47 protein-coding genes (2 of these 47 running past the window's edge) are annotated in these 57671 nt (G+C 51.4%); 32 read left to right on the top strand and 15 right to left on the bottom strand.

The annotated features are described in order from the left end of the window. The 4 genes from AC27N8_RS06010 to AC27N8_RS05995 all read right to left on the bottom strand — a co-directional run. A protein-coding gene (locus AC27N8_RS06010) for an outer membrane protein assembly factor BamB family protein (protein WP_487064957.1) crosses the window boundary here: on the bottom strand, nt 1–1070 show its 5' portion. It extends 304 nt beyond the left edge of the window; the window shows 1070 of its 1374 coding nt (coding positions 1–1070); its start codon is at nt 1068–1070; the stop codon falls past the left edge of the window. Nucleotides 1071–1136: 66 nt separating this feature from the next. Then, nucleotides 1137–2501, bottom strand: a complete 1365-nt coding sequence (locus AC27N8_RS06005; protein ID WP_487064955.1) for an outer membrane protein assembly factor BamB family protein — start codon at nt 2499–2501, stop codon at nt 1137–1139. 301 nt (nt 2502–2802) lie between these two features. Further along, a complete protein-coding gene (locus AC27N8_RS06000) occupies nt 2803–4182 on the bottom strand; it encodes an outer membrane protein assembly factor BamB family protein (protein WP_487064953.1) in 1380 nt (459 codons plus the stop codon). A gap of 300 nt (nt 4183–4482) precedes the next feature. Then, nucleotides 4483–5148, bottom strand: a complete 666-nt coding sequence (locus tag AC27N8_RS05995) for a VOC family protein (RefSeq protein ID WP_487064951.1) — start codon at nt 5146–5148, stop codon at nt 4483–4485. 371 nt (nt 5149–5519) lie between these two features. Between AC27N8_RS05995 and AC27N8_RS05990 the strand changes: the two genes are divergently transcribed. Further along, nucleotides 5520–7985, top strand: coding sequence for a tetratricopeptide repeat protein (locus tag AC27N8_RS05990; RefSeq protein WP_487064948.1), 2466 nt, complete (start codon nt 5520–5522; stop codon nt 7983–7985). 279 nt (nt 7986–8264) lie between these two features. Continuing rightward, complete coding sequence (locus tag AC27N8_RS05985; RefSeq protein ID WP_487064946.1) at nt 8265–8798, top strand: helix-turn-helix domain-containing protein; 534 nt, start codon at nt 8265–8267, stop codon at nt 8796–8798. A 109-nt stretch (nt 8799–8907) separates the two neighbouring features. Here the strand turns inward: AC27N8_RS05985 and AC27N8_RS05980 are convergent, their stop codons facing one another. Together AC27N8_RS05980 and AC27N8_RS05975 are read right to left on the bottom strand one after the other, a co-directional pair. Then, on the bottom strand, nt 8908–11475 hold the full coding sequence (locus AC27N8_RS05980) for a polynucleotide kinase-phosphatase (protein ID WP_487064944.1): 2568 nt from the start codon (nt 11473–11475) through the stop codon (nt 8908–8910). Beyond that, nucleotides 11472–12923: a 3' terminal RNA ribose 2'-O-methyltransferase Hen1 gene (locus AC27N8_RS05975; protein WP_487064942.1), complete on the bottom strand. Its 1452-nt coding sequence runs from the start codon at nt 12921–12923 to the stop codon at nt 11472–11474. Before AC27N8_RS05975 ends, AC27N8_RS05980 begins: the two co-directional genes overlap by 4 nt. Nucleotides 12924–13148: 225 nt before the next feature. Here AC27N8_RS05975 and AC27N8_RS05970 point away from each other — a divergent pair, with 225 nt between their 5' ends. From AC27N8_RS05970 to AC27N8_RS05925, 10 genes are all read left to right on the top strand, one after another. Further along, nucleotides 13149–14195, top strand: coding sequence for a LacI family DNA-binding transcriptional regulator (locus AC27N8_RS05970; protein ID WP_487064940.1), 1047 nt, complete (start codon nt 13149–13151; stop codon nt 14193–14195). A 141-nt stretch (nt 14196–14336) separates the two neighbouring features. Next, on the top strand, nt 14337–14639 hold the full coding sequence (locus tag AC27N8_RS05965) for a hypothetical protein (protein WP_487064938.1): 303 nt from the start codon (nt 14337–14339) through the stop codon (nt 14637–14639). Between the two features lie 251 nt (nt 14640–14890). Continuing rightward, entirely contained in the window at nt 14891–16210 is a 1320-nt protein-coding gene (locus AC27N8_RS05960) for an ABC transporter substrate-binding protein (protein WP_487064936.1), read from the top strand. Nucleotides 16211–16426: 216 nt separating this feature from the next. Beyond that, nucleotides 16427–17287: a carbohydrate ABC transporter permease gene (locus tag AC27N8_RS05955; RefSeq protein WP_487064934.1), complete on the top strand. Its 861-nt coding sequence runs from the start codon at nt 16427–16429 to the stop codon at nt 17285–17287. Between the two features lie 6 nt (nt 17288–17293). After that, a complete protein-coding gene (locus AC27N8_RS05950) occupies nt 17294–18169 on the top strand; it encodes a carbohydrate ABC transporter permease (RefSeq protein ID WP_487064932.1) in 876 nt (291 codons plus the stop codon). A gap of 5 nt (nt 18170–18174) precedes the next feature. After that, nucleotides 18175–19035, top strand: coding sequence for a sugar phosphate isomerase/epimerase family protein (locus AC27N8_RS05945; RefSeq protein WP_487064930.1), 861 nt, complete (start codon nt 18175–18177; stop codon nt 19033–19035). Between the two features lie 437 nt (nt 19036–19472). Beyond that, nucleotides 19473–20534 carry a Gfo/Idh/MocA family protein gene (locus AC27N8_RS05940; RefSeq protein ID WP_487064928.1) on the top strand — a complete coding sequence of 354 codons (1062 nt, stop codon included), beginning with the start codon at nt 19473–19475 and terminating at the stop codon, nt 20532–20534. Between the two features lie 4 nt (nt 20535–20538). Then, nucleotides 20539–21357, top strand: a complete 819-nt coding sequence (locus tag AC27N8_RS05935) for a sugar phosphate isomerase/epimerase family protein (protein WP_487064926.1) — start codon at nt 20539–20541, stop codon at nt 21355–21357. 762 nt (nt 21358–22119) lie between these two features. Next, on the top strand, nt 22120–22806 hold the full coding sequence (locus tag AC27N8_RS05930; RefSeq protein WP_487064924.1) for a dienelactone hydrolase family protein: 687 nt from the start codon (nt 22120–22122) through the stop codon (nt 22804–22806). A 32-nt stretch (nt 22807–22838) separates the two neighbouring features. Further along, a complete protein-coding gene (locus AC27N8_RS05925; RefSeq protein WP_487064922.1) occupies nt 22839–23219 on the top strand; it encodes a VOC family protein in 381 nt (126 codons plus the stop codon). On the opposite strand, the gene AC27N8_RS05920 is transcribed toward AC27N8_RS05925, so the two are convergent. The 6 genes from AC27N8_RS05920 to AC27N8_RS05895 all read right to left on the bottom strand — a co-directional run bounded on the left by AC27N8_RS05920 (nt 23220) and on the right by AC27N8_RS05895 (nt 32235). Next, a complete protein-coding gene (locus tag AC27N8_RS05920; RefSeq protein WP_487064920.1) occupies nt 23220–25406 on the bottom strand; it encodes an RICIN domain-containing protein in 2187 nt (728 codons plus the stop codon). Nucleotides 25407–25641: 235 nt separating this feature from the next. Further along, nucleotides 25642–28575 (bottom strand): RICIN domain-containing protein, encoded by a 2934-nt coding sequence (locus tag AC27N8_RS05915; RefSeq protein WP_487064918.1) that lies wholly within the window; start codon nt 28573–28575, stop codon nt 25642–25644. A gap of 80 nt (nt 28576–28655) precedes the next feature. After that, on the bottom strand, nt 28656–28937 hold the full coding sequence (locus AC27N8_RS05910) for a hypothetical protein (protein WP_487064916.1): 282 nt from the start codon (nt 28935–28937) through the stop codon (nt 28656–28658). After that, nucleotides 28912–30168, bottom strand: coding sequence for an AAA family ATPase (locus tag AC27N8_RS05905; RefSeq protein ID WP_487064914.1), 1257 nt, complete (start codon nt 30166–30168; stop codon nt 28912–28914). Before AC27N8_RS05905 ends, AC27N8_RS05910 begins: the two co-directional genes overlap by 26 nt. A 119-nt stretch (nt 30169–30287) precedes the next feature. Then, a complete protein-coding gene (coaA, locus tag AC27N8_RS05900; protein WP_487064912.1) occupies nt 30288–31247 on the bottom strand; it encodes a type I pantothenate kinase in 960 nt (319 codons plus the stop codon). Nucleotides 31248–31392: 145 nt separating this feature from the next. Then, nucleotides 31393–32235 carry an SGNH/GDSL hydrolase family protein gene (locus AC27N8_RS05895; RefSeq protein ID WP_487064910.1) on the bottom strand — a complete coding sequence of 281 codons (843 nt, stop codon included), beginning with the start codon at nt 32233–32235 and terminating at the stop codon, nt 31393–31395. A gap of 486 nt (nt 32236–32721) precedes the next feature. On the opposite strand from AC27N8_RS05895, the gene efeO reads away from it, so the two are divergent. The 9 genes from efeO to AC27N8_RS05850 all read left to right on the top strand — a co-directional run bounded on the left by efeO (nt 32722) and on the right by AC27N8_RS05850 (nt 43259). After that, nucleotides 32722–33858: an iron uptake system protein EfeO gene (efeO, locus tag AC27N8_RS05890; RefSeq protein WP_487064908.1), complete on the top strand. Its 1137-nt coding sequence runs from the start codon at nt 32722–32724 to the stop codon at nt 33856–33858. Between the two features lie 24 nt (nt 33859–33882). Then, the gene (gene efeB / locus AC27N8_RS05885) at nt 33883–35151 is read left to right on the top strand and encodes an iron uptake transporter deferrochelatase/peroxidase subunit (protein WP_487064906.1); all 1269 of its coding nucleotides are present in this window, start codon (nt 33883–33885) and stop codon (nt 35149–35151) included. A 22-nt stretch (nt 35152–35173) separates the two neighbouring features. Continuing rightward, a complete protein-coding gene (locus tag AC27N8_RS05880) occupies nt 35174–36019 on the top strand; it encodes an FTR1 family iron permease (RefSeq protein WP_487064904.1) in 846 nt (281 codons plus the stop codon). Nucleotides 36020–36266: 247 nt separating this feature from the next. Continuing rightward, nucleotides 36267–37247 carry an LLM class flavin-dependent oxidoreductase gene (locus tag AC27N8_RS05875; RefSeq protein WP_487064902.1) on the top strand — a complete coding sequence of 327 codons (981 nt, stop codon included), beginning with the start codon at nt 36267–36269 and terminating at the stop codon, nt 37245–37247. A gap of 362 nt (nt 37248–37609) precedes the next feature. Next, entirely contained in the window at nt 37610–39094 is a 1485-nt protein-coding gene (locus AC27N8_RS05870) for an IS4 family transposase (RefSeq protein WP_487064900.1), read from the top strand. 337 nt (nt 39095–39431) lie between these two features. Further along, on the top strand, nt 39432–41123 hold the full coding sequence (locus tag AC27N8_RS05865; protein ID WP_487064898.1) for an ABC transporter ATP-binding protein: 1692 nt from the start codon (nt 39432–39434) through the stop codon (nt 41121–41123). A 96-nt stretch (nt 41124–41219) separates the two neighbouring features. After that, nucleotides 41220–41807, top strand: coding sequence for an ECF transporter S component (locus AC27N8_RS05860; protein WP_487064896.1), 588 nt, complete (start codon nt 41220–41222; stop codon nt 41805–41807). 153 nt (nt 41808–41960) lie between these two features. Next, complete coding sequence (locus AC27N8_RS05855; RefSeq protein ID WP_487064894.1) at nt 41961–42872, top strand: energy-coupling factor transporter transmembrane component T family protein; 912 nt, start codon at nt 41961–41963, stop codon at nt 42870–42872. A 156-nt stretch (nt 42873–43028) separates the two neighbouring features. Further along, nucleotides 43029–43259 carry a hypothetical protein gene (locus AC27N8_RS05850; protein ID WP_487064892.1) on the top strand — a complete coding sequence of 77 codons (231 nt, stop codon included), beginning with the start codon at nt 43029–43031 and terminating at the stop codon, nt 43257–43259. Nucleotides 43260–43437: 178 nt separating this feature from the next. On the opposite strand, the gene AC27N8_RS05845 is transcribed toward AC27N8_RS05850, so the two are convergent. After that, a complete protein-coding gene (locus AC27N8_RS05845; protein ID WP_487064890.1) occupies nt 43438–43965 on the bottom strand; it encodes a YbhB/YbcL family Raf kinase inhibitor-like protein in 528 nt (175 codons plus the stop codon). A 225-nt stretch (nt 43966–44190) separates the two neighbouring features. Between AC27N8_RS05845 and AC27N8_RS05840 the strand changes: the two genes are divergently transcribed. The 7 genes from AC27N8_RS05840 (at nt 44191) to AC27N8_RS05810 (ending at nt 53255) form a co-directional block, all read left to right on the top strand. After that, entirely contained in the window at nt 44191–44871 is a 681-nt protein-coding gene (locus tag AC27N8_RS05840) for a GntR family transcriptional regulator (protein ID WP_487064888.1), read from the top strand. Between the two features lie 466 nt (nt 44872–45337). Then, a complete protein-coding gene (locus AC27N8_RS05835) occupies nt 45338–46204 on the top strand; it encodes a class I SAM-dependent methyltransferase (RefSeq protein WP_487064886.1) in 867 nt (288 codons plus the stop codon). Between the two features lie 53 nt (nt 46205–46257). Then, nucleotides 46258–48351, top strand: coding sequence for an ATP-binding protein (locus tag AC27N8_RS05830; RefSeq protein ID WP_487064884.1), 2094 nt, complete (start codon nt 46258–46260; stop codon nt 48349–48351). Nucleotides 48352–48526: 175 nt separating this feature from the next. Beyond that, nucleotides 48527–48658 carry a hypothetical protein gene (locus AC27N8_RS05825; RefSeq protein WP_487064882.1) on the top strand — a complete coding sequence of 44 codons (132 nt, stop codon included), beginning with the start codon at nt 48527–48529 and terminating at the stop codon, nt 48656–48658. A gap of 454 nt (nt 48659–49112) precedes the next feature. Beyond that, entirely contained in the window at nt 49113–50627 is a 1515-nt protein-coding gene (locus AC27N8_RS05820; RefSeq protein ID WP_487064880.1) for a pyridoxal phosphate-dependent decarboxylase family protein, read from the top strand. A 151-nt stretch (nt 50628–50778) separates the two neighbouring features. After that, nucleotides 50779–51720, top strand: a complete 942-nt coding sequence (locus AC27N8_RS05815; protein ID WP_487064878.1) for a PLP-dependent cysteine synthase family protein — start codon at nt 50779–50781, stop codon at nt 51718–51720. Between the two features lie 35 nt (nt 51721–51755). Then, nucleotides 51756–53255: an aldehyde dehydrogenase family protein gene (locus AC27N8_RS05810; protein ID WP_487064876.1), complete on the top strand. Its 1500-nt coding sequence runs from the start codon at nt 51756–51758 to the stop codon at nt 53253–53255. A 63-nt stretch (nt 53256–53318) separates the two neighbouring features. Here the strand turns inward: AC27N8_RS05810 and map are convergent, their stop codons facing one another. After that, nucleotides 53319–54062, bottom strand: a complete 744-nt coding sequence (gene map, locus AC27N8_RS05805) for a type I methionyl aminopeptidase (protein ID WP_487064874.1) — start codon at nt 54060–54062, stop codon at nt 53319–53321. Nucleotides 54063–54257: 195 nt separating this feature from the next. Between map and AC27N8_RS05800 the strand changes: the two genes are divergently transcribed. The 4 genes from AC27N8_RS05800 to AC27N8_RS05785 all read left to right on the top strand — a co-directional run bounded on the left by AC27N8_RS05800 (nt 54258) and on the right by AC27N8_RS05785 (nt 57467). Beyond that, entirely contained in the window at nt 54258–55301 is a 1044-nt protein-coding gene (locus AC27N8_RS05800; RefSeq protein WP_487064872.1) for an alpha-hydroxy acid oxidase, read from the top strand. A gap of 108 nt (nt 55302–55409) precedes the next feature. Beyond that, nucleotides 55410–55787: a PadR family transcriptional regulator gene (locus AC27N8_RS05795; protein ID WP_487064870.1), complete on the top strand. Its 378-nt coding sequence runs from the start codon at nt 55410–55412 to the stop codon at nt 55785–55787. A 1-nt stretch (nt 55788) separates the two neighbouring features. Beyond that, entirely contained in the window at nt 55789–56835 is a 1047-nt protein-coding gene (locus AC27N8_RS05790; protein ID WP_487064868.1) for a Stp1/IreP family PP2C-type Ser/Thr phosphatase, read from the top strand. Nucleotides 56836–57170: 335 nt separating this feature from the next. Next, on the top strand, nt 57171–57467 hold the full coding sequence (locus tag AC27N8_RS05785) for a GlsB/YeaQ/YmgE family stress response membrane protein (protein WP_487064866.1): 297 nt from the start codon (nt 57171–57173) through the stop codon (nt 57465–57467). A 162-nt stretch (nt 57468–57629) separates the two neighbouring features. On the opposite strand, the gene AC27N8_RS05780 is transcribed toward AC27N8_RS05785, so the two are convergent. Continuing rightward, a protein-coding gene (locus AC27N8_RS05780; RefSeq protein ID WP_487064864.1) for a GNAT family N-acetyltransferase crosses the window boundary here: on the bottom strand, nt 57630–57671 show its 3' portion. Its footprint extends 765 nt past the window's final position; 42 of the gene's 807 nt are visible here — the last part of the coding sequence; its start codon lies off the right edge, out of view; the stop codon is at nt 57630–57632.

The following is a 57671-nucleotide window of genomic DNA, read 5'->3' as shown; positions in this document are numbered from 1 at the left end:
AGGATGGTGCCGTCAATGGTACGAATGATGTCGGTCTTGTTCTTTTCCATTGACGTGATCACGGCCAGCTCCGGATGCTCTGGCAGGAAGCTCAGGTTTCCGAACGCTTGCCAGAGAGATTTGCCTGTCCGACTGTTCAGTGCTTCTACCTGCCCTATCTGTGTATCGGTGAGGAAGAGATAGTCATTGTGGGCGGAGAGTTTGATATGCTTGCTTTGCAGATTGATCTGCCAGCGTACGTTCCCACTGAGGCCATCGATCGCTTTGATATTCGCGGTGGCATCGTTTTGTAGATAGATGCTACTGTTATCTATGACCCAGTCCTGGTCGGCGTTGGGGATATGCCAGAGTAGCTTGCCGTTTTGGGCATTCAAGGCGGTTAATCCGCTGCCAGAACCTGAGGTTGGGGAGGTATAAAAAACGCCGTGATCTACCTGCCAATTGCTTCCTATCTGATTGATCTCCCAGAGTGGTGCACCCGTGGCGAGATTTAATACTTGCACATAGCCCTGGCTGGCGGCGAAGAGGATATTTTGATCTATTTGTAGACCGTCACTGACGATCTCTTTGGCCCAGAGGAGTGTCCTGTTGTTGGCGTTGAGCGCCTCTATGTTTACGTCGGTCTGGACATAGAGTATGTCATTGATGAGTGTGATCTCGCGTGTTTTGTGACGCGTATCTCTCCAGATGAGCTTTCCTGTCTTCTCATCGATTACTTCCAGCGTGCCCGCTCTGCTTAATTCTGGCGTCACGATCATATAAATGACGTTCTTGTAGGGGATCGCTTGCGTAATGTTGGTGGTGATTGGCGTGGCGATAAAGTTGCCGCCGTTGGCATTATTTGCCTCTATGGATGCCTGGTTGGATGTATGGATGAAAACAAAAATGAGGAAACCGATGAGCAGGCTGCTCAGGAGCGCGATCAGAATGAGTCGATAACGGCTGTTCCAACGAGGTGGCCAATTGTTCTGAAGGTGGATCAGACCCTTTTCAAATCTGTTGAGGGGCCTCTCCGGCGTTAAATCTTGAATGACCAACTCGTCTTCTCTGTCCCGATCGTCGTAGTGCATCTTACTATCCTGGCTTTCCTCATACGCTAGTGTTTTCATCAAGTATAGCAGACGTTATACAAAAAATTATCGGTCAAATGAATGTTGCCATACGGGATGTCCATTGTCGTCACGCAGTAAGAGTAACGAATTGCCACTGACGGGTATAATGCCGATCGTATCATCCTGAAGCAGTGGGAATTCTTCGCGTGATTGGTTGCTCCAGATAGTTGCTCCGGTGCTGAGGCTCACGGCCTCGATATTGGTAATATAGTTGTTGATCGAGTTATGGATGTTGGCGTTCTGGATAAAATTAATAAAGAAGGCCATGTTGTGCTCAATTGAGAGCAGTGCATCTGAGCGCGGAAAATGATAGAGGATGGTGCCATCTGCGGTGCGGATGACGTCTGTCTCATCTCTTTGTAGTGACGAGATTACCGTTTGATTGGGACTCTCTATCAGGCCGTTGAGGATGCCTTGTCGCTGCCAGATGAGTTTGCCTGTCTGGCCATCCAGCACCTCGACATTTGTTTTCACGAGATCGGTAAGAAAGAGAAAGCCATCCTGGGCCGAGAGCTTAAAATCCTTACCTTGAATATCGCTTTGCCAGCGCAGTGTACCGTTTCGGCCATCAAAGGCCTGAAGCTTTTGCTTGATTGTATCCTGGAGATAGACATTTCCATGCTCTACCGTCAAATCCTGATCGATATTCGCATTGTGCCAGAGTGGTTTGCCATTGTGCGCATTCAATGCCGTCAAGCCGCGATTTGTAAGCGGCTTCACATAAAAAATGCCATTATCTACTGTCCAGAAACCAGGGGACTCTTTATCTTGCCAGAGTTGTATACCCGTCTGCGCATCGAACGCCGTGACCAGACCATTTGTCACCGTCGTAAAAAGGACTCCTTGATCTATTAGCCAGTTGGGATTGTTTGGATTTGTGTGCGCTTTCCAGAGCTGAGTCCTGTTGTTGGCATTGATAGCGATCAGATTACTCTCGGTCTGGAGAAAGAGAATGTCTCCAACGAGTTTGAGCGCTTGTGCATTGTACTGTGTATCGCTCCAGATGAGCGCTCCGGTTCGGGCATCGATAGCTTCAAGTGTCCCAGAGGTGCTGGCAATAGGCGTCTTGATAATGTAAATGGTCTCCTTGTAGGAGAGCATCTGCGCCACATTCATGCTTGCGATCAGATTACTATTGCTTGTGAGTGTGTTTATGGTGTCGCTCTGGGGCGTGGATGGATGGATGAGCTCAAACAGCAGGAAGACAATCAGCAGGCTGCTCAGTCCAGTGAACAGTAGCAAGAGCCAACGTTTGTCCCAATGGGGAGGCCAATTCCGTTGCAGGCGAATGATGCTTTTTTGTACGGCGTTAGCTGGCCGCTCAGGAATTAAATCCTGAAAGACCAGACTGCTATCGTTATCATCGTCAGAATAGTCTTTGCTGTCCATGCATTCCCTCGTAACATTGTATTGTGCGGCGGTATATTGATAATCATACCTGAGTTTGTCTGACTTTCATAGCTTAAGATACCGTAGGGGTGCCATTCATTCTTGGGAGTCAAGCAGAAAGAGGTCGAGCGAAGCGAAGACGTAGCATCGCACGCTTGCGTGCGATGTTCCTGTCACTCGTATGAGATAGCAGCATCGTGGCAAGCAACGCAGGCGGGCCTGATCGTACGTCGAGTGGAACATCGCACGCAAGCGTGCGACGCTACGTCTTCGCTCGACACGTTTTGGGAGGCAGATTACTTCAATTGTTTGTAGTGCTCAAGGTATGCTGCCACAGAGGCTGTCCGCTGTTGGCACGGAGTGCGAGCAATAAATTGCTGCCAAGCGGTATGATCCCGATGGTATTGTTTGGCAGCTGCTGAATGTATTGGCTCTGTTGACTGCTCCAAAGCGTGTCTCCGTTATGGATGCTTACAGCTATCACTTTTGGATCTATATATTGCACGCTGCCGTTCTGCGTGTAATGAAGAAAGAGGGCGATGCCGTTTTCGATCGAGAGCAGGCTTTCAACGCTGGGAACGTCTGTGTTGTTACGTGCAAAGTGGTTGAGGATAACGCCGTCGGTGATGCGAACGATCTCTATCTCGCCATTTTGTGCTGAGGTGATAACTGTCTGATTGGCGTTCTCCTCGGCAGGGGCATTGAGCTTGCCGGGATGCTGCCAGAGTAGTTTGCCGGTTTGACCATTGAGCGCTTCTATCTGAGCTTCCTGTCCATTCTCGAGCAGGAGGAAACCATTTTGCATGGAGAGGTCAAATATTTTTCCCTGTGTATTGAGTTGCCAGAGTAGCTTGCCGTCTTTGCCATCAAAGGCCTGAATAAGTTGTCGCGCGGTATCCTGTAGGTAGACGCGGTTATTGTCCAGTACCAGAGCTTGATAGATATTGGGATTATGCCAGAGCTGCTTACCACTGTGTGCATCCAGGACACTTAAGCCATGATCTACGCGGGACATCATATAGAAAATGCCATTGTCCACCTGCCAGAAGCTGCTCGTCTGATTGGTTCGCCAGAGTTGTGCTCCCGTGAAAGCGTTGAACGCTGTTACTATCTGGTCTGGCGTTGTGATGAAGAGGACACCCTCGTCCGCTTGCCAGTGGGAGAGGTCGCTGGCGGTTTGCTTTTTCCAGAGCTGTGTGCGGTTACTGGCATTGAGCGCCACGATCTCCGTCCGGGTTTGAAGGTAGAGCACATTTCCAGAGAGCTTGATATTATCTATATTGTGCTGGTTGTATCTCCACACGCGTTTCCCCGTTTGTGCATCGATCGCTTCCAGTGTCCCTGGATTGTCCGAGGATTGATTCAGGATCACATAGATCGTATTCTGGTAGGAGAGCGTTTGCGTGACGTTGATCGGTTCGCTGACACTGACACTTTGAGGATGCGTCGTGTTTCTTTGCGATGCTGTGCTCTGCATGAACTCGGCGACAAGGAAGAAGATCAGCAAGCCACTGAGCGTGGTCAGTAAGAGCATCCTATGGCGCTTGATCCACAGTGGAGGCCCATGTTGCTGTAGATCGATAATCCTTTTTTGGAACGCATTGGCTGGCTGTTCAGGAGTTAAATCCTGAAAGACCAGTCCATTGTTATCCTCCCCCTCATCGTATTGTTGGCGATCCATATCTATGCTCCCATACTTCGTTGCGTCGAAGACTAAAGAGATCAAGCTCACCGACGTCACGTCGTATTTTGCAGCGGTATAGTGATAATCATACCTGAGTTTGGCGAACTTTCATAGCTACAATGTGCTTGAATCCAATAACGGTTGTCCACCCGGGAGCTTAACGTCTGCTTGCTGTTTATTGTAAGCAGAATCTTATATACTTTGTTGCCCCCCTTTAATTGGAGGAAAGTACGTAGTGTCAGCCCTGTAAATAGACAACCGTCAATATTAACCTTATCTAGCCACGTGTCAAATCAACTAGACACGCAACAGTGGTGGAGCGTCGGGTGGTGGCGGAGGAATACGCAGGTCTGGTGGTTGCGATGAACTGAATGCCCCATCATGGGCCTTTGTATGGATCTCTTCGAACGACATTCCTTGCTCATACGCCTCGGCAACCTTTGCCGGATCAAAGACAGTACCAATCATGAACTGCTCCTTGTACATTTCCTGAGCAGCCCATGTACGTGATTTCTCCCAATCACCGAAGACGTCTACCTGCAATTCTACCAAATTGCCATCGGGATCTGCGTAGTAGTATGATAATGTGAAGCCATGGTCAATGCATATAATGGGGACAATGTCCTCGTCACGGAGTCGCACATACGCCGTATTGAGCTCTTCAAAGCTGCCATATTCAAACCCCGAATGATGCAACCCGTCGTGATAAATCCGATTCTCATCAGGCACGACGCCCGGCATGGCAGACAGTGCGATGCGATGGTTCGCCAGATCGTTACTCAGGAAGGTCGCGGCAGGATGATCTGCTACGACCTCCATGTGCAGAACTTTCCGATACCAGTCTACCATCTCGTTCTTGCGGGTCGTTTTCAGGTTTATGTGATGCAGCAGAGGGACCCCTTTTGGTCTTCCCTGATCACTGGTCGAGGCCAGGTCTGTCGCATGCTCGCTCGAGTTTGTCATAGTCTCTCCTTTTTCTTTCGTGGCTGTGTTTCGCCAGGAGCAATTCAATAGCCAGGAAGCAATGAGATGAAAGGGGATGCGGATGATTTTCCAAGTTGCTCCTCTTCCTGCTCTAAAATAGCCTATGCAAGGGAGACAAACTAGGAAAATCTTGCGGTTTTTGTGGGAGCTTGCTCTCTTCATCTGCCCAGACAGCAAGTCACTAATAGATCAGAATGGTTCATTCCAAACAAACGCCTATCATTTGCCTGATGAAAAAGGAACAGCAATCTTATAAAGAAGACCATATGCTGAGTACGAGGAATAGAGTAAAATTATTGTGTAAGCCAGAGACGAAGGTTTTTGAGGAGCTGTTTAGAAAGGAAGACTTTATGCCAAGAAATGAGCTCTTGCGTCAGCAGCGCATTCGACACAACTGGCGCCAGAAAGACGTGGCCAACCAATTAGACGTCTCGCAGCTAACAGTCCAACGTTGGGAATTGGGTGTCCAACGGCCCAGTTCTTATTACCGTACCAAGCTCTGCGACCTCTTTGAATGCAGTGCTGAGGCGCTCGGATTAGAGCTCCCTGATCCTGCTCTCAACCCATCAGAGAATCCCAGTGTAGTACGAGCATCCTCAAATCAGGTTCCTCGAAATGGTAGTGCTCTCTGGACCGTTCCTTATCTACGTAATCCCTATTTTACTGGACGTGAGGAGTTCTTTCGCCTCCTTGATGAGCATTTCATCGCTACCAGGTGGGACAAGAGTTCCACGCCGTGGCGGATGACCTTGACCCATGCGCTGGCTTTGACGGGCCTCGGTGGCGTTGGCAAGACGCAACTGGCTGTCGAGTATGCTTATCGAGTTCGAGAACAGGGACACTATGCCCATACCTTCTGGATCAATGCGGCCAGTCAAGAAGCCATCATGGCCAGTTTCGCCGCGCTGGCGGATCTGCTGCCCGAATGGGTGAGCAAAGAGGAGACGAACCAGCAGAAGCTGGTGGAAGCGATCAAGCAAGGGCTGGAGGAATGCCCAGAGTGCTGGCTCTTGATTTTTGATAACGTCGAAGACTTATCCTTGCTCCCGGCTTACATCCCCCGCTCTGGCAACGGCAGCCTCTTGTTGACCACGCGTGCCCAGGCCGTCGGTTCCTTAGCAAGGGCTATCGAGATAGAGAAAATGAGCTTGCAGGAGGGTACTCAGATGCTGTTGCTTCGAGCCCAACTGCTGGCACAAGCTACTGAGGATGAGATCCATACCGCTAAAAAACTGGTGATGGCCCTGGATTATTTACCACTGGCTCTTGACCAGGCGGGAGCCTACATAGAAGAAACGGGATGCACTGTTGAGCATTACCTGCAACTCTATCAACACCAACGCAGTACTCTGCTGGCCAGGCGGGGAGAGCAATCCAGCAACTATCCCGACTCGGTAGTTGCTACCTGGTCGCTCTCCTTTGAGCGCCTCCACCTTGCCAACCCGGCTACTACCCAATTGTTGTCCTTATGTGCCTTTCTGGCCCCTGATCACATCCCCGAAGAACTGCTACGGGAGGGAGCAGTGTATTGGCCGGAGGGACTGCAGCAGGCGGTCATGAACCCGCTAGCCTTTGATGAGTTGCTGGCGGCCTTGCGGCGCTTCTCTCTAGTCAAGCGCCTGGTCGCAGAACAGCGGATGAGTATCCATCGCCTGGTGCAGATCGTGCAAATGGAGATGCTGGATTTGTCCGAGCAACAGCAATGGGCTGAACGGGTGGTATATGCCGTGAATCTTTTGTTTCCCCGTGAGCCCCGAGAAGATGCCAGTTCCTGGCCGCTGTGTCTGCGTTATCTGGAGCAAGTCCAAGTTTGCGCCCAATTGATTCAGCAGTATCAGCTAAGGCTTGTGGAAGCAGCGGATCTGCTGAATCGAGCAGGTACCTATCTGTTTGTCCATGCCTCCTATTCCCAGGCCGAAACCCTCTATCAGCAAGCCCTGCACCTTCGTGAGGAGTTGTTGGGGACACAGCATCCTGAGACAGCGAGCAGTTTGCACAATCTGGGCCGTCTTTACTTGAAGCAGGGCCAGTACAAACAGGCTGACGTCTTCTATCAACGAGCCCTGGCGCTTAGAGAGGAGCAGTTAGGAGCACAACATCCTCAGACGGCTGAAACCCTGAATAATCTGAGCATTCTTTACTTGAGTCAGGGTCAGTACGAACGGGCTAACGCGTACTCATCCCGGGCATTGGCTATCAATGAGGAACAGTTGGGAGCACAGCATCCTGCCACGGCCGTAACCCTGGACAATCTGGGCAATCTTTTCTATGAGCAGGGCAAATACGAACAGGCTGAAGCTTACTATCAGCGAGCTCTAGCGATCTATGAGACACTGCTGGGAGTACCACATCCTGGTATGGTCGGAAACCTCGCGAATCTAGGTGCCGTTTACAGGCAGCAAGGCAGATACAAGCAGGCTATCCCCTACTTTCACCGAGCCCTGGTGATCGGTGAGGCGCAACTGGGAGTACAACACCCTGTCATGGCCGAGGTGCTGACGTATCTGGCAGAGTCTTACTGGGACCAGCACGACTATGAGCAAGCCGAGCGACTTTTTACACGTGCGTTAGTGATTCAGGAACACTCCTTGACCGCTACGCACCCCGATCTGACCAGGACGCTCCACGGCCTGGCTCGTTGTTATGAAACACAGGGTTCTCTGCAAGCTGCAATAGTCCTGTATCAGCGGGCTTTGATCATCCTCGAGCAGGTCTATGGTCCACAGCATCTTAAAACAGGCGAAACTCGCCAGCGTTTGTCCACTGTGCAGCATCTGCTGGAGACTGAGGAGAAAGAAAGAAATCCTTCGAAATAGGCCTGGAAGGGCCGTTATAATGAGAAAGGCCCGACTTCTTCGAGGAGGATGGTGCCCTCCTCTGTTGCCTCCGATCATCCCTCCGAAACTGCTCCTCTAAGAAAACGATGTATACCGATTGATAAGACGATATACATCGATCTATAAAAGCGAGAGAGAGGGTGGTATCCTTTTGCCTATAGACACGCTGCAAAGTGTCGATCGGGTGCATCTCAACCAGGAGAAGCACACACCTCCCTCCTGCTGTGGGGCGGGAGGTACCCAAAGGAGTAGGGGTCTATGTCGGGTGAACACCAAATCTCCAGGGCGCAACTCAAGTCTCACGCTGATGTTATGGATGACCGAGGGCATTTTTTAAGCGATGAGCCATCTTCAATTGAGCGGTCCATGGCCGCAGGAAAGATGGCCATAAACGTGTTCAGGAGTCCTGACCAGGGGCGCCAAACGCCTCAGCCGAGCTGGGAACATCCAGCTATTAAGTATGCGAAGGAGTATCTGGAAGCACACTACGCCGAGGAGGTGGCGCTGCACGAGTTGGCCCGGGTAGCCAATCTGAGCCCCTTTCATCTTGCCCGACTTTTCCGCCAGGTTATTGGCCTGCCTCCTCATACTTATCAGACGCAGCTCCGTCTGGCGCGTGCCAGAACTCTACTGGCGCAAGGGTACGATGTTGGCTATGTGGCCACTGAGACCGGCTTTTTTGATCAATCGCACTTCTCCCAGCAGTTTAAGCGCCACTTCCTGATGACGCCAGCAAACTATCGCAAAGCCGCAAGATTTTCTCGTCCGTCTTCCTTGAAGAAGCTATCATGAAGCAAGATAGAGCAGATACTATCCTGTCCAGGGTCATTGCTGCGATGACCCTGGACAGGATATTGCGTCGATAAGCGTTTGCACTCCACAATCAAGTGGATCACACCTGTTACAGACGCGGATCGACGGGCTCGCTTTCCAGGGCGAGGACGCCGAAGACGCATTCATGCACGCGCCGTAAAGGCTCTGCTTGCGCAAAGCGTTCGAGAGCTTCGATGCCAAGGGCAAATTCTCGTAGCGCGAGCGATCTTTTGGCGCCCAGCTTGCGCTGGCGCAAGCGTTTCAGATTATCTGGCACGTCGTATTCGGGACCGTAGATAATCCGCAGATATTCAGGCCCACGGCACTTGATGGCTGGCTGCAAGAGCTCTCCACGCTGTCCCATATTGATGAAGTTGTCTGGCTTGACAACCATTCCTTCGCCGCCGTGCGAGGTGAGATGCTTCCACCATTCGATACCCTGTTCGACGCTGGCCGGATCGTCAACATCTACCGTCAGATAGGGTGTGGCGAGCAATAAGCGAGGGTCCGCTCGACAGATTTCCGCCAGCGTCTCCATGTGCCATGGATGATTTTTGTCGGTGTGGACTTTGCCGCGCGTGGCCAGGATGTGGAATGGCGCGAGCTTGAGATCATCGATGCTATCAACGGGCCAGCAATAATGGCGGTAGGCGTCGACATAGCGTTCCGCCAGCGTCTGATGCTGCCGGTAGGCGTCCAGGACCTCCGTAACGTCGATGCCGCGTTCGCCTGCCTGCTTGAGGGCCGTGACGGATTGTCCCAGCGAGACGCGGGCGGCTGCCCCCACGGAGGCGTATTGCTTGAGCACGAGCGATTGCGCCTTGACTGACCAGGGCATCAATTCACAATCGAGACAGACCCAATCCGTCTCAAAGTTCTGCCAGAAATCGACCGCGTCCAGCGCGTCATGGACGCGCTGCAATAAGGCCGCTTCAAGCTGCTGATCATCAAAGAAACGTCGTCCCGTACGTGTATAGCAGATACCGATCCCCTCATCGCTGACGCCGAAGTTCTTCTGGGCTGCCCCTTCGTCGCGGCAGACAATCACCACTGCTCGCGATCCCATATGCTTCTCTTCGCAGACCACACGCTTGATGCCTGCGCGACGATAATACGCAAAGGCTTCATCGGGATATTCCAGCAGTCCCGGTGCCTGACTGGTCTCGCTCGGCGACATCGTGGGAGGCAGATAGATCAGCCACTTGGGATTAGCCGCGAAGCGACTCATGACCTCTAAGGCGGCAATAGAGTTCTCTTCGCGAATCGTGATTTTGTGCTGGAGACGCGTATCCAATAACAGCTTGCCACTAACATCCTCGACATCCAAAACCTCATCGTATTCTTGCTGCGTCGTTAACGTTGCCGGCTCACTGACAGGTATCAGAGGTCGCACGGGCTCGCTATAGACGCGCTGCGCGGGCACAGATACAAGCTGGTTTTCGGGATAGCGCAAAGCGGTCAATTTGCCGCCGAAGACACATCCGGTATCGATATTGATCGTGTGATTGAGCCATGTCGGTTCCGGGACAGGCGTGTGCCCATAGACGACCATCGCATGCCCTCGATAGTCGGCGGCCCAGTTATAGCGGATAGGGAAGCCGAACTCATCGGTCTCGCCGGTTGTCTCGCCGTACAGAGAGAATTCACGGACAGCTCGCGAGCCACGGCCATGCATCGCCTCGGGCAATCCTGCGTGCGCGACGACCAGTTTGCCGTCATCTAAGACATAATGGCTGATCATCGCATCGATGAAAGCCACGATCCGTTCTTTGAGTGCCCGGGGTTCTTGCTCAAGCTGCTCCAGCGATTCTACGATGCCGTAGGTCAGGGCAACATCTTTGCCCTTTAATTTGCGCAACAATTTGGCATCGTGGTTGCCCGGGACACAAAAGGCCTGGTTGGCCGCGACCATATCCATGACCAGCCGCAAGACTGCTGGCGTGGCTGGACCACGGTCGACGAGATCGCCTAAAAAGATGATTTTTCGTCCGTCGGGATGCGTCACCTGATAATGATCCTCAGACGATGTCGGGGCTACAAGCGTATAACCCAGCTCTTGTAGCAACGTCTGCAACTCAGCGAAGCAGCCATGGATGTCTCCAATCAGGTCGAAGGGTCCATGCTCATGCTTGAGATTGCTCCACAGGCGCTCACGCGTGATGGATACCTCTGCGATCTGCTCGGGAGAGGTGAGGGTATATATATGATGGAAGCCTTCAGTCCTGAGCGTCCGCAACGATTTGCGCAGATGCATGGTCTGCCTGCGTACCACGTGTGGTCCAAATTGACGATCTGGACGCTGCTGATTGCGCTCGTTGCAGAGCTTCTCAGATAGATCGAAGACGATGGCCGTCGCGAGGCAATGATACTGTTTCGCCAAAGCCATCATCTTTTTGCGATCCTCTGGCTGTACATTGGTGGCATCGATCACAGTGAGCCTGCCGGACGCCAGACGCTTGGCCGCCACAAAGTAGAGAACCTCAAAGGCGTCTGAGGTCGCCGATTGATCGTTTTCGTCATCGGCGACCAGGCCGCGACAAAAATCGGAGGAGAGCACTTCGGTCGCTTTAAAGTGCGTTCGTGCGAAGGTCGACTTCCCCGCTCCTGAGGCTCCAATTAGGACGACCAGTGACAGTTCTGGAACGCTGATCTTCATACATGCTCTCCCTTCATCTCCGCGCCACGCGAGAAGACTCCCATCTGTGATGGAGCTCCAACTTCTGTATCCTCGGGTCCCACCGCAGAAAAATGTACCGCATAGCCAAAGCGTTCCGCGATCTGTTGCGACCAGCTCTGAAATTGTGCCCGCGTCCATTCGAAACGATGATCTTGATGGCGAAATGTGCCAGCGGTGAGAGTCTCATACTTGACGTTATATTCTGCGTTTGGTGTAGTGATCACGATCGTTGCAGGATGGGCAAATTCGAACAGGACGCGCTCAAAGGCGCTCAGACGCGCTGGATCGAGATGCTCAATCACCTCTACCACGGCGGCGGCATCATAACCAGCCAGACGCTTATCTCGATAGGTCAACGCTCCATGTACGAGCGTCAGGCGCTCGCGCTGGCGAGGAGACATCTGCTCAACGCGCAGACGCTTTTGTGCCATCTCCAGCGCTTTATAGGACACGTCCAGTCCCAGGATACGCTCAAATTTTTGATCCTGGAGCAATTTTCTCAACAGGCGTCCTTCGCCGCAACCCAGATCCAGTACCCGCCTGGCCCCACTCTGCTGCAATACCTCCAGCGCAGCCAATAGACGCTGCTCGTGCAGGCTGACGGCTTTCTCCGGCTTGTCCTTGACGGCTTCCGAGGGAGCAATCTCTGCCTGCTCTACGAGCGTTGTATCACCGGCCTCTGCGGGATTAGTGACGGGCTCGTCATCTATCACGAGGCGTGCCAGAGCATCGCGTGTCAGGTTCTTCTTGTGGATGAGATAACTATCGGCGATGCGTGAGCGTTCGGGATGGTTCTCCAGCCATCCCTGACCGCGAGCCAGCAGCTTTTCCACCTCCGCAGCGCCGATCCAGTAGTGCTTGGAGTTATCCAGCACGGGAATCAGGACGTAGAGATGCGATAAGAGCTCGCTGAGGCGACATGTAGCCTGCAAGTTGATCGTGAAATAGGGACTCTGTCCCCATTCTGGATGCTGCTCGTCGAGGGCATGCGGCGTGATCTCGATGGCATAGCCGAGCGGCTCAAAGAGGCGGCGTAACCAATCCTCGCCGCCGCGACTGGGGATGGCGGCCAGCTGTGCCTGGAGTGGAAGCGCCGTCGTGACGAGCTCTGGCCGTTGCGTACAGCGGCCGTGGAGGGCGGAGCTGAAAACCTCGGCCAGCGCGACGCTCAGAAACGATGAGGCCACATAGGGACGATCGTTGACGTATTGATCCAACGCTATGGCGCGATCTTTTCCGCGTACGAGGTCGATGGTATCGATATCCAGCAGGAGCGCAGCCGTACAACGTTCGACGGTGGCTTCGGGATAAAAAACGTGTGCCCGACCGACATTCAAATGGAATGTCTGTAAGCGCTCAGGGTTTTTGTGCAGGAGATAGCCCAGATCAGTGGCGGGCTGATATGTAGTTGAAATTGTGAGTAACATCTCTACCCATTTCTACAACAAAGATAGGAGGTAAGCAATCAAGCTTCATTCTTTCTCGCTTTTTTGAAGTAGGCTCAGTATAACAGATATCGAAAGATGAGTATAGGCAGGCTCGGACGTGACAGCGCTGGCGGAAAAATTACCCTTGACAAAGCGAGAATGGTTCATTATACTTCCTACATGATCGATCACATGATCGATCATGTAGTGTAAAGAGGATCAAAGATGCCAGTCACAATGGGCGATGTCGCACAACGTGTAGGTGTATCCAAACAAACAGTATCAGCGGTGGTCAATGGGAAAGCCGGGATTAGCGCAGAGACGATTGCACGCGTCAAGCAAGCGATTGCTGAACTTGGTTATCAACCAAATCTTGTTGCCAGTTCATTGCGGCTAGGGTATACCAATACCATTGGTCTGCTGCTCTCAAATGTGGGCAATCCCTGGTTTGCGGAGATAGCGCGTGGGGTGGAAGATGTGGCTCAGGCGCGAGGCTACAGCGTGATGCTTTGCAATACGTATGATGATCCCGCCAAATTTGAATTATACCTCAACGTCTTTATGCGCCAGCGTACGGCTGGGATTATTGGCGTATCAGCTAATGATGCTGCCAAAATTGCTGCGACCTCCTGTATCTATCAGCCTTTGATTGGCATCAACAGTGCACGCGGAGCTTATGTCGCAACCGCTCATCTTTTATCCCTTGGGCATCGTCGCATTGCCAGCGTGACAGCTCTGCCTGCTCGTACCGTGAGCCTGGAGCGTCTGGAGGGCTATAAAGCGGCTCTCAGCGATTGGGATATTGCTCCCGATGAGCAGTTGATCATCAATGGGGACTTCGATTATGCCAGCGGCTTGCGTGCGGCCGAGCAGTTGTTGCAACTTTCTGAGTTGCCGACAGCTATCTTTGCCCATCAGGACCTGCTTGCGATCGGTGTTATCGCCGGCCTCAAACGAGCAGGTATCCGTGTCCCGGAAGATATCGCCATCATTGGATACGACGGATTAGAGATCGCTATGTTCTACGATCCGCCTCTCAGCACCATTATTCAGCCGGTGCATGCCATGGGAATGCAAGCCATGACGTTACTGGCTAATCAACTTGAGGGGATTGCGGGTGGCGATAGTGCACCATTGCATTGCAATCTGGCTGTTCGTCGCTCGACCGTGCCAACGCTCGCGCAAGAGTGGATTAGTCCACCTATCGACGCCGCGACTCCCTGGCTCGGCTGGCAGAGCCATAACGAAATGTTTGTAGACCGCGCCTCATAATAATTCAACGTTGAATGTATTTTGTCCTCGTACCAGAGTAAGTTTTTGCTTTCAAAGCCATCGGATCAACAATTGAGTTGATCCTTGACACGCATCGTTGTGCGCTGTGATTATTGCTTCCAATGCAGGAGGTTCGATCTTATGACAAGCATCATCCATATCCACTCCCCAACTTTATCTACATCTTGCTACGCCTTTTCAGCACGATCATCACAATCAAAAGGAGCGTCGGAAGCAAGCACCAATACGTCTCAGAGAGGGCGGAATATTCTTTCGTTCACGGCGCAAACGCTCACCGACGTAGCGGCGCGGCTCCGCCGTGCTGTCTGTGACTCGTACGACCACGCTCCTCATGAGGTTTCATTGCGAGATCTTCCCACACTGTGGATTGTTTCGTCAGCATTGCTTCCAGCGGCGTATGGAACTTTTTCGTACGTCGAGTGACAGCACGGCGGAGCCGCGCCGCTACGTCGGCTGGCTTGAACGCCTGTCACTACTCTCGGAACGATAACCGCGTACTACGGTGCAATGATCATTGGTAGTGCACAATGTGTGGGTCTGTCCAGCTATAAATGCCCATCCTGCTCTTGATGTCCTGACAACTTGTCAAATGGTCTACAGGAGTATGGGAGATGTTGTCTGTTTTTTAGTGGACTTATCTATCTGCTACAGCCTACTCACAAGGAGGTATACCCATGTCCTTCGGCGGATTACTGGGCGAGGAGATTTCTCGTCGACAGGCGCTTGCACTGATCGGTGCTGGTGCTTTGGGGACGGCCCTGGCTGCTTGTGGCGCAACATCAACGAGTAGCGGGAGCTATACCGGAAAATTTGTCATTTTCAGCGTTGGGGTACAGGCTCAAAGTGAGCCACTCATCAAAGCCATCGAGCAAGCGCATCCAGGCGTCCAGGTTGTCTGGCGCACTCTGACCAGCGAAAACTTTACGACCTTATTTAGTGCTTCCGTGCTGGCTCACGACCAGATCGATCTGATGGATCTGAATGGTCAGGATCTGCGCCGGTATGCGGTCGGACATCAGGTACTCGATCTCAGCGATATCTCCTACAAGGATCGCTTTGTGAAGGACGCCACGAATGTCTATACCGTTGATGATAAACTCTGGGCTTTGCCTCGCGGTGGTATCAGTGGCTTTACCTTCTTCTACAATAAAAAGCCCCTGGAGCAGATCGGTGTCACTAAAGAGTTACAGACGTACAGTGATCTGAAGCAGGTTCTGCCCGAGCTGAAAAGGATCGGCGTGGCGCCATTTGTGCATCCCGGAAAGGATATTTATCTCTGGCCGGTCTGGATGTTCTGGGCGTACGCGCAGGCGACCGGAAATCAGGCGGTCGAGCATACCTTTAAGACGCTGGCAGGTGATAGCAAATTCACCGATCCTGAATACGTGGCCGCCCTAGAATTGATTTATAACTATGTGCAGGATGGCATGTTCATCAAGGGCGTCAACGGCCTGGATACCGATGGAGCAACGGTGAATTTTACGCAAGGGAAAGCCGTCTTTTTCTATACGCATACTGGGATTATCAGTACCTATCGCAATGGTAAATATCCCAAGCTCGATCTTGACGTAATCCCTCCACTGCTTGCTGTCAGCGACTCAACGGTCAAGCGGCAACTGCCGGGAGGCTATGGGAGTGCCCTCAGCGTATACGGGAAGGTTGACTCATCGCGCAAACAACTCGCGATGGATGTAGCCAACTTGATGACAAGTGATAAATGGGTCAAGTGGGCTAATCAACTCAACGCTGATCCGGCCTCGTGCAACACGAACGTCCAGGCCAGCACCGACTCTCTGGCGCAGAAATTTGCTCAGACCTGTGCTCCCAACCAGATTACGTATCTGGACTGGTACTGGCCGCCAGAGATTACGACCGCTGTGCAACAGAACATCCAGACGATGGTCAGCGGAAGCGGCACGCCGACGACGGCCGCCAAAGCTATTCAGAAGGCGATGGATGATCTACGCCAGGATGGTTATACCTTCCAATCCTGATCGAAGCATGAGTACATCTTAGCGAGAGGTAACATAAGGGTTAGAGTGCGCCGCCATGCTACCAGGCGCACTCAGATCGGAAAGATTGGAGAGTCTGGCGTGGCGAAAATCCATATTGCGGACCGGATGAAGCCTCAGATAGAGGATTCACAACGACCTATCATTGGTCCACTGAGGAACAACCGTAGGGCAAAAAAGTCGTGGATGCGCATCCTTATGCCGTACATCTGGCTTCTACCTGCTCTGGCACTCTATGGCGTATTCAAGATCTATCCCATGATTGAAGGTATCTGGCTCTCATTGTTGAACTGGGACGGCATCGATGATCCGACGTTTATCGGACTGCGCAACTTCCAGCGCATGTTCAGCGATGACCAACTTGGTACCGCTCTGTTTCACAACGTTGAGTATGCGATTGGCAGCGTGATCGGGAAGATTGTGCTCTCGCTCTTGCTGGCGGTACTCATCCATCAGAAGCTACGTGGACGTGGTATTTATCGCACAGTTTTGTTTACACCTGTCGTGATGTCATTTGTCGTGGTGGCACTGCTCTGGACCTGGCTCTACAACTATCAATTTGGACTGCTGAACAACCTGTTTCAGATCATTGGACTTGGCTCTCTCGCGCAAGATTGGCTTGGGAATCCTCATCTGGCGCTCTGGTCCGAGATCGCGGTGGATATCTGGAAGTGGTATGGCTTTCACATGGTTATCTTCCTGTCGGGATTACAGACCATCCCAACGGAGCTCTATGAGGCGGCCGAGGTTGATGGAGCGTCGCGTCTGGATAAGTTTTTTCATATTACATTGCCACTACTCCAGCCAGTCTTGATTATTAACATCACTATTGCCCTGGCTGGCGCTTTCAATACCTTTGATATTCCTTTCCTGATGACCGCAGGCGGTCCGGGCAACGCGACCTTAGTATTAAGTCTGCATATCTATCAACAGGCCTTTCAGTTTAACAAACTTGGCTACGGCTCGGCGCTCTCTTATGCCCTGTTCGTCCTGGTCAGCGTCGTTGTGCTGCTGCAATTGAAATTTATGCTGCCTCGCCAGTCAGCAGAAGGGAAGTGATCACGCATGAGCATTTTAGTGACCCGGTCGGATCGGCGCCCCAGGCGCTCTCTATTCCGCTCGACGCGCACCCTGCCAACGATCTTAAGTCATGTTGTATTACTTTTTTTCTCGTTGATCATCGTCTATCCCATTGTCTGGATGATGATCACCTCTTTCAAGTCGCAAAGCGATCTGCTGAGTAATCTGTGGGGGCTGCCAAAGATCATTGCCTGGCAAAATTATAGCAACGCCTGGCAGGCGGCTGATCTTGGCTATGCGCTGTTCAACAGTTTTTTTGTGGCGATCGTAACGACGGTTCTGGTCGCCGCGCTGGCGGCTCTGGCTGGCTATGCTCTGAGCAGATTCCGCTTCTACCTGGCAGGAGCGATCCTGCTCATGTTCGTACTCACCATGCAGGCACCGGTTCCCATTATCCCGCTGTACGTGCTGATGGTCCAACTTAACCTGACCAATACCTATCTGGGATTGATCTTACCGCTGGCATCGGCGGGTTTACCGCTCTCCATCTTTATCTTCTGGGGCTATTTTCAGACGCTGCCGGGAGAACTCCGCGATGCCGCTGTCGTCGATGGCTGTAACGAATGGATGGTCTTTTTACGCGTGATCTTACCCATATCCGGTCCCGCCATCGCCAGTGTATGTATCCTGGAATTTCTCGCCGCCTGGAATGAGTATTTCTTACCGCTGATCTTGATCAGTAGTCCAGAACTACGCACGCTGCCACTGGCGATCCAGGTCTTCTTCTACACGTATCGCACCACCGATTGGGGACAGGTGTTTGCCGCCCTGACGGTTGGCGCTTTACCAATGATTATCATCTACCTATTCCTCCAGCGCCTGTTTATCCAGGGGCTGACATCAGGAGCTTCGAAAGGATAAATCTTATGAAACTCAGTTTTTTAACCAATCACATCAGTGACCTTGAGAAAGCGGCTCGTCTGGGCTTCGACGGCATCGAATTGCAAGCTACCGCCTTTGGAAATCCCGCCGTGCAGGAACTGGATAAAGGCGCGATCGAGCAGGCGCGTCAACTGGTTCGACAGCATCACGTCGAGATCACGACTCTGGCCTACTATGAGCTTGCCTGGGGTCACTTCGAGACCGAGGCCGATATCACACGTGCCTATGAGCGCGTGTTTGATCTGGCAGAAGCGCTAGGTGTCAAGGTGATTGCCAGCATGAGCGGCTTTGATGCGAACCGCGACTGGGATGCGAATGTGCAATTGTTTGCCGATCGCTTTGGACCTATCGCAGAGATGGCGGCCAAACGTGGCTTGTTGATCGCGCTCGAAAACTGGCTCAGTGTTAGCGGCAAACTGCCCTTCAAGCCCATCAACTTCGGCGGCTCGCCCGACACCTGGGATGCTTTATTCAAAGCGGTACCGGAAAAAGCTTTAGGACTCGAATTCGATCCATCGCATCTCTACTGGCAGGGCATCGATCATATTCGTGCGCTGCATGAATTCAAGGACCGCGTCCATCACGTACATGCGAAAGATACCGAGATGTTGCCCGAGAAGCGCTATCGCGGAGGCATCAATGGCGACTACTTCCGTTTTCGCATCCCTGGCTACGGCGAGATTAACTGGACACAATTTATCTCTGCCCTGGACGAGATCGGCTATACAGGTAATATGGCCATCGAGCATGAAGATCCCATCTATTGGGACACGCGCTTCGATGAGGGTCTGGAGCGCGGCTTACACGTCCTCACCCCATTGATCCATCCTGGTAGCCGCTCATAAATTAAGGTTTGCGCACAGTGCAACTGCTTACTGACGTAGTACTCAGTAAAAGGCCATCGTACCGATGTGGCATTGGAGACGTGCATCCCAATGGGGTGAGACGCCCACCAACGTAGCGCCGTGGTCTTGTGCCCGGCGGGCAGTTCACGTACGAAAACGTCCACTATCAGGCTCTGTATACACAATTGCCTGTCATTTTGGACAAGAAGAACAGGCAGAAAGATCGTGCGATGAAGATATTTCTCTTCTTTCGACATTGAGCAACGAAATTGAACGTTACGTACGTTACGAGTCCGCCGGGCACAAGACCACGGCGCTACGTCGGCAAGCATTTGTGTCTGGTGCAAGGGATCATCCTTCTTGTCCTGGCGACATCGCTATAAACTTTGACTGAGCATTACTAAAGGCAATATACAATAGGGAAAGGTATCTCACATATGACCAGGCCAACCATCGGCTTTATTGGCACCGGCATGATGGGTCAACTCGCTCATCTTGTCAACTATGCGCAGCTGCGGGATGCAGGTGCATGCGACATTGCAGGCGTTACAGATTTACAGCCTCTGCTGGCCAAAGCTGTCGCGGAGAAGTACCTGATCCAGCGTGTCTATGCGAGCAACGAGGCACTACTGGATGATCCAGCCATCGATGCCGTCGTCTGCGTGCAACAATGGGCCAACAACTATCCATTGGTTAAACAGATACTCACCGCCGGCAAAGCCGTGATTACCGAAAAACCTATGGTCGGACGTGTGGATGAGGCTCAGGAACTGGCGGCGCTGGCTCAGCAGCAAGGATTGCTCTATACCGTTGGCTTTATGAAGCGCTATGATACGGGCGTTGAGCTTGCGAAGCAGATGTACAGTGAGTTTCAGCAGGGTAAAGAACTCGGTTCCTTGCTGGCGATCGATATTATGTGCAACGGCGGGGATTGGCTACATAATACGCCAGCCCCCGTCCGTGTCGAAGATCCAACGCCCATGCCGCCATTAGCTCCACATTATCCCGATGCCTGCCGAACGCCGGAGCAGCGAGCAGCCTATTTCTACGTGATCAATATTTTTTCGCACATCATCAATCTCGGCCATCACTTTCTCGAAGAGGAGATGGAGGTAAGGGCGGCCCAGTTTCATCGTGATCAAGCCATGCAAGCCCTTTTGCGTTGTGGCGATACTCCTATCTCCATTCGAGGCGCGACCAGTGCCTCATATGCATGGCATGAGCGTCTAACCTTAAGTTTTGAAGCTGGCGAACTGGTCGTTATTACACCGACGCCCATGAATCGCCAGCAATCAGCGCGGGTCATCTTGCAGAGTAAGGGTAAGCGAGGCTTTACGACGACCGAGTATCATGCGCCGGTCAACTGGGCATTTTTTCGCCAGGCCCAGGGATTTATCAACGCATTAAACGGACAAGAGCCACTGCGCTCCCCGGCCGAACAGTGCGTCTGGGATGTGAAAGTGATGGAGCGGATTATCGAGATCGCAGAAGGGATATAGTCATATGCAGCGCTCACAGTTAGCAATCAACTCGGTTTCCACCACCCAGACAGATCTGCCGCAGGCATTGGCGGCCTATGCTGAAGCTGGCTTTACCAATGTCGAGTTTGTGCTATCCCTGGTAAAAGACTGGCTCGCTCAGGGACATACTCTGACCGAGGCCCGCGATCTGCTGGGAAGTCGTCAGCAGCGTTCGATTGGAGGCTTTCAGGCGGCGGTAGAATGTTTCAGTGCCCCTGATGCGCAAAAAGCGAATCATGCCCTGCATCTGGAGAATGCACGCCTGATCCATGAATTAGGTGGAGGGACGCTGGTCGTCGGAACCGATGGTCCCGAACATCCTACGCTGGCCGATCTGGATACTATCGCCGAGGTCTTTGCAGGTCTCATCAAGCAATTTGAAGGCTTGCAGGTCGCGCTGGCGCTTGAGTTTAACTGGTCACCCATTGTAAAAAGCCTGCATAGCGCGGTAGAAGTCGTCAAAAAGGTGCATCATCCCCAGCTTGGCATACTGTTTGATCCGGCTCACTACTATACCACGGTGACAAAGTTTGAGCACCTGTCAGCGGAAACTGTCCCCTGGATCAAGCATGTCCACCTCAATGATATGCGTGCTAAACCGGGCGAACTGAGTAACTGCAATACTGATCGTGTCCTGCCGGGACGTGGTATCATCGACCTGCGCACGCTGATTGCAAGGCTGGAGCAGTTTGGCTATCGGGGCTTCTACTCGATTGAAATGTTCAATGACGATCTGTGGCAGATGCCACCAGCACAAGCTGCGACTCAATGCTATCAAAGCCTCCTCCCTTTATGCGAGTAGCGTTATTGAAGCCAGCAGAAAGAGGTCAAGCGAAGCGAAGATCGTGTAGCGTCAGGCCCAAGACCATTGAATCCAATGTATAGCGCCGGTAGAGGAGAGACGAACGCGCGAAAGCTATCTTTTACCCACAGTTTTCTTGTGAACACCAGGGTGTCAATTTATTTATTCTACCTGTAAAATGCTCAAATGTAGCACAGGTGTTTTACGCCCCTGTGAGGTGACATTGCATCAAAGACACTTTATTGATCATGTTGCTAGGAAGGCACTGGGAGCCGAAAATGTTACTGAGTAGCATGGTTACCTCACAGGGGCGTAAAACTCCTGTGAGGTGACATTGCATCAAAGACACTCTATTGATCATGTTGCTAGGAAGGCACTGGGAGCCGAAAATGTTACTGAGTGGCATGGTTACCTCACAGGGGCGTAAAACTCCTGTGCTACATTTGCGTTAAATTATAATAAAAGATATATTTAGCGGTTATGATAATAAAAAAATGTCTGAAAGGTATCTCGGGCGAGCGCCTCACTGCTATTTGAAACTTCTCCGAAATAGTTGGATTCAATGACGCTTGCGTACGATGTCCCACTCGACACGGATTCTGGGAACACGGCATTTCGAAGCTAGCTCATTCGAAATGATCTGGCGTGTGAGAAACCATCCACATGGAGAAGTCTTCCGGATTTTATGCGCCCGAGCAGAATATCTCTTGAAGAACCCATAGGTGTTTTGATGGGAGATACCTTTGAAACAGAGGAGGACCTATGATTGTATTTTCAGGAGGCGAAAGCACGGCATCTGGCTATCTTGCGTTGCCCCAGGGGGGTGAAGGGCCAGGAGTCCTGGTACTGCACGAGTGGTGGGGGCTGACGGAGCCGTTCAAGCAGGCCTGCGATCGTCTCGCAGAGGCGGGGTTTGTGGCGCTTGCCCCTGACTTCTACCGTGGCAAGACGACCGCGTCGATCGAGGAAGCCGAGGCATTGAGTGCGGAACTGGATCAGAATGTGCAGCGCTGGCGCGGCGACATCGTGGGTGCGTTGCAGTTTTTGCGCCAACACGGTGCAGTTCTCTCGGCAGACGGTCGTGGCGCGTTCGGCTTTGTTGCTTTCTCGCTGGGAGGCTCCTACGCGCTGGATATGTCGATCAATCTGGCCGAGGAGATCGCTGCTGTCGTGACCTTTTATGCCACCTATCCTGGCCTGGACTATCACGGTGCGAAAGCGGCCTACCTGTGCCACTTTGCTGAGGACGACCCCTATGTGTCAGCGGAGTCCGCCGCAGAAATGGAGCGGGCGCTTGGTGAAGCAGGAAGGCAGACGACCTGTTATACGTATCCAGGAACCAGACACTGGTTCTTCGATGCTGATCGTGTAGATGCCTACGATGCTTCTGCTACTGCTCTGGCATGGGAGCGAACGGTTGCCTTCCTGAATGCCGAATTACGCCGCTAGGTCCGAACGATTCTTTGGAGAAAGGAAAGATTATGGCAAACATTGTACCATACATCAATTTTGCGAAGGATAGCCAGGAGGCGATCACGTTTTACAAGGGGGTGTTCGGCGGTGAGGCTGAGGTGCAGTTAGAGGGCGAGCGTGTTATACACCTGGACTTCCAGGCCGACGGTATTCACTTTATGGGCAGAGACCTCCAAAGTGATCAGGCCGGGTTGGAGCGTGCTAACGTTTACAGTCTGGTGTTAAATTGCGATAGCGAGGAACAGTTGAGAGATTTCTATGCCAGACTGGTGAATGGCGGCATAGAGGTGTTTGCTCCGACCGATAGCGGCTGGGGGGCCATCATCGCCCACTGTACCGACGCGTTCGGTGTTACCTGGCTGATGAACTATGACAAGCCGCAAAGCTAGTCATCGGGTATTCACTTGATTTGTAACGTTTTTAATCGGTAGGAGTTGCCATTGTTGACTGGTGCCGCCAGTGCTGATTCCCTGTATGGCTGCCGCTGCATCTGCTGTGGATGAGCCGGAGATATCGACTGGCAGGCCGCTCTGACGATTGATCAGCGTATAGGACCCATTGCTGGCGAGGATTAATTGCCACTGTTGCCTGGCCTCCCCACGGTCGACGGCTTGGTCGAGCTGTTGACCCAACTGCGCCGGAGTGTTTGGTACCTCAAGCACCTTGCCGCTCTTTTGATTGACGATTTTTAGATAACCATATTTGAGCTGCATGAGGTTCCATTGTTGATCCGTATCGTGCGTATTGGTTGTTTGGACAATGTCGTCATTATCATCTGCGCTATTCGCTGGTGTGAGTGCTTGACCGCTGTTCATGTTGACTATCTCATAGCGCTGCTCTTGAGCAATGGCTGGTGTAGTAACTCTGGCGGCCAGATCGCGTGCTATGTTCCAGGCATCAGGCGTTCCCAGACCTGTTGCCATATCGTATCCGATCTCCGCCGCATAATGGAGATTATTGCCGTTGACGATGTCATGAAAAGGTGCATATAACTGGGTCGTGTCATTGAGGGAATAGAGAAGCGCATTGCCGTTTCCCAAAGGTGCTGCGTGGTGAGACAACTCATACTGATTAATATCGGCTGCAATACCCACCCAAAGATTTGTCGCAGCACTTGTTCCGCCAGATGTCTGCCAGCCTTTGTAATAGACAGAGTAACCGATGGTTGGATCTGCATTGGCTGCAATATCGGGTACCATACGATACGCTGATGTCAGGTGAGGGATATTCTGGTAGGCGGGTCGCAGTACAAATTTACTGATGCCACCACCGCCACTCCTGCTTGATAAGCCGTCTGACTGGGACCAGGCTGTTTCACTTTCATACGTGCCGTCTTTGTGCGTGATGAGTGTGGTACCACCGACACCCAGTACATTAGGGAAATTCGCAGGCACATCCACTGACAAGCTTCCATTATCGCAGTTATCGGCACCGGTGTCGCCAGCGGCTGCGAAAAATGCTTGCCCTTGTGATGCACCTTGCTGAAAAATGGTGTTGAGGGTATTCATTTCTGATGCACTATTCATCGCTTCACAGTTTCCCCAACCGATGTTGACGACCTTGGCGATATTGTCTGTCACTATCCTTTGATAGAGATCATTGATACCAATTGTCGAGCTTGGGGCAAGATAAACTTTCAGTGCTGCATCGGGTGCAAGGGCGGAGATAAGCTCGATATCACGTGGTGTGATCCCATTGAATCCCGGTGGTGTCATGAAGCCGCTTTCGCTATCAACCAGGACGTAAGAGATATTACCTGCCCCGAGGTGATATTTGTTCCTGTATTTGTTAATATCGGATGGGTCATAACCGTTACCTAATTCAACAATGGCTATCGTTTGGCCCGCGCCTGTCGCGCCTGCATTGATTAAAGGGGTGACGTTATAAGCAGTACGTAGCTCGTCTGGCGTGTAACCAGATGGAGCATCGTGGAGTATCTTTTCTGGTGCCTTATCAAATCTATGATGACTGTATGTTGCCAGATTATCCAGGCCTGCTATATTTTGTATTGTTGTGCTAAATTCTTGTGGCATGGCCGGACTCATATTGGGGCCAAAGACAATGTGATCTTTGAAGCGATAGGTGTTGAGCGTGATTGCAAAGGCTTTCTCGGCCGCTGCCGCTGTCCCTGCTACACGAATAGAGAGGTTGTTGGGAGCAATCGATAGCACCTTCAATTGCTGCTGCTTGAGATAGGCTACTACACGCGTGATAGCCGTCGATGTTTGCCCAAAGCGACTTTTGAAGGCACTTGCAGTGAGATAATCGTGGTAGTAAGGGGAATGGAGATCGGACTGCTCAAGTAGTAGGGTATCTAAGCCACGTTGGTCGCGTGGCTTCAGATCGATGGAAAGCTGAAGTATCTGGCTTCCTGATAACCTCTGAATGGCTGTGTGATGGCGGAACCATGATGTGACAGATCCTGTCATACGATAGGTGCTGCTATGTACTCTCAGCGAGGTTGCGCGGGTGAGAGGGAAATTCTGTAAAGTAAGAGATAGCACCAAAGCCAAAATAATCACGGTAGTTTTTGTGGTGGCAGAGCGAAACCAGTTTGTTTTAACTACTTTTTTCAAGGATATATCTCCTAAATTGTATATATCTTCTATTGCGCTACATAATCATGATGTTACTTATAGTATAAAAACAAAGCATAATAGACACTTGTAATGATTATATTTTAGAGAATAATAAGAATATATGCACGAAATGAGTGCTGTTATAGATACTACTAGATCTATGATGTAGAGGAGGGTGATAAAAGAGGAATGGGCATCAGATCCTATTTAGGATCTGATGCCGTATGGATCGTTAGTTCACTGGCAGGAGTTGCCATTGTTGATTAGTACCACTATTGCTGGTCCACTGGATGACGGCAGCCTCGTTCGCTGTTGAGGCGCCTGAAATGTCGGCAAGCAGACCGCTATTGCGGTTCACCAGTGTATAGTAGCCACTACTATTGATGACAAGTTGCCATTGCTGGTTGGTGCCATTCGTGTTGGTCGATTGATCGAGTTGCTGTCCTGTACTCGTGGACGAATTGGGCACTTCAAGCACTTTTCCACTGTTGCGATTGACTAATGTATAGTAGCCACCGCCCGCATCGATAAGGTGCCATTGCTGATTGGCTCCTTGATGATTGTCGTATTGGATAATCACTCCTCCATTCGCCGTTGATTCGCCTGAGACGTCGATGACCTTGCCGCTGTTGCGGTTCACGAACTGATAGAAGGCGTTGACGGTAGGTACAGATATTAGCGACCATTGCTGATTGCTGCCTCCGTTGCTGCTCCATTGGATGACCGTTGCTGCTTCTGCTGTCGAGTTTGCCGAGACATCCGCCAGCAGGCCACTGTTATGATTGGCAAGCGTATAGTAGCCACCGCCCGCATCAACGAATTGCCACTGCTGATTCGTCCCGCCGCTATCGACGGCCTGATCGAGTTGCTGTCCAGCCGTGGCAGAGGAGCCTGGGACATCAAGAACCTCGCCACTATTATGGTTGATGAGTTTCAGATAGCCATTACCTACTCCAACAAGCTGCCATTGCTGGTTAGTGGCACCGGTATACGCATTTTGGGTAATGAGCGCACCGGCCGTGGTGGAGGCGTTGGCTACGGCGAGTACTTTGCCGCTGTTGCGGTTGACGATCTCGTAGGCGGTCTCCTGATAGCTGGGTTGCTGGGCAGTGACGCTGAAGTTGTCGAACTGTGCATTCTGCCATCCACTGACTCCCAGGCCGACCTGACCCGTGCTGAATGAGCTATCTGTGGCAGTACCGAGCGTGGTCGTATCGATTTTGGCGGTGATCGTGCTACCCTGGAAGCTCAGCGCCAGTGTATGCCAGCTATTGATGCCAGGTGCTGTGGTGGTCCCGGAGTTGAGTGTAGTGACGGTGCCTCCCGATGTGTTCTTGAGGATGCTCCAGCTGCCGGTGTTTGAGATGCGCAGATAGTAGGCGTTGATGTTGGCTGGACTGAATCCAGCCTGCGTGTTGACGCGTCCCATTACCTCGACATAGCCGGCCTGCTCCAGGAGGACGTCGCTACTGACCGTATAGTTGGTCCACGAGAGATCGCCCATGATCGTGTATGGATCACTGGTATTATCCCAATTAATCGGTGCGGTAGCAGCCATCTGGCGCACACAATTGCCGCCCCGACCGCCTCCACAGGCAGTGACCTCGAAGGAGCCATTCTGGTCAGATAGGTAGCGTGCCTCCTGACCCACGCTATAGCTGTCGAAGTTGTCGGAATAGGGCAGTCCGAGATCTGCGGCTGGCGGACTGACAACTGTGCCTTTTCCCTGTCCCGTGGTAGTGGATATTGTATAGACATAACCCGGCTGCAACGTGAGCGAATAGGCTCCGTTCGTGGGAGTAATGTCTGTCTGATGTACAAAGTAGTCGCTGGCGCTTGGCGAGTTTACATTGGTGCTCCAGACGTGGACGGTCCCGGTTGGGAGTCCGTTTGTGACCTGCATATTGACTGTCTGGCTGGCTGTGGCATCCATTGTCTCGATAATCGTGCTGTAGTCTGATTTGTTCGCGGATTTGAGCGTCACGTAGCTGCCATTGCTGTTGCTACCACCCAGATAACCGCTGGCGCTATCGATATATTGCCAACCGGGCTGTGTGAACTGCGTCGTCTGGGCGGTCACCCAGAGCTGTTTGCCCACGCTATAATTGCCCGACCATGGCTGATTGGCGACCATCAGTCCGACCGTATTGTAGGGGAGGTTGGGATAGATGGCTGCAATCAAGGGCCAGTTGATATCAGCAGTCATTTTGCCATCGATATAATCGCGGTTCATAGCTCGGGCCATCGCAACGGCACCGCTATTCTCATCCTGGGAGCCGTTCTCGCTGGCCCAGAGTGGCTTGTTCCGGCTTTGCGCGTTAGCTGTGGTCGGACAGGAGATGGCACTTCCACCATCGCCTCCCGTGCAGGGATAGTGGGAGCCGACGATATCGATGGCGTTATTGAACGTCGAGTCGCTCACCATCGCGTCAGCGACATCCCATCCGGAGTCGGCGGCTACTACCTTCGTCGCCAGTCCGTTCGTCTGCAAGGCACTCTTGAGGCTTTCGAAGAAGGTCTTGTTGTATCCTCTCTCGTTCCAGCCGCCGATGTAGTCGATCGTCAGGTTGTGATAGGTTTTTGCCCCTTTGATCCAGGCGACATAATAGTTCACCATGTCCTGTGACCAGAAGCGGTTATTTGTATCATAGACCGTCGCACCAGTGGTGCCGATCCAGCCGGGTGCGCCCCAGGCCAGTCCGTAGAGCTTGATGTTGGGATTGCGGGCTTTGGCCTGCTCCATCAGCCACCACTCGTAGCCGCGATTGAAGTTCTGATCGTTGGCTGTATGCATAAAACTCGGCTCAGATCCATCTGTCGAGTTTGTATCGCCACCAACTTCCACCTTCAAAATGTGCAACGACGCTCCATAACCAGGCTTAAATAGATAGTCGAGGATCTGGCTACGGTAGGGCTCGGGATAGTCAATCAGGAGCCGTGAGTTTCCACCGCCTCCACTAATCGCCCCGATTCCATCAAAGACCCGGCCTGTGCCGTTCCCGTCGATAGTGATCCCGGTCGTCACAGCTGCGCTATTTGGAGCTGCATATGTGGGAGCCGCTCCAACAAAAGATAGGCTGAAGCAGAGGAGCAGTAAGGCGCACCAACGGGTGATCAGGCTGCGCTGCGGTCGAAGGTGAGGAGTAATCAATGACATGTGTCGCATGCGTGTTTTTTCCTTCCATGGATGAAACAAATCCTTGCAACTATGCAAGGAACGCAGGAGAGATATGGATATTATCCGCTTCAATCATACATGGAAAAGAGCAATATGGGAAGTGGCTGATGGCCAGGCGACGCCTCTTTTTTGTCGCCAGACAATCCTGCTCCGTTTTGCCCTGGGAGACCAGCGGAAAGCTGTCGAGCGAAGCGAAGTGTAGCGTCGCACGCTCGCGTGCGATGTCCCAGTTTCTCGTACGAGCCAGCAGGATCTCGGCGCGCCACGCTGACCGGCCTGATCGTACGTCGAGTGGAACATCGCACGCGAGCGTGCGACCAGATGTTACGCTGGCGAGTTTTGGGATTCATTGGGTGCTGTCTTATAGCTGGCCATCTGTTGTTGGAGCAGCTCTACCTGCTCGACCATGACTTTATTCATATCCTTCTCCGAAGTGTTAACCCATTTCATGATGGAAGACAGAAAGAGCTCTTTGAGGTAGGCAAAGGAAAAGTCGCTGGTCTTTTCTGCCAGATGCAAGATCGAAGGCTCTGAAAGTTGCATCTCGCTCTGTAGTGAGCCGTTCCACAATGTGAGATATGCGATGCGTTCGGCTAATTCCGGCAGGTTGAAGGGATATTTGCGATCAAAGCGACTTGGTCGATCAAGGATCGCCGGGTCAAGGCGCTCTGGATGGTTGGTGGTGGCGAGAATGACGATTCCTATGTTCGAGGCAAATCCGTCTAATTCGTTGAGGAAGAAAGAACGGTTTTCGTTGGTCAGCAAGGAATCCAGATCCTCAAGCACGAGGACACAGGGAGCAGATGCTCGCGCTCTGGCGAAAACTTTGCTGATATTCTTGTCATCCGGGACATAGCCTGCTCTGAAGCTTTTTACATAAAGGCAGGGCTTATGTAAGCGATTGATGAGCGCTTTAATCGCGTGGGTCTTGCCATTTCCCGGTGAGCCGACAAATAAAATTCCACGCTTCCAGGGGATATTGTAGCGCTTATAGACGTCGCGTGCAGAGAAGAAATGTTCCAGATCTAACCAGATATCCTGCTTCAGCGTTGCGGGCAAAATAAGGTTGTCAAAGGTGGATTTTTTGATCGCTTGAAAGAGTCGTTCATCTTTGCCCCAGCAGCCATCATCAAAAACCAGAACTTCTCCGCGTATCTCTGCGTCCCAACGACAAACTTCCTCGATAAATTGATAGGCGGTTTCCTGGGTATCTGTTATTAACCAGTGGCGTTTATTTGTATTATTGCCCGTCTCCCAATGCATCGTCAGCATAGTAATCGTTTTTCCTTGCCAGATGATTTCTGACCAGGCATTGTGAGGAATACCTATTAACTTGCCATTGTCCTCATCATCCTCATCTTCAGGTTCTTCCCAAGAAACGATAATCTCATTCGTGATCGTGCTGTCGAATGTGATGCTACAATGTTTTGCTTTTGCATAGCTTTCTATGTTGAAGTAGCCTTCTTCGCACTCTACCAGTGCTTTGTTGGGAAAGAGTAGCCTTAGTTGTCTGCTAATATGATAGGAAAGAGCATTGGATGGCAGACGGAGTGCTTCGTCAATTAATTCTTCTCGATTCATAGGAATGATAATATACTATCGAGTGCTACAAATCAAGTGCTTTAGCATGAGATTTTAGCTGTAACAGGATACCATCCTGGTTGCAATCTTATTCTGTAATGAGAGGCTCTGTGGAGGCGTTAAAGCTTGCGCAGTTTGACTTCCTGGATAGCATGATCAGGTCCTTTGTGCAGGATCAACTGGGCGCGTTCGCGTGTGGGCAGGATGTTCTGGCGCAGGTTAGGGCTGTTGATCTCTTGCCAGATGCCATGGGCCGTGGCGATGGCCTCGTCGGTTGAGAGCGCGGCGTAGCGCGTGAAGAAGGATGATGGATCACGGAAGGCGGTTTCTCGTAAGGTGAGGAAACGTTCAATGTACCACTGCTCGGCGATCTTCTCGGCGGCATCGACATAGATCGAAAAATCGAAGAAGTCAGAGACGAAGAGACGCTGAGGACGACGTGAGCGTCCATCGCCGCTCTGAAGCACATTGAGCCCTTCGACGATGAGAATATCCGGTTGGCGAATCTTCTGGAGCTCTCCTGGCACAATGTCGTAGATGAGATGTGAGTAGATTGGGGCATTTACTTCGTCTTTGCCTGACTTGACATCCGCCATGAAGTGCAGGAGGCGGCGGACATCATAGCTTTCGGGAAAACCTTTGCGCGACATCAAATTGCGCTTCTTGAGGACATTATTAGGGAAGAGAAAGCCATCGGTTGTGATCAGATCGACCCTGGGATGCGTCGGCCAATCGCTGATGAGCGCTTGCAGCAACCGTGCGGTGGTACTTTTGCCGACCGCCACGCTCCCGGCGATCCCGATCACATAGGGCACCTGAGGAGCTGTATGTCCGAGAAAGGTCCCCGTGGTCGCGTGCAGATGCTGTACCGCTGAGACGTAGAGGCTGAGCAGGCGCGAGAGTGGGAGATAGATCTCCTCCACTTCCTGCAATGAGATACGATCGTTGAGACTACGTAAAGATTCCAGGCGCTCTTCTGACAGTGTCAGAGGCGTGCTGGCCCGCAATTGTGCCCATTCTGTCCGCGAAAAGGCCAGATAGCGTGCAAGATCTTTTGTCATACTGCTATTATGTGACATGATTGCTCAGGCGTGCAAGTAATGTCCCACTCGACGTACGACCGAAGGTACCACTGTAACCGGTAGCCTGACTGGGCGTGGCGCAGGCGAGCTGCCGTTCCGGACGAGCGTCAAGTGGGACATTGCACGCGAACGTGCAACGCTACTAGTATCCGGCGACCTTCTCAAATGCTCCTGCCATGACTTTGTAGCCGGCGCTGGAGCCATGGATGTTGTCGAAGATACTACACATCCAGGTGTAGTTGCAGATATTTGGATTAGGAGTGGTGGCACCTCCAAAGGCTGTAAAGACGTCGGCGACTGGCCCATAGCCGGCTGCGTCGGCGGCGATGTGCTGGTTAATCTCCTGGATATAGGGGACAGAGTTGGGGCAAACGTTTTGATAAGGATCGTAGTAGTTCATTATGAGCAGATCGCCTGTTCTCTGTCCATTCACCGTCAGGGCGGCGTTGAGCTGAGGCAGGATGGTCTGCGTCAGATTTTTATCGACGGTGGCCAGATCGGCAGCCCAATTCGAGCTGATCGTGCAGGTTGACGGATCAATGTCCGGGAGTAGGTCGTTGGCACCGATGTCCAGCGTCACGGGACTGACTTGACCGGCATATTTTTTGATGTACTTTACCGCTGCTGTCAGTTGTGCCCCGGTGTAAAAATATTTGCGCAAAATTGAGTAGGGACAGCCGCCGTTGATCATAGTGGCAGTCGTCTCTCCTGGACAACCTAAATTGTCGTATGTGGTCGTTCCATGTTGTTTTAAGTCAGTGTTGAAAAAATTGGCGTATCCGTGCGTGTAATCAATATCTGGTTGATAGCCGAAAGCAAGCGAGTCACCAATGGCAAGATAGTGGGATTTTGGTCCAACGAGGGCAGGCGTGTCCGCTGAATTAGTGGCTGCAAGTGCCGATGCTCCTGGAAGCAAAGCAAAGATAACAACGCTCAAAAGTAATCCAGATAACAAAAGAGTGCGTGGCATCATCCGTTGAGCCATATTTTCCTCCTTGAAAAATATGAGAAACACATGCGGCTAGAATCAGATCTTGAAATATAAATAAGAAATAGCATCACCGATTGTTGCTATCCTTTCATCAAGTATAAACTGTATAAACCAGAAAATACAAGCTTTTTGTGGTAAAACTTTTCACTTTCGCTGGTGCTCTTCACGGTTTTTTCTTTTTTACCTTGACAATAGAGCTTAGCCTATGCTAATATCCGAGTGTGATGATAAGGATTAGTACACCCTAATGTCCTTTGATTGCAAGCTGAAGACTGGTCATCAGGACTTGCTGTCTACATGTGCATACCTGCGAGGTACTGCTATTCAGATTGCTAACATGCGCTGTAGATGTATTCAGAGCGGCGGCGTGCATAGTCAGGTTATTTAGTTTGAGTCGCTGGTCGCGAGCAATGATTTTTCTGGTCCATTGTTTGCGGGATGTAAGGGGATATTTTATTTGTGGTAAAGGGAGATTGTAATATGCGAACTTTGCGCTATAGCTTGCTTTTGGCTTGTATGGCAGTGCTCTTCGCTTCCTGTGGACTGACCAATCAAAGCAGCAGTTCGAGTGAGAAGCCGACGACTTCTAATGCGGTGACGGTGAACGTACATGATAATTATTTCGACCCCAAAAATATTAACGTTGCGCCGGAAAAACAGGCCAGCGTGACCTTTGTCAACAAAGGGAGTAGCGTGCATATCGTCGAGATTCTCGGCCTGACCTCCGAGACGACGCTTCAGCCAGGCGGCACCGTGACCTTTAAGATTACTCCCCAGAAGCGTTCATATAAGATGTATGATGAGCTCTATGTGAGCCAGGGAATGGTCGGGGCTTTTAGCGGCCTGCCAACCACTGCTGATACGAAAGCCACTCCCACACCAGTCCCAAGCATCAGCGCATCGATTAGCTCCTATCGCGATTACGTGAAGGGCCAGACTGCGAAGATCCAGACCGAGACGCAGGCTTTTGTCGATGCCATCAATGCGGGCAATCTGAAGAAGGCGCAGGAACTGTATGGAACGGCTCGTGTTGGCTACGAGCGTATCGAGCCGATTGCTGAGAACCTGGGTGACCTGGACCCTAAACTGGATGCTCGTGAGGGTGATGTTCCAGCTAATGAGTGGACCGGCTATCATCGCATCGAGAAAACGCTCTGGATTGATAAGACAACCAAGGGCTTGGAGAAATATACTACGCAGTTGCTGGCAGACGTCAAGACACTCAATACCAGTGTTGATACCGTCAAGCTGAACTCGACCGGGATCATCGATGGTGCTGTTGGTTTGTTGAATGAGGCCTCTCATAGTAAGATTTCTGGCGAAGAGGATCGCTATTCGCATACAGATCTGTATGATCTGGCTTCGAACGTCGAAGGCTCACAGGCCGCCTTCATCGTCTTCAAGGACTTCCTGACCAAAAATAATCCGGCTCAATACCAGGATATTCAGACCAAATTCGCAAATATCGAAAAGGTGCTCAAACCTTTCCGCACGAGCGATGGCTTTGTTGAATACAGTACCTTGACTGATGCCAATAAAAAAGATATCGCTAATGCTATCAATGTTGTGGGTGAGGCCCTGTCAAAGGTCGCTGTTAATCTGCCACAAGGTTCGTAGATAGCATAAGGGAGAATGAAGCACATGAGCAAACAAGTTTCGCGACGCTCTTTGCTACTGGGTGCTGGCGCTGTAGGCGCCAGTGCCGCCCTGGTTGGTGGGGGATATGCGTTGAAAGCGACGCAAGAATCCGCGCTGGCTGAGGGAAAAACAAGTACAAGTACGAATAGCTCGATCATTCCGTTTTATGGTACCCATCAAGCAGGTATCGTCACGCCCGCGCAGAATCATCTCTATTTTGCGTCGTTCGATTTGATGACCACTGATCGTGCAGAAGCACGTGGCTTGCTCATGATCTGGTCTAATGCGATTGCGACGATGACACAAGGTATTCCCCTTGGATTGGGCTCTAATACACCGGAGACTCCACCGGCCGATACCGGCGAAGCACTTGATCATGGTGCTGAAAATCTCACTGTCACAATTGGCTTCGGTCCAACACTTTTTACGCTGAATGGCAAAGATCGCTATGGGATCGCCGATCAGCGTCCCGCCGCCCTGATTGATCTCCCTTATATGGCCGGCGACGCTCTCGATCCCAATCGTAGCGGCGGCGACCTCTGTATCCAGGCCTGCTCAGATAATCCTCAGATTGCCTTTCATGCCGTGCATAATCTTACTCGTCTGGCGCGTGGGCTGGCGGTGATGCGCTGGTCCCAACTCGGTTTCGATCGCACCGCCAGCACGAGTAAAGGGCAATTGACCCCACGCAATCTGATGGGCTTTAAGGATGGCACGAATAATCTCAAAGTCGAAGATCCCGAAAATATGGAGCAGCATGTCTGGGTAAATACTGCCGATCAGCCAGCGTGGATGCACAATGGGAGCTATCTGACGGCCCGACGTATTCGTATGCATCTGGAGGCGTGGGATCGCGATAAGCTTGCCGAGCAGGAGCGCGTGTTCGGACGGCACAAGGCAAACGGTGCTCCACTGGGGCAGAAAAACGAGTTTGATACCCTTGATTTGCAGGCCAAGGATAGTTCTGGCAGCCCGCTGATCGATATGCAGGCCCATACCAGGCTTGCTCAAGGTGATGGGAGCATCAAATTGCTTCGTCGTGGCTACTCATATAGCGACGGCATGGTTAAAGAGACCGGTGAACTCGATGCGGGACTCTTTTTTATCGCTTTCCAACGTGATCCGCGTAAGCAATTTGTCCCTTTACAGACAAATCTTGCTCGCCATGATCTCTTGAACGAATATATTACGCATACTGGTAGTGCTATCTTTGCCTGCCCTCCGGGATCGTCCCAGACAGGCTTTATAGGTGAGACGTTGTTTACCCATTAGTTAGTGAGATGAGGTATATTCTATGCTGGCAGCATTTATCCTCTTCCTCCGCGAAGGACTTGAGGCAAGCTTAATCGTTGGTATTCTGATGGCCGTGATTCGCCAGTTGGGACTGAAGCAACATCGGCTGGCTGTCTGGATCGGTGTGGCTCTGGCCATTGTCGCATCAATTGCGCTTGGCACGCTCCTCTACCAGGCCGCAGGAGCCCTCCAGAGTTTCTTGCTGATCTTTAAAGCGCTCACCTTTATTGTCGCCGTGGTCATCCTGACCTGGATGACGTTCTGGATGCAGGAACACAGCCGTACCCTTAAACAGGAACTGCTTGAGAAGGCCAGTCGTTCCACCTCGGGCTTCGCGCTGGGCTTGCTCGCCTTTAGCACCGTCGGACGCGAAGGAGTTGAAACGGCCATCTTCTCGCTGGCCTTTATTTTTCAATCGAATGGGATCTCCTTTCTGATCGGCGGATTGCTGGGTGTTGTCGCAGCGGTCGCGCTGGGCATCCTTGTCTATGGCCTGGGATACCGCATTAATTACCGCATCTTCTTCCGCGTCATGGGCCTGTTGCTGATCCTCCTGGCCGCTGGCCTGGTAAGCAATACGGTGGAGAGCTTCCAAAGCCTCGGCTGGCTCCCCTTTGGCGGCCCTATCTGGACAATGGGCGATGTCCTCGATGACACAACCGGTATTGGTGGTCTTCTACACACCTTCCTCGGTTATTCTGATAGCCCCACTTTGATCCAGATTGTCCTCTATGTCGCATATCTGTTTGGCGCTGGCACCTTCTTCTGGTATCTGACACGCCGACCCGCACCAAAGCCTGCGGTGACCCCGGTCGTCGCTAGCGCTCCTGTCTCTGATCCTGCGTAGCAGTAAAGAGACACTTTTGCCGAGGTACATGGTCAATGACCTGCCTCGGCTTTTTTCTATTCCAGGCCGATTTTTCTCCTTTGTTTTCTCTCCGAAAATATCACCAAGCTGAAAAGAATGGCTCTTTTTCCATTGGGCTCTTGAATCGGAGCAGGTGGTCGATCGGGAATAATAAGAAGAAGAAGTCGCTTATATAAGTATAGTAAATGGAGAGTTTTTTTATCTGTTGCTGGAAGGAAGTATATCTATGCCAAATGAAGATTTTACTGATGGGGCAGTTGTTGCAGCGCGCTCGATACGCGAGCGCGTGGGATTAGTCACCAACGGTCCCGATGCGGCGACTCTCGTCAAGATGATTGTTGAGGCGGAGAAAGCAGGTGTGAAGCAGATCTGGACCACACAGGGGCCGGTCCTGGTTGATACCTTGACGACTTTTGCTGCGGCGGCTGTCCAGACGAGCAGCATTCGTTTAGGAACAGCGATTGTGCCCACCTATCCCAGGCATCCACTGACCATGGTTGGGCAGGCGCTGGCGATTAATGATCTGGCTCCCGGACGCCTGCGGCTCGGCATTGGTCCCAGCCATCGACCCACGATGGAGGGTGTCTATGGCTTCTCGATGGTGAAACCGTTGGAGCATCTGCGTGAGTATGTTGAGATCGTGCGATCTGCCCTCTGGGAGGGTAAGGTCGACTATCAAGGGAAATTCTTTACTGTGAAGACAAGCCTGCCGCGCACCGCTCAGATACCGATTCTCATTTCAACGTTACGCGAGGGAGCTTTCAAGCTGGCAGGTGAGATCTCTGATGGAGCTCTGCCATGGCTGTGTCCGGTTCCCTATCTGCTCAAGACAGCGCTGCCAGCTCTGCAACAGTCGGCACGCAATAGCGGACGTCCGGTACCTCCTCTGGTTGGCCATGTGCTGGTGGCTGTGAGCGAGGATCGCCAGGCGGTCTTGGATGCAACACGTGCTCAGATCAGCCGTTATGGGCAACTGCCGTTTTATGCTGGCATGTTTGCCGATTCTGGCTTTCCGGTTGCCGCCGACGGGACGATGCCAGATGGCCTGATCAATAGTCTGGTCATTTCCGGCAGCGAAACTGCGATTGCGGATCGTCTCACTACGCTGCTCTCCTCTGGTCTTGATGAATTGCTTGTATTGCCCGTCGCAGTACACGATGGTGGGCGTGAAATGACACAATTGATGCAATTGATCGGCCATCTGTAATCTACTTTCCAGATAAGCATATGGCTCCACTGAAGAGAGCAAGCAAGCAGGCGTAGCGCCGTGGTCTTGCGCCTGGCGGACTCGTGACGTACGTAATGTTCAATTTTTCACGCGATGTTGAAAGAAGAGAAAGATCATGCTATGAAGATCTTTCTGCCTGTTCTTCTTGATCGAAAAGACAGGTAATTATGCATACAGAGCCTGATAGTGAACGTTTTCGTACGTGAACTGGTCGCCGGGCGCAAGACCACAATACTTCTCAGTTAGGCAAAGAAAAATATCCTAGAGAGATAGAAAAAGAAGTTCTTTTCTGGCACACTCTTTTTATACCGATATTCCAGTCGCCAGAAAGGAACTTCTTCATGTATAGTTTACGCCATATTGAGGCTCAAGACAAATTGAGTGACCAGCTCAACGGACATCTGTTGCTGTCCTTCTTCCCGCAAGAGATCCTCGATACGTGCTTTGCATCTTTGCTCCCAGCCAAGCAACGCCGCACACGCGTCTTTACTCGAACCCTGTTCTTCCTTCAACTGCTCATGAACGGGCTCTGCCCCGACGAGTCTCAGCACCGGGTGTGGCATGCACTGGCCCATCCCTTTGCCTTGCTGCATCCATCAGAGATCTTCCCATCCCTCTCGACGGGAACGATCAGCTATCAACGGGAACGCTTTGATGCGGACATCCTCCATCGCGTCATGATCGCGTGCTGTCGCCCGCGAGCCCATTGCAGCCGTCACCCCGCCTCCTTTTATCGAGGGCATCGTCTGGTAGCTCTTGATGGGACCAAGTTCAATGTGCCTGATACGGCGGCCAACGTCGAAGCGTTTGGGCGTTCCTCCAACCAGCATGGTGAGGGTCCCTATCCCCAAATTCAAGCGGTGGCACTCATAGAATGTGGAAGTCGTTGCGTGCTTGATGTGGTTCTGGGAACGCACGCGCAGGCCGAGATCCATGCCTTGCCCAAGCTCTTTCCCCACGTGAGATCCGACATGCTCATTCTGGGGGATTGTGGCTTTTTCAGCAGTTGGTTTTTTGAACACGTGCAGGATACGCTCAACGCCCAGGTGATATGTGCACTGAGCAGCACCGTGGGACGTCGCGTCGAGAAACGTCTCAGCGATGGAAGTTATCTGACCACCGTCACCCCCAATCGTCGTGCGAGCAACCATCAGGGGACACGCCCCGTTACGATCCGTGTGATCGAGTATGTGATGACAGATGCCAGATTTGGCACGCCCGGACGATGCTATCGACTGGCAACGACGCTGCTGGATGAACAGGTTTACCCTGCCAGTGAACTCATCGAGATCTACCGTGAACGCTGGGAAGTGGAGACGATGTTGAAAGAAATCAAATCGTCCTTGCGAGAGCAGATCAACGTGCTGCGCTCACGAACGCCTGAGGGGGTAAAGCAAGAGGTGTACGCCCTTTTCCTGGCTCACTATGCGGTGAGCGCGGTGAAATGGGAGGCAGCCGCTCAGCGACAGGTCGATGCGGATCAGATCAGCTTTACGCAGACCAAGCATGCACTCAAAGAAGCAATCAGAGAGAGTCTTCTGGCTGATCCCTCGTGTCAAAGCTGGCTGCTGGACCGCCTCATCCGACACGTGTCCATGCTCACGCTCTTGCCCGCACAGCGTGTCCGCATGAACCGACGGGAGCTCAAGCTGTATTACCAGAAATGGCATCGAAAAAAGCGGGACGTCCCTCCCTATGCGACCTTTGCTCCAGGAGAAAGCTTCCTCGATTTTGTGAAGATCTGGGAGCGACCAGAGGGGGTGGATCCACGTGAACAGGAGTGGAAGAGCAAAAAGCCCTCCCCACCCCAGGAGGTCATCGCATGAGATCCGTTTTCTGACCATCACAATGGTGAACAACAGAAGAAAAGAAACATGTTTAACTGAGAAGTATTGGGCGCAAGACCACGGCGCTACGTTGGCGAGCATTGATGCCAGGGGCGAAGGGCAGCGCGATGCGTATGTGAGAGGAAACCTGGCTATGAAAAAACGTAATATTGGTGTATAATAATGTTGATCAACTAAGTCAATATTGACAAATAGAAGTATCCCTTGTATTATTCAAAGCAACACTATGATTTGATCGGTTTTAAGCCATTTGAGCCTGAGTTTCTTTGTAATTTCTATTGAACGTGGCGAAAAATGTGTCATGTGGAGGTCTTTGATGAGCAGCTATGAGGATACTAAATCGAATATATTACCCTCTCCTGCTATAGTTGTGAATGCACTAAGTTTCCAGTATAACTATGGTGATGATGATGATCCCTCTACTACGTATAATACTGGTAAATTGTCCCAGTCGAATTCTTCTGATCCTCCACTGCCGGCGCTACAAGATATCTCTTTTACCTTGCAAGCCGGTGAACTCCTTTTGATTGCTGGCCCAAGTGGCTGTGGCAAGAGCACTCTGATTAAGTGCTTGAACGGTCTCATTCCCCATAGTTACAAGGGCAAGCTGTCGGGAGAGATCCAGATTCTGGGAGAGCCAAGCGCTGGCATGAAGCTCCATGAGCGAGCGCAGAAGATTGGGACGATGCTACAAGATCCCGATAAGCAGATTATTGGTAGTATCGTTGAGCAAGAGGTCGCTTTTGGGCTGGAGAATCTGGGAACACCGCGTCAGGAGATGCGTGAACGTATCCTCGCGGTATTACAGCAACTCAAGCTTGAGCATGTACTTGAACGCTCGACGTTTGCCCTGTCGGGCGGACAGCGTCAGCAGATCGCGGCCGCAGGCCTGTTAGTGATGCGTCCCTCGATTCTGCTTTTCGACGAGCCTTTCGCTAGCCTGGATGCCAGTGTGGTAGATAAGCTGGAGAAGCTGATCCTCGATCTGCGTTCCAGCGGACATACTGTGATCATCGTTGAGCATCGCGTCGAAGAAGCGTTGCTCTTGCATCCGGACAAGGTCCTGCTAATGAGCGAGGGCCGCCAGAAGTTCTTTGGAAGCGCCGAGGACTTTATGCAGATCGCTGACCCTACACAGGTGAAGCTACCAATCTCTGCAACCTTGCGTCTGCTCCCTGATCCCGGCAAAGCGCGGGAGAGCTTGATCAAACCTATCATTGCCAGACAGAGCGACAGTGTCAATACCAGGCCGGTCCTCTCGTTTGAGCAGGTGCGTTATCGCTACAACGGCTCGGCAGAGGAGACCCTGCATGGCATCTCTTTTGATGTTCATGCGGGCGAAACGATCGCCATCCTCGGTCCCAATGGATCGGGTAAGACAACCTTGATGAAGCAAGCTTTAGGCTTATTGCGTCCCAGCCAGGGGCGTGTTTTGCTGTATGGCGATGACACCCGTAAGCTGAGCGTAGCTCAGGTCGCTTCTCGGATCGGCTATGTCTTCCAGAGTCCTGGGGCCATGCTCTTTGCTCCCAGCGTGCGCGAAGAAGTCAGCTTTGGACCAACAAACCTACGCTTCCCGGCTGATAAGTTGGCCACGTCCGTGCAGCAATCGATCGAGGCGCTCAATGTGGCGGAATTCGCGCAACGCTCGCCACTCTCTTTGAGCTTTGGGCAGCAAAAGCGCGTGACAATCGCTTCTGTCCTCTCGATGCAGGCCAGGGTTCTTTTGCTGGATGAGCCGACCGCTGGTCAGGATTATAAATCCTATATTTCTTTTATTGAACATCTACGCGCATTGCCAGAACTGGACGCTTTGTTATTTATCACCCATGATCTCGACCTGGCATTACGTTTCACCCAGCGCGTCATTCTTTTGCGTGAAGGCAACGTTGTGGCCGACGGCGCACCACTGGAGGTTCTGGATCAACCAGATCTGTTGACCTCTTGTAATCTGCGTCCCACCTCATTGCTTCATCATATATTGTCCGAGCAGCGTGCCGTTGGATAACTATCTGCTGGCTCGCTAGCTCATGGAGACATATAGTCTTCACTTACTTATCTTTTGTTTTTCTAGCTCGTAATCACGAGGAAAGGATGTACGTTCATGGCAGTGTCAGAAGAACGCTCATCTCAGCCATCCAGATTGGCGCAGATCTGGGAAATTAATGTCAGTCGTATCGTCTATGCAGCGCTGGGAGCCGCTCTCTATGGAGGGCTAAGCTATGTAACGAATATTCTCCAACTTCCAGGTGCAGGCAACGTATCACTCCGGCCCGCAGTTGTTATCCCCCTGCTCTTTGCCGTACTATTTGGCCCTTTGGTAGGTCTCTTTGTCGGTGGTGTGGGCAATATTTTGGGCGATGCCATCTCAGGATACGGCATCTACTGGAACTGGGATCTTGGTAATGCCATAATTGGTTTTATCGCAGGTCTGGTTGTACTGTATACGTTGGCGCGTTATCGCAGTCGACGCAACATCCTTCTGGCAGAGGTCTTTAGCGCCATTGGTATTATCATCGGTATTGGTTTTGCATCATATACAGATATCTGGGTTTCTAAATATAGTTTCCAGACGGCAACGTTTGGGGATTTTGTTCCGGCTGGCCTCTCGGATCTGATTAATGGACTGATCTTGCTGCCCATCTTGCTGATCGCTTACACGGCGGCCGTGCGTAGAACGGGTCGTTCCTGATTGGTACAGGATTGATTGCGGCGATAGATGTTGTGGCGAAAACAACGTCTATCGTCGATATACTTCATCTGTGCATGAAAAATATTTTAGTGAGCTATTGATATTATCGAAGTGATCTAAAATACTATAAATAAGTGAAAGAGAGAGTTGTCAATGCTTATCAACTTTCCCTATATAGAACGGGACTCGCCCGTGCATCGCCTGGATACCAGAGCTAAACTACTTTTGCTGCTGGCTTTTAGCCTGGCAGTTGCGCAAACATCGAATTTCTGGATCATCCTGCTTGGTTTTCTGGCTGCAGCCTTTTACTATCGAGAGTCTTATTTGACGTGGCCCGAGACGAAAAAAGCCTGGTATCTGATCATTGTTCTCAATACGATGATCATTCTCGCTAATTTCTTCCTGACTGGAGGCCATGTTGTCCGTGGTACTGATCTGGTAAATGAACATATCCTGACCTATTTTCCTTTTATTGGCTTTACCTCGCATCCCCCCTTTATCGGACTAGCCTCCTTGCCGTTGAGCGTTGAAAACATCACCTTCCTGATCACGCAGGCGCTACGCAATTTCAGTATCGCCTTTATCGCCATCTCGCTCCCCTACACCACCAATCCTGGACAGATCGCCGTCGCCGTCAGAGGTCTGGGTGTCCCCGATTCGATCGCCTATGCCTTCGACCTGACATTCCGCTTTCTTCCGACGGTTGGTCGCGATTTCAGTACCACCATGGATGCTCAACGTGCTCGCGGCTTTGAGCTGGATAAGCTTCGTGGAGGCATTTTTGGACGTATCGCCCGCCTGGCACCTCTAATTGTCCCCCTGGTGATTGGCTCGATTATTGGCGCTGAGGATATTATCAACGCGATGGAGTTGCGCTGCTTTGGGATTGGTAAGCGTACCTGGCTGCTTGAATTGCATGCGCGCTCATTTGATCGCTTCATTATTGCCCTGATATTGATCCTCTTTTTCGGCCTCACCGCACTCAACATCGCAGGCTACTTCTATCCTGGCGGATTCCTCCATGTTATGCACATTCAAGGCATACCATCGATTTTGACTCCATGATTTCTCCACTTCGAATGCATGGTGGAGTGACTCCTGGTTTTCAATCACATATAAGACAATATCTGGAGCAGGAAGCGAGTATCATTCTGCTCTTTCACTCTGATCATATAAATACTGAGATGATCCTCACCGTGACTGAAGCACTTAAAGACAATCTTGCCCCGTTTTGCCCTGGGAGGCAAGCAGAAAGAGGTCAAGCGAAGCGAAGACCGTGTAGCGTCGCACGCTGGCGTGCGATGTCCCACTCGACGTACGATCAAGCTGGTCAGCGTGGTGCGCCGAGATCCTGCTGGCTCGTACGAGTCACAGGGACATCGCACGCCAGCGTGCGATGCTACTGATTACGGGAATACTGCATCTCGAAGCGTTCCGATGGCAAAAAAATGAAGTGCACCCGTAGCCTGGCTTCGCATTGAGTCTCGGTAACGTCATGGGCTATAATCAAGGGGATCAGCCATGCAAGCGCCTGATTCATTGGTACGAAGTTGGAAAGAAGGAGCTTGCTTAATGGCTGTTCCCGTTATCTACGGTCAGATGCTTCTCTGTCGCTTATGCCTCTGGAATCCTAAGCCTCATACCATGGCACAATGAGAGCTCGGCCTAGCGTGTGGAAGAAGAGATTGAAGCCCAGAAATGCCGGCGTTGCATCCTTGCTGATGCCCAGTGACTCAACATCCACTGCATGTACAGCAATAAAGTAGCGATGTTTTCCATGACCATCAGGCGGTGCCGCACCGATATAGCGAGCTTGACCGCCATCGTTGCGCAATTGAAATGCTCCTTGTGGAAGACCCGAGCCCTTCTCGTCACCGGCCCCACGAGGAAGCTCAGTCACCTGTGCCGGGATATCCACAACTGCCCAATGCCAGAAGCCGCTCGCAGTAGGAGCGTCAGGATCATACATTGTGACCACAAAACTTTTCGTTTCCTGAGGAAATCCGTGCCATGAAAGTTGAGGTGAAAGATCCTCTCCACCTGCGCCAAAGATCCCGCTGACCTGTGGTAAGGGCAATCGCTCGCCGCCTTGTACATCTTCGCTTGTGACTTCAAATAAGGGTAATTTTGGCAAGTGTTCGTAAGGATTATAAGCCATCTCTTGTTCCTTTCCTATTCCTGATCTGACCATGGGCGCCTTGAAGAAAAATCCCTCACAGCATCCATGCCTGTTTGTATAGACTTCTATCTCCTTCGGAGATGCAACCAGACGCATATTGAGGGGCAGTTAGTCCCTCTTTGCGTCACTCTAGACAAAGCGTCTCTGAATAGTATATATTATGCATAATATATTATGCATATGTCAAGGAGAACAATGAAAGCCATGAATATACACTCACGCTTAGGAAAAAGCAGCACAAACGGCCCGCTCACCAAACACACTATAGCAGAGCAGGTTGCGGCTGTACTCCGCCAGGAAATCACCACAGGACAATTAGCGGCAGGCACCAGATTGCGCCAGAACGAGATCGCGCAACGCCTGGGGGTTAGTAGCACACCCGTTCGCGAGGCATTTGGGCTGCTGCAAAGTGAAGGCCTTGTGCAAATTGACCCCCATCGAGGCGTCACGGTGTTTTTGCCAGACATTCAAGACCTGGTTGAGCATTATGAAATTCGTATCGCCCTGGAAGTGCTGGCTACCGAGAAGGCCGCCGAGCATTTCCAGAAGCAGGATGCCCCTGCGCTCACAGCTATCCTGGATGAGATGGCTGCCACCACCGATGCCACTCGTTTTGTTGCGTTGAATTACCAGTTCCACATACAACTGTATCACCTGGGAGAGCGTCCACGGCTCTTGACGATGATCGAAGACTTACGTAATGCCTCCAATGCGTACCTGCACCTCTACACAGATCTTCCCAGAGATACCAGGCGTGCCGATAGGGAACATCGTGCGATTCTGGCCGCCTGTCAGGCTAACGATCTGCCTCGTGCTGCCAGTACCATGCGTTATCATCTTCAACAGACTGTCAAGCAAGTAATGAGTGTGCTTGAGAGAACATAAGCATGGCGGCCAGCTGAGCCAATTACGCTGTCGCGTGAGCATGTTCTTCTTGGTGCAACGCTACTGGTGTTTTCAGCACTATAAAAACACATATACTATAGGTGCTATGATATTTTAAGTGATGGATAGCATTTTAATACTTGTGCTATTCGCCATCTTGTATGATGGTTCGTAATGCCATATAATATGTAAAATTGTGATGATATATTGATATATTTTTGAGTAAAGATATGATTTGACGCTTGGAAGCGGCTCACAAAGAGATCATCTTGTTGCCTGGATATGTATTATTTGCCCTCTTGTCCAATGTCTTACAATGCATTACAATACGGGGAAATATAGCGCTATATTTGCATACAATGTAAATGCGAGTGGCCTTTAAGACGAGAAAATGGTCTCTTGTTTGGCGTGTTGCAAGAAATACTGAAGAAGGTTCTGGTGGATTATTGCAAGAAGGAGTGGCAGGATGTCTGAGAACATAGCTTTCTCGAATGATAGTACGTATGTTGTCGATGCGGAAAATGCAGCAGAGATGGCTCGCGTGATGATGCAGGCACGTTTGATCGGTGAGGATATGGGCGAATTATTTCCTTCTCATCTTGATCTCACGGCTGTGAAGAATGTGCTTGATATCGCCTCGGGTCCAGGCCAATGGGTGCTGGATGTTGCTCAGCTCTATCCACATATGCAGGTGACGGGCGTGGATATCAGTCAGGTGATGATCGCTTATGCGATGTCGTTGGTGAGAGATCTGCCTGCTCCTAATGCCCATTTCCGCATTATGGATATCCGTACTGCGCTCGATTTTCCTGATCAGTCCTTCGATGTGGTGCACGCTCGTTTCATGACTGCTTTTATGCATGTGTCGGCCTGGCCGCGCTTGATTGCTGAATGCCGCAGAGTACTCAAGCCGGGCGGTACTCTCTGCCTGATTGAGGGAGAGAACTTTGGGGTGAGTACGAGTGGCTCGCTGGAGCTGTACAATTCTCTGATGGTTGGGGCGATGCGACGCGCGGGACATTGTTTTGCTCCCGAGGGGAATATGTTTGGCATCTCTGCGATGCTGCCGCGTTTGTTGGAAGAGCATGATTTTCAGGCCATTCAACAAAAAGCGTATGCTCTTAATTTTTCGGCGGGTCGCAAAGGGAATGGACCCTGGTTTACAAATTGTAAAACGGCGCTGAAGTTGCTCCAACCCTTTTTGATCCAATGGGGCGTGGCAACCCAACAAGAATTAAATGTTCTCTATGAACGTGCACTTCTAGATATGCAGTCTCCCGATTTCTGCGGCCAGTCATTTTATCTGGCAGTCTCAGGAGAAAAGCTGTTGTGATGAAGAAATTTCCATCTGGAAGGTATGAACAAAAAAGGAGAACGTCAAATTTCATGAGGCATCATTCCTCTTCAGCACTTCCAAGCTATGCCGAGATCATGCTGGCTCATCTGCCAATTGGAGCTGCTCTATTCGATGCTCAAGATTTTCGGTTAATTGCAGCAAATGCTAGCTTCCATGCCAGCCTTGATCCCGAATGGCAAGATGAAAAAGCTCTTGGACATACTCTCACCGAATTTATTCCCTATGCCAGGGAGTCCAAAAGCATCGATATATTTCAACGCGTTGCTGATACAGGAGTGGCGTATCAGGTTGATACCTATGCTTCTCAAGCTTTTGTACGTGGCACAACGTATTGGAATTGGAGCTTGATTCCTCACCGCAATGACGATGGTCAGGTGACTCATTTGTTGCTGACGTTGAATGAAGTGACACAGCAAGTTCAGGCGCAGCAAGAAGCCGAACGAACAAAGGCGACTCTGCAACAGACCAGCCAGACATTAGAGGCCGAACAACAGCGCATGGCGCTCCTTGAAAGTATCGCCCATCGCATTGGAGGACTCCTGCATCCGGAGCGCATCGCGGCCACCGCGCTTGAGGTGATTAATACCACCTTTAAGCCCCTGGCCAGCGCCGTCTATGCTGCAGATGCCACGCAGCAATGTTTTCGTGCCCTGGCATTATATCTTCCCGGGAGCGATCCTGCCTTGCAGCATCATGTCTCGTTTTTGCCTTATGACCGCTCATCCTTCCTGATTAGAGCCTTGCACGAGCGTAGTTCGCTGCTGCACCCCTGGCCGGCGACCTTCAAGAATGGTCTTGAGAAGGAGGTCATCGCCAATCTTGTGCCCGACGCCAAAACCATACTTTGCATTCCTATGTGGTACAACGATTTCTGTGAAGGGGCTCTGGTGATTGCCTTTGCGCAGCCACAATCAGAGATTGTCTCCTTGATGCAATCTATTGAAGGATCTGTTCCTCTGCTGGCTGAGTCCCTGACCAGTGCTCGCTTGCATGCTGTAATAGAGCATGAACGGCAGCGCCTTCATACCATCCTGGATCAGCTACCGGAAGGTATATTACTGGTTGAAGCGACCAGCGGCACTATCAGTTACGCCAATCCTGTGGCGTCATTGTTGCTGGGTATCCAGCATGAGAACTTATTAGGGGCATCGCTAAATCAGTTAGAGCCCAGTAGCTCTCGCTTTGAGTCATCGACCTTGCCCTGGAATTTCGCTCTGATCCATGCTCTGTGGGGCAAAACGGTGAGTAGCCAGGAATTAGTAGTGCGGCGAGCGGATGGAAGTCAGGCGATCCTGCTGAGCTCGACGGCCCCGATTCGTCTGGATACGGGCGGAAATATTACGGAGGCGGTGATCGCTTTTCAAGATATCACGGCACAGAAGATGGCGGAGCAGCAGAAGATTGATTTTCTGACGATGGTCAACCATGAACTACGTACTCCCCTCACGGCCGTGCTGGGATTTAGCGATATCCTGCGTGAGCAGGGGATGGAAGGTCTGAATACTTTCCAGAGGACGGCGATTTCGAGTATTGTGGAGCAGAGTGAATACCTGCATTATCTCGTGAACGAGATTCTGGATCAATCGTATTTCGAGCGAGCAACTTTTGAACTGCATCCCGTTCAACAAGACCTGCTGCCGCTGCTTCGTCGGCTGGTTGATTACTATGCTCGCACCAATAAAGGCTATCGCATCGAGCTTAACCTCGAACATTTCTTCTCTCGCGTCAGGCTTATGGGACACTTTGATGCTCATCGTATGGCTCAGGTATTTAATAATGTTTTGACGAACGCCGTTAAGTATAGCACTGTGGGGAGCGTGATCGAGGTCGGCGGCCGACCTTTTGATGCGAATGATACGTATACTTCAGGCATCTTGCTGTGGATTAAGGATCAAGGTCCGGGTATCACTGCCGAGGATCTGCCACATATCTTTGAGCGCTTTTATCGGGCGAAAAACAGGGATTATTCGGTTGGTGGTCTGGGCCTGGGATTATATCTGGCCAAAGAGTTTATCCAGAGCCATGGTGGCCGTATCTGGGTCGAAAGCACTGAAGGGGTTGGAAGCACTTTCTTTTTTGCGCTCCCTTTTATCTCCCTCCTCTCATCAAACGCAGTTGATTAAGCAGCCAGGCTGTTCAATCGCATATTTTTATTGTTAAATATGTGCAATGTACATATGCCTCTGATCTCTTCTTATCATCGTGAGAAGAGCGTTTTTCTGTGACTGTTTGGCTGGCCGGAGCGTATTGTGTAGAGAGAACGTAATGTTGAGATATGCATATTCAAGGAAAGTACAGATGAGTAAAAAACAACCTTCCGTGGGAAAAACGGTCTCCTGGTCCTATGGGATCGTGATTGCTTTTGCAACAGTCTACTTTGTTGGCGGCGTTTTGTTAGAGAGAGTGAGCCGCAAAAAAGAAGGCAAGTAGTTACTTCCAAAGCAGCCATTTTCAGGAACATTCAGCTTGTTTACAAATTATTCAGTTTGTTTGAATTTTCTCACATAAATTTGAGCAAATCTGTATAGATAGTTCATGGTCTTTGTGTATGCTATCTGGCATAGGGACAATGAATTACTGATGGTTACTCATTTAAAACTCTTCTATTGGCTCTCGCGGCTGTACTCGTAACTCCAGACGGTATGGCGATGAATCAATCTTGACCACTCTTTAACTCCTTGCTCCCCCACATGAGTTACGTATTTAGTGAAGACATGCAGCTTACAGGTTGTCTCATCCTCCAGGGGACAATACTGGCTGGGATCGATCTCTAATATCGATGATCCCAGGAGCAGATTGTCCGATCCGAACCACCTCCTCATGGAAAAATTTACAAACAACTTGCGCCGTCGCTTTCTGACGGCTAGAACAATTGAAACAGGATATGATGCATAAAAGAGACACAAGCATATCCGTCGTTGCTGATGATGTTTATTCAACTGTAGGCCAGTCACAGAGCCTCTCGTTTGACGAAGCGACATTGAAAAGCTATGGCTATCGGGTTATGGACACAGTTGCTTCTTATCTGAGTGGTATCCGTGAGCGACCCGTCTGGCAGCCGATGCCTCAAAATGTCAAGCAAGCGATAAGCGATCAGCAGATGCCTGAACAAGGTCAATCATTTGAGCAGTTATTTGCTTTTATTCAGGAGATGATTCTTCCCTATCCGCAAGGAAATGGTCATCCGCGTTTTGCGGGCTGGATTAATTCCGCGCCCGCGCACGCTGGCGTGATCATCAAGCCGCTGGCCGCCGCTCTGAATGCCAATTGCGGGATCGGCGATCATGCTGGACAGGCGTTAGAACGGCGTACTGTGCAGTGGATGATGCAACTGTGTGGTTTCCCGGTCGAAGGCAGTGCGGGTGTTTTTGTCAGCGGTGGCTCGGAAGCTAACTTCACCTGTTTGCAGGCGGCTCGTCAATGGGCGACTCAGGTCGATGGTTGGAATGTCAGGACCGAAGGCGTGCAAGGGTCACATGTGCCGCTGGTCCTCTATCAATCGGATCATGGACACTTTTGTATTCGCAAAGCTGTCGAGGCGATGGGCTTAGGCACAAACTCCATTCATATCATTCCCACGACGCCTACCTTCCAGATGGATGTCGCTCAGCTGCGTGCTCGCATCCGCCAGGACCGTGAAGCCGGATATCGTCCCTTCTGCGTTGCCGCTACTGCGGGCACCGTCGAAACGGGCGCGATTGATCCGCTGGATGAACTGGCTGATCTGTGCGCTGAAGAAGGTCTCTGGCTCCATGTCGATGGTGCCTACGGAGCCTTTGGTATCCTGGATGAGCAAGCCGCTCCTCTCTATAAAGGTATCGAGCGTGTCGACTCACTGGCCACCGATCAGCATAAATGGCTCTCGATCCCCATCGATTGTGGATGCGCCATGGTGCGGCGCGGCACCATACTGCGTGAAGCATTTAGTCTGACGCAGCCTCCCATCGAAGATGATGATCCCTGGATGTCGGAGTATACATTGCAGCGCACACGTCGCTTTCGTGCTCTGGAAGCCTGGATGGTGGTATCTTCGGCTGGCCGTGCTGGCCTGGCTGCGGCCATTGCATCTAATCGCTGCCAGGCTCGCCTGCTGGAGAGTCTGATCGAGGACACCCCTGAGCTAGAGGTTGTGGCCAAAGGACCTCTGAGTATTGTGCGTTTCCGCTATCTGCCTGCCGGGTTGCAGCAGAGCACTCCCAAACGGATCGATCAATTCAATCGCGCTCTGGTGCATGAGATACAGCAACGCGGCAATATTTTCTTGACCAGCACACGTCTGCTGGGCAGAGAGGCCATGCGTGCCTGCCTCGTGAATTATATGACGACCGACGAGGATATCCACGCGATGGTCTCTGAAGTACAAACTGTTGGCAACGAGCTCATGGCGAGCTTTTCCTGATACATGTATTGCATATAGGCACGTTTCGACCGAGCAAATTGATCGTAACGTAAACGGGTGAAGAAATTATCTTGTATTAAAGAGACATAGCAATAAAATTTTCATCTGAATATAAAGCATAACAATGTAAGTAAATAAGAGGAGAAGAATCATGCAATTTGAGAATATCCTGGGAACCATCGGCCATACGCCCGTTGTCAAACTTAAGAGTTTCAGCTCTCGTCCCAATATTGAGATTTTTGCCAAACTGGAAGGTGTCAATCCAACTGGAAGCATTAAAGACCGCATCGCCCGCAAGATGATTGAAAACGCTGAGCGCCAGCATCTGATGAGGGTCGATAGCATCCTGATGGAGCCGACCAGCGGCAATACAGGCGTCTCGCTGGCATTGGTGGCACGTATGAAGGGATATCCCTTTACCGCCGTCATCTCCGATAAGGGGACCGAGGATAAGCGTAAAATGCTCCAGCTCTACGGTGCCGAGTTGATCGTTTCTCCGGGTGCCGCAGGCAGTAATGGAGCCATTCGTCTGGCTCAGGAAGTGGCCGCGCAGGATAAGCGCTATGTGATGTTGTATCAATATGGCAATGAGGCAAATGCATCCGCTCACTACGAAACGACCGGTCAGGAGATTATTAAAGATATCCCAGATGTGAACGTTTTTATAGCTGGGCTTGGTACTGGTGGTACACTGACGGGCACCGGTCGGCGTTTGAAAGAGTACAATGCCAATATTCGTGTGATTGGAGCGGAACCGATGGCGGGCGACAGTATCCAGGGATTGCGCAATCTCTCCGAGGGATTCGTGCCACCCGTGCTTGACTTCTCCGTGCTTGACGACCGCGTTCTTGTCTCCAGCCAGGATGCCTGGCGACGTACTCGACAGCTCAAAGCGCAGGAAGGGATCTTCGCTGGACCATCGAGCGGTGCGGCGCTGGAAGTAGCTCTGCGCGTTGCTGATATGATGGATCGTGGCAAAATTCTCATCATCCTTGCCGACGGCGGTTGGAAGTACATGAGCGAAGCACGCTGGACGGCAGATGTGCCATCGATGGCTACAAATATGGCTGTAAACAGCATGCACCTGTGTTAAAAAAACCCCGAGAGATCCGTAGTAAGAGGAGTATTATGTCATTACCATTGTCGCCGACTGTACAGGCATCAACGTTGCAACATCCCGTGTTTAAAAACTTTATTGATGGTCAATGGTGCGAGTCCGCCAGCAACGAGACGTTTACCAGTATCAATCCGGCGCATACGCAAGAGGTTGTGGGTCTCTTCCAGAAGTCGACGGTGGCCGATCTCGATCGAGCGGTCGCGGTGGCACGCAAAGCTCAACGTGGCTGGGCCAATACGCCAGCGCCAGCGCGTGCCGAGGTCCTGATGCGTTCGGCTCAGCTTTTAGCCGAGCATGAAGATGAGTTTGCGTATATCATGACGCGTGAGATGGGCAAGACGCTGAAAGAGACTCATGGGGACGTTCAACGTGCTATCGATGTGGCCCGCTTTATGGCTGGCGAGGGACGTCGTGCGGAAGGCGAGACGATCCCTTCGGCTCTGCCTGATCGCTTTGACCTGACCGTACGTCATCCGCACGGAGTTGTTGGCATCATCACCCCCTGGAATATCCCGCTGGCCATTCCCGCCTGGAAAACCTTTCCTGCCTTGCTGGCAGGCAACGCTATCGTCCTCAAGCCAGCCAGCGACACTCCCTTGATCACATTGAAGTTGGCCGAGTTGCTAGGCGAGGCAGGTCTACCGGCGGGAGTCTTTAATGTCATCACCGGTCCAGGTGGCTCGCTTGGCGAAGCCTTGATCAGACATAAAGGCATCAATATGATCTCTCTGACTGGATCAACCGAGGTTGGGCGTCATGTGGCGGAGGTCTGTGGCTATGATCTGCGCCGTTGTACGCTTGAATTGGGTGGTAAGAATGCGGCGATCGTGCTGGATGATGCGAATCTTGATGTTGCTGTGAACAGTATCGTCGGGGGAGCCTTTGGTACCGCTGGACAGCGTTGCACAGCCACCAGTCGTGTGATCGTACAGAAGTCGGTTCTATCAGAGCTCACAGAACGTCTGGTGGCGGCGGCGGAGCGTCTGCGTGTCGGCGATGGACTCGATGCTGATGTGCAGATGGGGCCACTCGTCAATCAGGGACGTATCAAGGCGGTTCACAACTATACCGAGAGTGGTCTGGATGAAGGAGCGACTCTGGTAACTGGCGGCAGAGCACTCGATACGGGAGCGTTTCAGGAAGGTGCTTTCTATCAACCCACGATTTTTACCGATGTCGCTCCGACAATGAAGATCGCTCGCGAAGAGATCTTTGGACCATTTATCTCGATTCTGCCCGTCTCCACGTACGAGGAGGCGATCCAGATCGCCAACGACACCGAATATGGACTCTCAACCTCGATCTTTACCAACGATGCTCGCCTGACTTTTCGGGCTATCCGCGATATCGAAACGGGGCTAATTATGTTCAATAACGCGTCAACTGAATCAGAGATCCATATGCCGTTTGGAGGCATGAAGACAAGTGGCAACGGTCATCGCGAGTTGGGACGTAAAGCGGTTGAGGAGTTCAGCGAGATCAAGAGCGTCTTTATCTCTTACCCCCAATAAAATTGCAGCTCTTTTATGATTGTAATTGTACAGACCCCACTTTATCAAGAAGTGGGGCCTGTCTTAGAGGCTACTCAAAATCTCTGCTCCATGTCGTGTGACGATCACAGTATGTTCAAACTGCGCTGCCCATCCACCGTCTCTCGTGCGGACGCTCCATCCATCTGGATCGACTCTCATGCGTGCCGATTGCTCGACCAGGATCGGTTCAATGGTGATTACGAGCCCCTCTGGAATCACAGGACCAGTTCCGGGACGACCAACACTTGGCACATCTGGCCCCTCGTGCATGACATGACCTAAGCCGTGTCCGATATACTCACGCACAACGTCGAAACCTCGCGATCGAGCTACGCGCTGAATGGCGTATCCAATGTCGCCGATGCGATTTCCAGGGCGCGCTGCCTGGATACCTGCCATCATGGCCTCGCGTGTTGTCTCGATGAGATACTGATGTTTTGGAGCGACTTTCCCAACCGCAACGGTGATCGTCGAATCGCCAGCATAGCCATCCAAAAGCATTCCTGCATCAATACTCAACACATCGCCTATCTTCAATTTCTGCTTGCCCGGTACTCCATGAACCGCGACATCATTTACCGAAGTGTTGATACAGCCTGGGAACCCCTCTTCTGTTGCAAAGACAGGTGTTGCCCCCAGTTGCGCGATGTAGTCCATCGCGTAGTCATTCAGCTCACTTGTTGTCACCCCTGGACGAGCCAGTGTTGCGAGGTTTTGTAAGAGCTGTGCTGTCGCTTGATTCGCTCGTCGTAAGCCCTCTTTTTCCGCTTCTGTATTAGCGACCAAGTTCTTTTTCTCCTTTTGTATAGACTTCCAGAAACCTGGAAGAAACCTGGATTGTAGTATACCATCATGGAGCCGGGGATGCGAACGACGAAGAGTCCGGGCTGATAGGTTCCTTTTTGTGTCGTTGGATTTTGTATAATCCAATTGTCCATAGATAATTGTTACGAAATATCTCACTTCAGACGGAGGAGCGTGATGGAGGCAATCAATCTTTTTGATTACGAACTGCTGGCCAGGGAGCGCATGGATCCAATCCATTGGGACTTTTATGCAAATGGCAGTGATGATGAGGTCACTCTGCGAGCCAATCGGGATGATTTCACACAGATTCGCTTGCGTCCACGCGTGCTGGTCGATGTCTCTCAATGCACCACCGAGACCACTGTCCTGGGCTTACCTATACGGCTGCCTGTGCTGATTGCTCCCACCTCCTTGCATTGTCTTGCACATCCGGAAGGGGAGTGCGCCACTGCTCGGGGAGCCGCCGCCGCTGGCTCTCTGTTGATCGCCAGTACCAAGTCGACACGCTCGCTCGAAGAGATTGCTCAAACCAGCAGTAATCCTCTCTGGTTCCAACTGTACATTTATCAGTCGCTTGACATCGCACTGGGACTGGTACGACGCGCTGAAGCTTCAGGTTATCGAGCCATTGTATTGACCGTCGATGTTCCTGTCCTGGGGAACCGCGAGAGCAGTAAGCGACATAATCAGCCCCTTCCGATCTTTCCCATGATGGAAGCTAATTTTGCCGGCCTCGCCGTGGATAGTCAGGATCGGATCTCCGTAACCTGGAAGACAGTTGCGTGGCTACGCTCCATTACATCCTTGCCGATCCTGCTCAAAGGCATCCTGACCGCCGAAGACGCCCTGCTGGCACTCGATCATGGCATCGCAGGCATCATCGTCTCCAACCATGGAGGCCGCCAGCTGGATGGTGTCGTCACCAGCATCGAGGCGCTGCCGGAGATCGTCGCAGCCGTGGATGGTCGCTGCGAAGTCTATCTGGACGGCGGTATTCGTCGTGGTACCGATATCCTCAAAGCTCTGGCTCTGGGTGCTCGCGCCGTACTGATCGGGCGTCCCGCTCTCTGGGGATTGGCCGTCGCTGGCGCTGATGGCGTCCAGCAGGTCCTGGAGATCTTGCAGGGCGAACTGGAACGCGCCATGAAGCTGGCTGGCTGTCCCACGCTCGCCGCTGTCAATCGCTCTTTTGTGAAAATGATCTCAAAAGAGTTGTGAAGCAGACCTTTCACAAGCCTTGACAAGCACCTAATTTTCGGTTAATATATCCACAGCAGATATATCCGTAGCGGATATACGGAGTTCGATTGTATAGAGGGAGAAGCTATGGCACAGACAGAACGTAATCCAGATACATTGCTCCCATTAACACCGGCGGTCTTTCACATCCTGCTGGCGCTCTCTGATCAGGAGCGGCATGGCTATGGCATCATGCAGGAGATTGAGCAGCGCACCGATGGGAAGGTGCATATGGGACCCGGGACGTTGTATGGCTCGATCAAGCGTATGCTGGCCGATGGTTTGATCGAGGCTGCTGGTGAGCGTTCAGATGCGACCCTGGATAACGAACGTCGTCGCTATTATCGGCTGACTGGTTTTGGGCAACGTGTCGTGCGTGCTGAGGCAGCGCGTCTGGCACAACTTGTCTCAGTTGCACAGAGCAAGAAACTGCTGGGTGGTCCAGAGATCGTAGGAGGTTTTTAAGTTGGAGACACATCCAAACTCATGGCTACTGAGCATCTCTGAGCGTCTGTATAGCAGCTTACTTCTGCTCTATCCGAAAGATTTTCGGCGCACCTATCAGCGGGAGATGATCTGCACCTTTCGTGATTATGCTCACGCTACGATGAAACAAGCGGGCAAGCCTGGCCTGCTACATATGTGGAGTATTGTCCTCTCAGATCTATTGATAACAACGTGTATTGAAAACTATCGATCATGTATGCAGACAATAAAAATGTTTATGGGACTAGAAAAGGAGTCAATCATGGTCTCTCCTATCCTCCATCTCGACTTTGGATCACAGACCGATATCGGCCTCAAGCGCGCCAATAACGAAGATACGATGATCTCAGAGCTTCCCGCAGATCCCCAGGTGATGCAGCAACGCGGAGCCTTATTCATCGTTGCCGACGGTATGGGCGGGCATAGTAAAGGTGAAGTCGCCAGCAATATGGTCGTCAATGAAGTCAAAAAACTCTATTATGCCGATCTAACCAACCCTATCGAGACTGCTCTACGCAACGCCGTCAAGCAAGCTAACACCATCTTGTATGATTACCAGACAAGCAAAGATGATACCCATGAGTCTATGGGGACAACCTGTATCGCGGCCGTGCTTCATAATGATAACGCTTATATAGCTAATGTCGGCGATAGTCGAGCATACATCGTCCATCAGGCAACCATCAAGCAGATCTCGCGGGACCATTCGTTCGTCGCGGAGCAACTGAGCGCTGGAAAAATCACGCCTGAGGAAGTCTTAACCCATCCAAAGCGCAACGTGATTACGCGCTGTATCGGCACCAAACCCGAAGTCGAAGTCGATATATTCACCGAACAGGTCTTCGATGGCGATACTCTCGTCCTCTGTACCGATGGACTATCATGGGAGGTCTCCGAGCAAGAGATACTCACTACCGTTATCCAATCGACCCCCGAAGAATGTGTCGGCAAGCTCATCGTCCTCGCGAACGAGCACGGCGGACCCGATAATATTACGGCGGTTGTCGCTCGGATCTCCCTCTCGTAAGTAAAATCAGGCAATGATTGCTTTCTCAATGGATATATCCATACGAGCGGTATATCCATTGGGATTTTCTGTAAGATAAGTACCGGTCTAATATTTCTTTATAGTTAAACTCAGCCTCAGGAAAAAATAAGCTTTCGACCTCTTTAGCTTAGAAAAATTAAAGCTCCTTTAGAGAACAATTAAGGTTTTTGCAGCCCCTGCCAATTCTGTATCTCTCTTCATTATTAGAATCGTATACTACTCAGAACGGAGAAAACAACAAACTTCTCCAAATTGAGATAATCATTAACCAAATTGATATAATAGTTTTTCGATACTTAAAGGAGATAATCATTATGTTAGCTACAACAACACTTGCTCTCGGCGCTTTGACTCTTGGTGATATCGTCTGGTGGTTGATCGTTGGTCTGATCGCTGGTGCTCTGGCCAGCCTGGTGATGCGTGGCGGCGGTTACGGTATTGTCGGTGACATCGTCGTTGGACTGGTTGGTGCATTAGTGGGTGGCTTCCTGGCCAGCTTGCTTGGACTTGGCGCTTCTGGCATGATCGGTGAGATCATTGTTGCCTTTATCGGTGCCTGTGTCTTCATCGCCATCCTGCGTGCGATCTCTGGCTCCAGAACTCGTGTGTAACTTTAACTGACATAAGCGGTTAGTTAGCGTCAATAGAAAAAATAAAGTCCTTGCCCGACAATATCGTCACGCAAGGACTTTATTTTTGTATGTATTTGATCCGTTGAGGGACTCAGATGTCTTTTCAATGGTTACTTTTCTGATGACAGCTGCATGTGACTTTTATGCTTCTTTGAATAAATAAGCGTAAAGATCGATTGGGCA

The organism is Dictyobacter sp. Z7_2 (assembly GCF_057551105.1).
This window is presented reverse-complemented; position numbering and strand designations above follow the sequence as displayed.

Excerpts from the sequence above, each read along its gene's own strand:
- AC27N8_RS05840 (WP_487064888.1), top strand. The coding sequence starts at position 44,191 with ATGAATATACACTCACGCTTAGGAAAAAGCAGCACAAACGGCCCGCTC.
- AC27N8_RS05915 (WP_487064918.1), bottom strand. The coding sequence starts at position 28,575 with ATGCGACACATGTCATTGATTACTCCTCACCTTCGACCGCAGCGCAGC.
- AC27N8_RS06000 (WP_487064953.1), bottom strand. The coding sequence starts at position 4,182 with ATGGATCGCCAACAATACGATGAGGGGGAGGATAACAATGGACTGGTC.
- AC27N8_RS05845 (WP_487064890.1), bottom strand. The coding sequence starts at position 43,965 with ATGGCTTATAATCCTTACGAACACTTGCCAAAATTACCCTTATTTGAA.
- AC27N8_RS05970 (WP_487064940.1), top strand. The coding sequence starts at position 13,149 with ATGCCAGTCACAATGGGCGATGTCGCACAACGTGTAGGTGTATCCAAA.
- AC27N8_RS05835 (WP_487064886.1), top strand. The coding sequence starts at position 45,338 with ATGTCTGAGAACATAGCTTTCTCGAATGATAGTACGTATGTTGTCGAT.
- coaA (WP_487064912.1), bottom strand. The coding sequence starts at position 31,247 with ATGTCACATAATAGCAGTATGACAAAAGATCTTGCACGCTATCTGGCC.
- AC27N8_RS05935 (WP_487064926.1), top strand. The coding sequence starts at position 20,539 with ATGCAGCGCTCACAGTTAGCAATCAACTCGGTTTCCACCACCCAGACA.
- AC27N8_RS05785 (WP_487064866.1), top strand. The coding sequence starts at position 57,171 with ATGTTAGCTACAACAACACTTGCTCTCGGCGCTTTGACTCTTGGTGAT.
- AC27N8_RS05905 (WP_487064914.1), bottom strand. The coding sequence starts at position 30,168 with ATGAATCGAGAAGAATTAATTGACGAAGCACTCCGTCTGCCATCCAAT.
- AC27N8_RS05880 (WP_487064904.1), top strand. The coding sequence starts at position 35,174 with ATGCTGGCAGCATTTATCCTCTTCCTCCGCGAAGGACTTGAGGCAAGC.
- AC27N8_RS05795 (WP_487064870.1), top strand. The coding sequence starts at position 55,410 with ATGGCACAGACAGAACGTAATCCAGATACATTGCTCCCATTAACACCG.
- AC27N8_RS05810 (WP_487064876.1), top strand. The coding sequence starts at position 51,756 with ATGTCATTACCATTGTCGCCGACTGTACAGGCATCAACGTTGCAACAT.
- AC27N8_RS05960 (WP_487064936.1), top strand. The coding sequence starts at position 14,891 with ATGTCCTTCGGCGGATTACTGGGCGAGGAGATTTCTCGTCGACAGGCG.
- AC27N8_RS05955 (WP_487064934.1), top strand. The coding sequence starts at position 16,427 with ATGCCGTACATCTGGCTTCTACCTGCTCTGGCACTCTATGGCGTATTC.
- AC27N8_RS05910 (WP_487064916.1), bottom strand. The coding sequence starts at position 28,937 with ATGAATCCCAAAACTCGCCAGCGTAACATCTGGTCGCACGCTCGCGTG.
- AC27N8_RS05830 (WP_487064884.1), top strand. The coding sequence starts at position 46,258 with ATGAGGCATCATTCCTCTTCAGCACTTCCAAGCTATGCCGAGATCATG.
- AC27N8_RS05825 (WP_487064882.1), top strand. The coding sequence starts at position 48,527 with ATGAGTAAAAAACAACCTTCCGTGGGAAAAACGGTCTCCTGGTCCTAT.
- AC27N8_RS05945 (WP_487064930.1), top strand. The coding sequence starts at position 18,175 with ATGAAACTCAGTTTTTTAACCAATCACATCAGTGACCTTGAGAAAGCG.
- AC27N8_RS05820 (WP_487064880.1), top strand. The coding sequence starts at position 49,113 with ATGATGCATAAAAGAGACACAAGCATATCCGTCGTTGCTGATGATGTT.
- AC27N8_RS05995 (WP_487064951.1), bottom strand. The coding sequence starts at position 5,148 with ATGACAAACTCGAGCGAGCATGCGACAGACCTGGCCTCGACCAGTGAT.
- AC27N8_RS05800 (WP_487064872.1), top strand. The coding sequence starts at position 54,258 with ATGGAGGCAATCAATCTTTTTGATTACGAACTGCTGGCCAGGGAGCGC.
- AC27N8_RS05860 (WP_487064896.1), top strand. The coding sequence starts at position 41,220 with ATGGCAGTGTCAGAAGAACGCTCATCTCAGCCATCCAGATTGGCGCAG.
- AC27N8_RS05975 (WP_487064942.1), bottom strand. The coding sequence starts at position 12,923 with ATGTTACTCACAATTTCAACTACATATCAGCCCGCCACTGATCTGGGC.
- AC27N8_RS05950 (WP_487064932.1), top strand. The coding sequence starts at position 17,294 with ATGAGCATTTTAGTGACCCGGTCGGATCGGCGCCCCAGGCGCTCTCTA.
- AC27N8_RS05815 (WP_487064878.1), top strand. The coding sequence starts at position 50,779 with ATGCAATTTGAGAATATCCTGGGAACCATCGGCCATACGCCCGTTGTC.
- AC27N8_RS05990 (WP_487064948.1), top strand. The coding sequence starts at position 5,520 with ATGCCAAGAAATGAGCTCTTGCGTCAGCAGCGCATTCGACACAACTGG.
- AC27N8_RS06005 (WP_487064955.1), bottom strand. The coding sequence starts at position 2,501 with ATGGACAGCAAAGACTATTCTGACGATGATAACGATAGCAGTCTGGTC.
- AC27N8_RS05895 (WP_487064910.1), bottom strand. The coding sequence starts at position 32,235 with ATGGCTCAACGGATGATGCCACGCACTCTTTTGTTATCTGGATTACTT.
- efeO (WP_487064908.1), top strand. The coding sequence starts at position 32,722 with ATGCGAACTTTGCGCTATAGCTTGCTTTTGGCTTGTATGGCAGTGCTC.
- AC27N8_RS05870 (WP_487064900.1), top strand. The coding sequence starts at position 37,610 with ATGTATAGTTTACGCCATATTGAGGCTCAAGACAAATTGAGTGACCAG.
- AC27N8_RS05985 (WP_487064946.1), top strand. The coding sequence starts at position 8,265 with ATGTCGGGTGAACACCAAATCTCCAGGGCGCAACTCAAGTCTCACGCT.
- AC27N8_RS05965 (WP_487064938.1), top strand. The coding sequence starts at position 14,337 with ATGACAAGCATCATCCATATCCACTCCCCAACTTTATCTACATCTTGC.
- AC27N8_RS05855 (WP_487064894.1), top strand. The coding sequence starts at position 41,961 with ATGCTTATCAACTTTCCCTATATAGAACGGGACTCGCCCGTGCATCGC.
- efeB (WP_487064906.1), top strand. The coding sequence starts at position 33,883 with ATGAGCAAACAAGTTTCGCGACGCTCTTTGCTACTGGGTGCTGGCGCT.
- AC27N8_RS05980 (WP_487064944.1), bottom strand. The coding sequence starts at position 11,475 with ATGAAGATCAGCGTTCCAGAACTGTCACTGGTCGTCCTAATTGGAGCC.
- AC27N8_RS05875 (WP_487064902.1), top strand. The coding sequence starts at position 36,267 with ATGCCAAATGAAGATTTTACTGATGGGGCAGTTGTTGCAGCGCGCTCG.
- AC27N8_RS05940 (WP_487064928.1), top strand. The coding sequence starts at position 19,473 with ATGACCAGGCCAACCATCGGCTTTATTGGCACCGGCATGATGGGTCAA.
- AC27N8_RS05930 (WP_487064924.1), top strand. The coding sequence starts at position 22,120 with ATGATTGTATTTTCAGGAGGCGAAAGCACGGCATCTGGCTATCTTGCG.
- AC27N8_RS05925 (WP_487064922.1), top strand. The coding sequence starts at position 22,839 with ATGGCAAACATTGTACCATACATCAATTTTGCGAAGGATAGCCAGGAG.
- AC27N8_RS05865 (WP_487064898.1), top strand. The coding sequence starts at position 39,432 with ATGAGCAGCTATGAGGATACTAAATCGAATATATTACCCTCTCCTGCT.